The following is a 56,964-nucleotide window of genomic DNA, read 5'->3' as shown; positions in this document are numbered from 1 at the left end:
CAGCTCAGCCAGCAGATCCGGCTGCGACTGGAGCACGAAACCCGCGACGGCGAAGCCGATCATCAGGATGGGCACCAGCGACAGCACGCTGAAGTACGTCACCGCGGCGGCGTAGTGCGTGCCGTATCTCTCGGTGAAGCGCTCGTAGGCCAGCATGATGTGGTCGAGCCACGCGTACTTCCGCCGCCACTTGTCCACGACCAAGACGCTAGTGCACTTGCACTACTCAGGCAGAACAAAGCCGATCTTCTCGTACGTGCGGCGCAACGTGCCGGAGGCGACCTCACGAGCGCGTTCGGCACCGCCGGCCAGAATCTTGTCCAGCGACGCCACGTCGTCGAGGTACATCTTCACGCGTTCCTGCACCGGCGTGACCCACTCGGTGAAGACCTCGCCGAGGTCCTTCTTCAGGTCGCCGTAGCCCTTGCCGTCGTAGTCGGTGACCAGCGACTCGACCGTCCGGCCGGTCAGGGCCGAGTAGATCGTCAGCAGGTTCGAGACGCCCGGCTTGTTCTCGACGTCGAAGAGGACCTCGCGGCCCGTGTCGGTCACGGCGGAACGGATCTTCTTGGCCGAGCGCTTCGGGTCTTCCAGCAGCTCGACGACACCGCCGGGCACCGACTTGCTCATCTTCGCCGTCGGGTCCTGCAGGTCGAAGATCTTGGCCGTGTCCTTGACGATGTACGCCTCGGGCAGGCGGAACGTCTTGCCGTAGCGCGAGTTGAAGCGCGTCGCGAGGTCGCGGGTCAGCTCCAGGTGCTGGCGCTGGTCCTCGCCGACCGGCACGTAGTGCGCCTGGTACAGCAGGATGTCCGCGGCCTGCAGGATCGGGTACGTGAACAGGCCGACGCCGACGGACTGCTCCTGACGTGCGGACTTGTCCTTGAACTGCGTCATCCGCGACGCCTCGCCGAAGCCGGTCATGCACTGCATGACCCAGCCGAGCTGGGCGTGCTCGGGGACGTGCGACTGCACGAACAGGGTCGCCCGATCCGGGTCGATGCCCAGCGCGAGCAGCTGCGCGGCCGAGACGCGCGTGTTCTGCCGCAGTTCCTTCGGGTTCTGCTCCACGGTGATCGCGTGCAGGTCGACGACGCAGTAGAACGCGTCGTGCGCTTCCTGCAACGCCACCCACTGCCGCACCGCACCCAGGTAGTTGCCGAGGTGGAACGACCCGGCCGTCGGCTGGATGCCGGACAGGACGCGGGGGCGCTTGACAGCCTCTACAGGCGCGTTCTCCGTGGACACGAACGAAATCTTCTCAGACCAGGCAGATCAGTTCTGCGCGGAGTCCTGCTGGACCAGGTCGATGCGCTGGTTGGCCGCGACGATCGGAGCGGGCTTGCGCCGCTTCACCAGGCCGTACACCAGCCCACCGACGCCCGCCGTCACCGCGATCAGACCCACGGGACCAGCAGCGGTGCCGGTCATGCTGCTTTCGACCGCAGCGCTCAGAACCAGACTCATGCCGTGCACTTGCCGAGCCTCCCCAAGGCACAGATCCACCCCGGAACGGGTGAACCTTGCTGACTGATTGGCCGCCAAGCTACCGAACGCCGGTAGCGTCGATGCGCCGAATCAGACTATCGGTCACTCGTGATCAGATAGCACTCGCCCATATGTCGTAGTCCGCTGACGCGCGTTACGCCCTGCGAGCGAAGCCAGGGATTCAAGCTCACGCACAGTACGCGCCGAGCCGTGTTCGGATCCGGCCATGCGGCTGATGGTCTCCTCCATCAACGTGCCGCCGATGTCGTTCGCGCCGCCGTTGAGGATCTCCGCGGTGCCCTCGTCGCCGAGCTTCACCCACGAGCACTGGATGTTGTCCACGCGCCCGTGCAGCGCCAACCGTGCGAACGCGTGCACGGCGCGGTTGTCGCGGCGGGTGGGACCGGGACGGGCGACTCCTGCCAGGTAGATCGGGGCGTTGCGGTGCACGAACGGCAGCGCGACGAACTCGGTGAGCCCGCCGGTCCGGTCCTGGAGCTTCGCGAGCACCCGGAAGTGCGTGAGCCAGTGTCCGGGGTGGTCCACGTGGCCGTACATCATCGTGCTGGATGAACGAATGCCCAGCTCATGGGCCGTTCCGACGACGTCGAGCCAGGTCGCGGTCGGCAGCTTGCCCTTGGTGAGCACCCACCGCACGTCGTCGTCGAGGATCTCGGCCGCGGTGCCGGGAATCGTGTCGAGACCGGCTTCCTTGAGCTCGGTCAGCCACTCGCGCACGCTCACGCCGGCCTTCGCCGCGGCGGACACGATCTCCATGGGGCTGAACGCGTGGACGTGCATCTCGGGCAGACGCTTCTTGATCGCGCGCACGACGTCGGCGTAGTAGGTCACCGGCAGCTTGGGGTCGATGCCGCCCTGCATGCAGACCTCGGTGGCGCCGTCGTTCCACGCCTCCTGGGCGCGGTCGGCGACCTCCTCCGCGGAGAGCCGGAACGCGTCGGCGTCGCGCTCGCGCTGGGCGAAGGCGCAGAAGCGGCACCCGACGTAGCAGACGTTGGAGAAGTTGATGTTCCGGTTGACCACGTACGTGACGTCGTCGCCGACCACCTCGCGCCGCAGGTCGTCGGCGAGGCGGGTCATCACTTCGAGCGCTTCACCGTCGGCCGTCAGCAGCGCCATGGCGGCCTCGGTGTCGTCGAGCAGCGCGGCCGGATCGTTCTCGGCGATCTTCAGTCCACGTTGGACGTCGTCGGGAAGCCGTTGCGGGGCAACGGGAATCTTCAGCTCGTCCCAGTCGCCGTAGACCTCGTCGAAGTCGCCGCGGCGGTCGTTCGTGCGGCCTTCGGTGTCGATCGCGGTGTTGAGGTCCGCGCGTCCGTAGGTGTCGATCCCGCCGTCGGGTTCCTGCCACTCGCGGCCGACGACCTCGGCGTCCGGGTTCGCGAGGCCGTTCTCCAGTGCCAGCGCGGAAACGTGCGCGGTGAGCCGGGTGTCGATCCACTGCCCGACCGTCGCGCGGACGAAGCGAGGGTAGACGTTCAGCCGTTCCTGCAAGGAGAAACCGGCCTGCTCGGTGATCTCCGCGAGCTGGTCGACCTGGGGCCACGGCTTCTCGGGGTTCACGTGGTCGGGTGTGATCGGCGAGACGCCGCCCCAGTCGTCGACGCCCGCGCGCAGCATCAGGCCGAACTCGCCACCGACCAGGTTCGGCGGCGCCTGCACGCTCACCGTCGACGGCATCACCAGGCGTGCGACGGCGATCGTGGCCGCGAGTTCGGTGAGGTCGGCGTCGGGCATGCCGCGCATCGCCGTGTCCGGCTTGGCGCGGAAGTTCTGGATGATGACTTCCTGGATGTGCCCGTACTGCTTGGCGATCTGGCGCATCGCGAGCAGTGACTCGGCGCGCTCGGTGATGGTCTCGCCGATGCCGATCAGGATTCCGGTGGTGAACGGGACGTTCACGCGGCCGGCGTCGGTGAGGACGCGCAGCCGGACGGCGGGATCCTTGTCGGGGCTGCCGTAGTGCGGGCCGCCCTTCTCGCTCCACAGCCGCTCAGCGGTGGTCTCCAGCATCATGCCCATGCTGGACGCGACGGGCCGCAGCCGCGTCAGTTCCTCCCAGCTCAGCACGCCGGGGTTGAGGTGCGGCAGCAGCCCGGTCTCCTCCAGCACCGCGATGGCACTGGCCCGCACGTAGTCCAAAGTGGACTCGAAGCCGCGCGCCTCCAGCCACTCCTTCGCGGCGGGCCAGCGATCCTCCGGCCGGTCGCCGAGCGTGAAGAGGGCTTCCTTGCAGCCCTGGGCGGCCCCGGCCCGCGCGATCGCCAGCACCTCGTCGCGTTCGAGGAACGCCGCGGGCACCTTGTGCGGCACGGTCGCGAACGTGCAGTAGTGGCACCGGTCGCGGCACAGCCTGGTCAGCGGGATGAACACCGACCGGCTGTACGTGACGATCCCGGCCCGCCCCTCGGCCAGCAGGTGCGCGTCCCGCACCTTGCCCGCCGCTGTCAGCAACGCGTCCAGGTCGTCCTCGCGCGCGTGGAGCAACACGGAGGCCTCTGTCGCGTCGAGCACCGCACCGTCAGCGGCCCGGCGCAGAGCACGCCGCATGGCCGCAGCACTCGGACGGGGCTGCGGTGGGATTAGCGAGATGTCCACTGCCACGTCAACGACCTTAGGCCGCCGAAATTCCTGATCAGGTGTGACTGGCTGTGGGACATCCCACTCAGCGGACGGCGACGAGCAGTTCCGTGTTCCGGTCGAGCGGCGTGCCCAGCGGGTTCGTCCGCGAGTGGATGTCGTTGTAGGTGAACTCCCGGCACAGGCTGGCGAGCCCGGTGTCGCTGCGGTCGTCGTAGTCGGCCTGGTACGGCGCATCCGCTTCCAGCAACGTCGTGAACAGCGACAACGTGCCGTCACCGTTGTCCGCGACCTCGATCACGCGGGCGTGCTGCGGGTAGTCGACGTGAGCGGCGGTGTTGATCTCCCAGAAGCTCCTGCCCGGCGTGGCGTGCCGATGCGGGGTGATCACGTTGCGGTGCGTGTGGCCGTTGACCCACGCCAGCACGTTCGGAAAGCGGTGCAGGAGATTCACGAGCGCGTCGCCGTTCATCCGCGGGTCGAGCGGCCGGCGCTTGTCCGGCAGAACGTTGCCCATCGTCGTGCTCGTGTGGTGACTGAAGAGCACGAACAGCTCGTCGGTGACGTTCTGCCGTTGCGGCAAGCCCAGCCAGTCGTAGTAGAGCGAGCTGTTGCGCCTGAGGGTCTTCTCGATCCAGTTCAGCTGATGCAGCCCTATCGAGCCCGTGGAGAACCCTGCGAGGTTCGTGGTGTCCATGCTGATGCCCGTGACACCGGGCGCCATCCGGAACGTGTAGAAGACGTCCACACCGTCCGCGTTGGCGTCCGTGTAGCCGTGTCCGCCCGACGGCAGATGCTTGCGCACGAACTCGCCAGTGCTGAACAGCCTGCGCCGGCTGTCCGGCGTCACGGTCCGAACGACGCCGCCACTCGCGAGGATGGCCATCGCTTCCGGGATCGCCTTGGGGTCGTTGAACGCCTGCGCGACCTTGGCGTTCTGCACGGGGTCGCCGAACCCGACGATCTTCTTGCGGCCGGTGTACCAGCTGTCGAGCAGCCCGTCCTGCAGCGCGCCGACCACGCTGTCGTCGTGGTTGCCGATCGTGGAGTACCAGGGGATGTTCAGGCCGGGGCTGGTGAACTCGCGGACCGCCGCGTCGAGCAACCCGTTGAGCTGCGGGAAACCTGCCGCCTTGTAGTCGTCGCTGCCGCTGAGATCCGGCTGCCAGAACGTGCTGATGCCCGCGTTCTGCACGCCTTCGTAGCGGGTGTCGCCGGTGTTCGGGGTGATGCGGCCGCCGTTGAGGATCGTGAGGAACCAGTCGAGTTCGACGTTCTCGTGGTTGTCGGTGTTGTCGCCGGTCGTCATGAGGAAGTCGAACGGCCTGCCGGTCAACGGTCCTCGGCGAACGGCGTTGACACGGCGGACGAGCGACGTCGAGCCCTGGGTGGTGAGCGCTTCCTGCGGCCGGTGCGCGCTGGAGCCCATGATCGGGTGCAGGTACTCGAACCGGAGCGGGCTCTGAGCGTCGCAGATGTGCATGTCGGAGAACTGCACGAAGCTGGTGAGCGCCTGCCGCCTGGCTTCCCTGTTGGGCTTGGCCTGGATCAGATCGCCGCGCACGACCGTCGGCCAGCCAGGGCCCGCCGCGAGCCTGCGGTAGCCGCTGGTGCCGATCGGCGCGGCCGTGACGTCGAGCGTGGTGCCCGCCGTCGACGCAAACGCTTGGCGGTCCAGGAGCGGCACGCCCGCGGCGCCCACCCCCATCGCCAGGAGGAACGAACGCCGGTTGAAGCCTGTCATGAGCCGCCCCGATTCATCGATGGTGAATCGTGTTCATATTCGGGGAACGGGCGGGTTGAATCGAGCCGTCAGGTGGGCGACAAGAGCGATAAAGGCTGTTCGGGCTGAGTCAGTCGGAGCAGCGCGAGTGGCTGCACCGGGCGGTGCTGAAACGCTGCGAGACAAGAAACCGACGAGCAGGTCGTGCCTGACGACGAGCAGACGTTCGAGTTCACCGCCGTGCGGCGACCCGGAAACGCCAGAGAGACTCCCAGTTGGCGTTTCCGAGTCAGAGAAGGGTGCTGGGTCACGCTCTTCGACGACGGCCGGACGCGGTTCTTGATGGACCCCACGGAGGAGTACAAGGTCGAGCACAAGAACCGCGACGCCGATCACCCAGGCACGAAGTTGATCGAAACCAAGCCGAAGCGGTGAGTCGACGGCAAGTCAGTCCGAGTACTCCACGGTGACCGGGGCGTGGTCCGACCAGCGCTCGGCGTACGTCGCCGCCCGCTCCACCACCGCGGTCCGAGCCCGAGCCGCCAGCCCGTCCGTCGCGACCTGGTAGTCGATCCGCCAGCCCGAGTCGTTGTCGAAGGCCTTGCCGCGGTACGACCACCACGAGTACGGCCCAACGACATCGGGGTGCAGCGCGCGCATCACGTCGTTGTACCCAGAGGCGAACACGGAAGTCAGCCACTCCCGCTCGTACGGCAGGAAGCCGGACTCCTTCTGGTTCGTCTTCCAGTTCTTCAGATCTGCCTGCTGGTGCGCGATGTTCCAGTCACCGCACACGAGCACCTCACGGCCCGATACGGCCGCCTTCTCTCGCAGCGACACCAGGTACGGCAGGAAGGCCGCCATGAAGCGGTCCTTCTCGTCCTGCTTCTCGGTGCCCACGTCGCCGGACGGCAAGTAGAGCGACGCGACGACGACGCCGGGCAGTTCGATCTCCACGTAGCGGCCGCTCGCCTCGAACTCGGCGGTGCCGAAGCCGACACGGACTGAGGTGGGCTCTACGCGCGAAAGGATGCCTACGCCTGCGCGGCCCTTCAAGGAGGACGGCGCGTACACGCCGAACCAGCACTCAGGCGAGTGGACGTCGGCAGCCAACTCGGCGGGTTCGGCGCGGACTTCCTGCAGGCACACCACATCCGCGGAAGTCGAAGCGAGCCACGAGAGGTAGCCCTTCTTGGCGGCGGCGCGCAGACCGTTGACGTTGACCGTGGAGACCGTGAGCACGACGAAGGAGCCTACTGGGAGGCCAGGCCCCAGGGCTTCGGGTACTCGGCACCGCAGCCGGCGCAGTGTGCGGTCAGGTCGAGATAGCCGACGAGGGTGGCCATCTCGTCGCGGGGCAGGGCCAGCTGGCGCTGCCCGTCGATCTCGGTGTAGAGGCCCTGCCACTCGGGGTCGCAGGAGCACTGCGTGACGCCCTTGGCTCTGCCCCACCGAAACATGTTCCGCAGCATGCCCGCAAGTTTGCCAGAGCAGCGGGAAACGAACGCCCGACAGGAGTTACTTGCAGGTCGAGTCGCTGGTCAGCGCGACGAACGACTGGCTCACCCAGCGCCGGTCGCTCAGCATCCGGTAGCCGTTCTCGACGCGGCCCTGCGCGTCGGTCACCGCGTCGCGCGGCATGGTCGAGACGATCGGCTGCATGTCACCGGGCCCTGACCGGACGTTGAGGATGTCCGCGGTCACCGTGATCTTGCAGATCTCCGCCCCCTTGTCACTGCCCATCGGTTTGCCGCCGTTCACCGCGTACATGACGCCGGCGACTCCGAGCACACCAATGACGATCATTCCCCGAACCGGAACACCCAGCATCGCGACGCCTCCGCACAAAACAAGCCCTGGAACAGCAGATATAGCGGCTGGAGGGCCTGTGTGGACGGCTCGGCGCGGCAACCACCCGCAAGAGGAACCGACCGGGTGACGCACAAAGCGAAAGGCCACCCCGGCGTGACCGGGGTGGCCTTCTCACGTACTCGAATCAGGCGACCGTCAGAACGACGCCATCTTCTTCTTGAGGTTCTCGTCGAGCGCGCCGAGGAAGTCCTCGGTCGTCAGCCACGCCTGGTCCTTGCTGATCAGCAGGGCCAGGTCCTTGGTCATCTGACCGGCCTCGACGGTCTCGATCACGACCTCCTCGAGCGCCTCGGCGAAGCGGATCACCTCGGGGGTGTTGTCCAGCTTGCCGCGGTGCATGAGGCCACGGGTCCACGCGTAGATCGACGCGATGGGGTTCGTGGAGGTCGGCTTGCCGGCCTGGTGCTGGCGGAAGTGACGCGTCACGGTGCCGTGCGCGGCCTCTGCCTCGACCGTCTTGCCGTCCGGCGTCATCAGGACCGACGTCATGAGGCCGAGCGAGCCGAAGCCCTGCGCGACCGTGTCGGACTGGACGTCACCGTCGTAGTTCTTGCACGCCCAGACGTAGCCGCCCTCCCACTTCATGGCAGCGGCGACCATGTCGTCGATCAGGCGGTGCTCGTAGGTGAGGCCCTTGGCGTCGAACTCCGCCTTGAACTCCTCGTTGAACACGCGCTCGAAGATGTCCTTGAAGGCGCCGTCGTAGGCCTTCAGGATCGTGTTCTTCGTCGACATGTAGACGGGGTAGCCCCGCTGCAGGCCGTAGGAGAACGAGGCGCGGGCGAAGTCCTCGATGGACTTGTTGTAGTTGTACATGCCCATCGCCACACCGCCCTCCGCCGGGAACTCGGTGACGACGTGCTCGATCGGGTCCGAGCCGTCCTCCGGCTGGAACGTGATCGTGAGCTTGCCGGCGCCGGGCACCTTGAAGTTGGTGGCCTTGTACTGGTCACCGTGGGCGTGACGGCCGATGATGATCGGCTTCGTCCAGCCCGGGACCAGCCGCGGGACGTTCGAGATGATGATCGGCTCGCGGAAGACGACACCGCCGAGGATGTTGCGGATCGTGCCGTTGGGCGAGACCCACATCTTCTTGAGGCCGAACTCCTCGACGCGCGCCTCGTCCGGCGTGATCGTGGCGCACTTGACGCCGACGCCGTGCTTCTTGATGGCGTTCGCGGCGTCGATCGTGACCTGGTCGTCGGTGGCGTCCCGGTGCTCGATGCCCAGGTCGTAGTACTCCAGAGTGACGTCCAGGTACGGGTGGATCAGCTTGTCCTTGATGAACTGCCAGATGATTCGGGTCATCTCGTCGCCGTCGAGTTCGACGACGGTGCCCTGAACCTTGATCTTGCCCATAATCCTGGGCGCTCCTCTCGCGACGATGCAAGCAGGACAAGCGTACTGGTAAACCGCCGTCCTGTGCCTGCGACCCTGGTTACATCGATTCAACTGGCGCCACGCACTGCGCCATTGGTGTGAACCGTAGTCCTCTCGCGCACTGGTCACCACGAGAGAGGGCCCCACCAGGCAGGAGTCGATCTTCTTCGCCGTTGAACGAGTTTCGCTCCGGCAGCGTTCAAGCCACGACTACTGTCAGCACGGTCGGGTGATCACTAGAAGGGGCGTAAGTGTCAACTGGGCCAACACATGCGATGAGCGGGCTGCTCGCCTGGAGCGCCGTCACCGCGATCGCGTCAACTCACCCGATCGGCCAGCTTTCGCCGCAGAGCTGGGCCGTGGGCGCGGTTCTCGCCACTGGCGCGGCACTTCTGCCCGACCTGGACCACCCCGGATCGACCATCTCGCGCACGTTCGGAGCGTTGAGCAGCGGGCTGTCCGCGGGCATCAACGTGTTGAGCAGCTTCGTCTATCGGACGACGCGGCTGAAAAGAGATTCCAAGCGAGACGGCGGACATCGCGGTCTCACGCACACGCTCGTCTTCGCGTTGTTCGCCGCCGTCTTCACCGCCGCGGTCATCCAGAACAGCCAGAAGTGGGCGCTGCCAGTGCTGATGTTCGTGTTCGCCGGACTGGCGGTGCGCGGCATCATGAACGACTGGTGCCCCAAGCAGGACGCGTTGCTGATCACCGCGGTGTCGGCGGGGATCACGTGGGCGATGATCGCGTGGACCTCGCAGACGGACGCGTCCGCGGCGGCGTGCGGGATCGCGGTCGGCATCGGGTGTTTCGCGCACTACATCGGTGACGCGATCACCGAGCAGGGCTGCCCGATCCTGTGGCCGATCCCGATCATGGGCAAGACGTGGTTCCCGGTCGCGCCGCCGAAGATCATGCGGATGAAGACCGGCGGCGTCGTCGAGATGGCGATCGTCGGGCCGATCGTCACGATCCTGTCGATCTGGCTGGGCCTCGCGGCGTTGCAGGGGACGGGCGCGCTGCCGTTCCTGGACTGGGTGGACCTCCTTCCGATCTAGTTCATCCAGCGTCCATCTGCGGCTCATCCGATCGGCCTAGCCTCCACGCACCCCGGCCCGTCGCGTGGAGGTTCAGCCATGTCCGAAGTAGCCCGCAGACGCTTCCTGCAGGGAGCCGGCGTGCTCGGTGTGGCGGGAGCGCTGGGCACCGGGAGCGCTTCGGCGACGTCGCGCTACCAGTGGCTTTCCGGCGATCACCACACGCACACGCAGTACTCGTACGACGGCATGTACAGCGTCGAGCAGCAGATCCGCGGCGCGTTGCGGCACGGCACGGACTGGCTCGTGATCACCGACCACGGTCACGTGTCGCACGAGGCGCACTCCGTCGAGGCGACGGCGGCGGATCTTCAGCGCGCCAGGCGGAAGTTCCCGCAACTGCTGCTGTGGCACGGGATGGAGTGGAACGTCCCCGGCGCCGAGCACGCGACGCTGTTCTTCGAGGACTGCCGGGACGAGGCCGGGGTGCTGCGCGACTTCGAGCGGCAGTTCGACTGGCGGCTGAACGGGGCCGAGGCCTCGACCCCGGAGAACGAGAAGAAGGCGCTCGACGCGATCCGGTTCCTGCAGACCAAGATTCGCAACGGCACGATGAAGTCCGCGCTGGTGTTCGTGAACCACCCGATGCGCAACGGCCGGGTGGCACCCCACGAACTCCGCGCCCTGCGCGACCTCGCCCCCGACATCGTTGTCGGCATGGAGGGCGCGCCCGGAGCGCAGGGCGACGGCGACCCGTTGCGCGGTCCCGGTGGCCATCGCGGCGGCTACGCGAACAGCCCCGGCCCGAACTCCTACGCGCCCTACCCCGCCGAGGCCTACAAGACCTACGGCGGCTTCGACTGGATGACGGCGAAGGTCGGCGGCGTCTGGGACTCGCTGCTCGCCGAGGGTCTCGGCTGGTGGATCACGTCGAACTCCGACTCGCACTTCAACTCGCGCGACACGATCGTCCGCGTGCCGGAGCCCGGCGACCAGTTCGACCTGACCGGAAAGCACCTCGACGCGATCGAGGGCGGGGTGCCCCAGGTGCTGCCGCCCTACGTCGACTTCTTCCCCGGCGAGTTCTCCCGGACCGTCGTCGGCGCCACCCGGCGGACGCGCGGTGCCGTGATGGAGGGCTTGAGGGCGGGTCGAGCGTGGGTTTCGCACGGCGGGCTGGTCGATGATCTTCAATTCCACGTTTGCGCATCCGGCGGAACCGAGACGATGGGCGGCCGTCTGCGCGTGCGGCGCGGCTCTGACGTGAGCGTGCTGGTCAAGGCACGTCTGGCAACTCGCCCCAACAGCGCCGGTTTCGTGCCACGATTGCGCCGTTTGGACCTCATCAAGGGCGCGGTAACCGGACGATCATCATCTGAAACGTTGGCCACGCCACATGTGAAGGTCGAGCGATCCTACGAGCCGCGCTGGCACTATGCGGTCTTCACGCACACGTTCCGCAACGTCCGGGAGCCTTTTTACCTCCGAATGCGCGGAACCGACGGCAACCGCGGCGCGTTCGAACCGCAGGCGGACACACCCGGAGCCGCGAACCCGTGGGAGGACCTGTGGTGCTACACCAACCCGATCTTCGTGGAGGTCAGGTGACCAGCACCTTCGTCGGCATCGACGCCGGCTATGAAAACCGCTGGGAAGCGGAGAAGATCGCATTGGAGCTGCACGACACCGTGCTGACCACGGCCCGAACGGTCGTGGTGCACGAGGTCGACACCCACTACGCGATGTCCTTCCTCCTGCCGGTGCCCCCGTCCGACGCAGTGGTGAACTCACTGGTCGCGCAAGGTTTCGGCGTCTCCGTACGCGGTGCGTCCTCAGCACGTCAGGTAGGCCCGGAGGCGCTTCGAGTAGGCGCCTCCGCTGCTGCTGAGGCCCATCAATACCGCCGCGAGGGGCGCGCTCTGCGGTACCAAGGCCAACGGTCGTTGCGCGGCCGTCATGGCGTGTCGGACATCCTCGCGTTCACGGCCATAGAGGTCGTTTTACCGCGCGGAACCCACACCGTCGACACGCGCGGAAACCTGACGCCGTTCTTCCAGGACGGCAAGTTGGTGCTGGTCATCGACTAGGTTTCGGGGTGTGCGTGACATCGCTGTCTTCAGTGGTTCTGCCCATCCCTCGCTCGCCGCGGAGATCTGTGGCCATCTCGGTGTCGAGCTCTCCCCCAGCCGCCTGACGCGGTTCGCCAACGACTGCCTGGAAGTGCAGTTGCAGGCGAACTGCCGGGAGCGGGACGTGTTCCTGATCCAGCCGCTGGTGCCTCCGGTGCAGGAACACCTCGTCGAACTCCTGCTGATGCTGGACGCTGCCCGTGGCGCCTCCGCCGCGCGCACGACCGTCGTTCTGCCGCACTACGCCTACGCACGTTCGGACAAGAAGGACGCGCCCCGCATCTCGATCGGCGGCCGCCTGGTCGCCGATCTCATGGTCGCCGCGGGCGCGTCCAGGGTGCTGGCGATGACGTTGCACTCACCGCAGGTGCACGGGTTCTTCTCGGTGCCCGTCGACCACCTGCACGCGCTGCGCGAACTGGCCGCGCACTTCTCCCAGTACGACCTGTCGAACACCGTCGTGGTGTCGCCGGACCTCGGCAACGCCAAGGAGGCCGCGCACTTCGCCCGGATCCTGGGCCTGCCGGTCGCCGCGGGCGCCAAGCAGCGCTTCGCCGACGACAAGGTGCAGATCCAGACCGTGATCGGCGAGGTGGCCGGACGCGACGTGATCGTGCTCGACGACGAGATCGCCAAGGGCTCGACCGTGGTCGAGCTGATCGACAAGTTGCGGGAGCGCGGCGCCGGGCCGATCCGGGTGGCCTGCACGCACGGGCTGTTCTCCGCTGGGGCGTTGGATCGGCTGCAGGCGTTCGAGGACGTGCTGGAGATCGTCGCCACGAACACCGTGCCGATCCCGGCGGAGAAGTCCGTGCCGAAGTTGAAGGTGTTGTCGATCGCGCCGGCGATGGCCGAGGCGATGCGGCGGATCAACGTCGGCGAGTCGGTGTCGACGCTGTTCGAGGCTCCCTGACCTACTTGAGGTGCGCGAGTGCCCTGATCAGCCGGTCTCCGACGTCGGCGGGTCCGGGCATCTTGCGCACCACGGCCCGTTGGTGCGCGAGGCCGTGCAGCCCGAGCCACAACGCCACCGCGTCGCCGTAGAGATCGTCGCTGCCGTGCGCGATCCCCTCCTCGACGCACGCGCCGAGCACGTCTACGAGCAGCGTGAACGCCTCCACGCCGAGTGAGTCGAGGTCGGCGTCGGTGATCGAGGTGTCCTCGACCGACGGCGTCCACAGGCCGCCGAACATGATCCGGTAGCGCTGCGGGTGCACCTGCGCGAAGTCCAGGTAGGCGTTGCACACCGCGAAGAGCCGCGACCGCCCGTCCCGGTCCGCCTTGTCGTCGGCCTCGCGCAGGGTGGCGGCGAGCGCGTCCATCTCCTGCTGGACGACGGCCAGCATGATCGACGGCTGGTCCGCGAAGTGCGGGTAGATCGACGGTGCCGCGATCCCCGCCTTGCGGGCGACCGAGCGCAGCGTGACCGCGCGCTCGTCGCCGCCTTCGTCCAGCAGCGCGAGTGCCGCGGCGATGATCTCTTCTCGCAGCTTCCCGCCCTCGCCCCTGCGGTTGCGCCTGCGCGGTTCCGTGTTCGTCACGGCCGTAACCATACACCTGAAAGTTTATGGGTGTTAGGCCTTGCACTCTTAGACTTACGGGCGTTAGCTTATGTCCGTAAGCACAGCCGAGACCGAGGAGCCACGATGAACGCCACGACCGCCACCACCCGCGCCACCGAGATCGTTCTGCCCGGCGTGGTCGAGCCTGACGGCCTGCACGTCCGGGTCCGCGACCTGCCCGCGCCGGGTCAGGGCCAGGTCGTCCTGCGGATGGACGCCACGGGCGTCTCGTTCGCCGAGCAGCAGATGCGCCTGGGCAAGTACTACGACCAGCCCGCGTTCCCGTTCGTGCCCGGTTACGACGTGGTCGGCACGGTCGTCGCCGCAGGCCCCGGAGTCGACCGCGACCTGCGGGGACACCGGTTCGCCGTGGTCACGAAGGTCGGCGGGTGGGCGAGCCACCTGATCGTCGAGGCCGCCGACCTGGTGCCGGTGCCCGACGGCGTCGACGCGGCCGCCGCCGAGACCGTCGTGGTCAACGGCGTCACGGCCTGGCAGATGATGTACCGGACCGCGAAGGTCAAGCGGGGCGACACGATCGTCGTGCTGGGCGCGAACGGCGGCGTCGGCTCGACGCTGGTGCAGCTCGCCCGCCACGCCGGCATCAAGGTGATCGGCACGGCCTCCGCCCGCCACCACGACGCGGTGCGCGAGCTCGGCGCGATCCCCGTCGACTACCGCGACCCGAACATGTACGACCGGATCCGCGAGATCGCGCCGGACGGTGTCGACGCGGTGTTCGACCACGTCGGCGGCCCCGCGCTGCACGACTCCTGGCGGGTGCTGCGCCGCGGTGGCGCGCTGGTCAACTACGGCTCGGCCGCGACGAAGGACGAGCCGGGCAGCGGGACGGTGGCGGTGCTCAAGCTCTTCGGGCAGCTGATGGTGTGGAACGTGCTCCCCAACGGCAAGCGCGCGGGCTTCTACAACTTCTGGGCGGGCAAGCGCTTCCGCCTCGCCGCGTTCCGCGCTCGCCTCCGCGAGGACCTCACGCAGGTGCTCGGCCTGGTCGAGACGGGGGTGCTGAAGCCGCAGATCGCCGCGCGCATCCCGTTGTCGGAGGCGGCCGCCGCGCTCGCGCTGGCCGAGTCGCGCACGGTGCTGGGCAAGGTCGTCATCGTTCCGGAGCCGTGAGCAGGCAGGGCTGCCGCCAGTTGATCGTGGCGGCGGCGACCGTCCTGATCGACCGGGACGACGCCGTGACGCTGCGGGCGGTGTCCCGTGAGGCGGACGTCCCCACCTCCGCGATCTACCAGCAGTTCCCCGGCGTGCCGGCGATCTTGCTGGCCGTGTGTCACGAGGCCTTCCGCGAACTGGAAGCCGTCGTTCTCGCCGCACCCGACGCCTACGCGGCAGGCCTCGCCTACCTGGACTTCGCCGTCCTGCACCCCCGCCGCTACCGCGTGATGTTCGGTGCGGCCGACCTCTCCGAACAGGCGCTGCGGCTGTTCACCCGAGTCCTCGCCGACTCCGACCGCGCCATGACGTTCTGGCTGGGCCTGCACGGCCTCGCCGACCAGCGCGCCTCGATCCGCCGCTCGCCTCAGTTCGTCGTCATCGCACCGCGCCTGATCAGTTCACTCGTCTGATCCGACTTTCCGGGAGTCCCCACCATGAACGCCACCGCACTTCGCGTCACCACCGTCGCGTCCACCGACGTCGACAACCGCGCCGCCTACCTGGGTTTCGCGTTCGCCTACGTCTTCGGCCACGGCGCCGCGATGCTCTCGAAGTCCGGCGCGGTCCTGATGCCCTCGTGGCTGCCGATCGGGCTGCTCGCCACGGGCCTGCTCGCCGGCACGGTCTTCGCCATGACCGCGTCGCTGCGTGCCCAGAAAGCCGCTTCCGAAGCGCGGCGACGAGCCGAGAAGCTGGTCGGAATGGCCTGGATGACCGGTTTCACGGCGCTGGCGTTAGCGGTCACGGGCGTGAGCACGGTGTTCGACAAGCCAGAGCTCCAGACCGTGCTCTGGCCCGCCGGCTCGACCATCGTCGTCGGCCTGATCTACATCGCCGAGGGCGCCATCCGCGGCAACGCCCTGCACTACAACCTGGGCACCTGGCTCATGCTGGTCGCCGCCGCGACGCTGTTCATCCCCGGAGCCGGCTTCTTCGGCACGCTGGCCGTGCTGGGCGGCGGCGCCTACCTGCTGGCGGCGTTCCTGGAGCGTCGTCGCCTTGCCGCGTAACGCTTTTACAGCTGCACTCGCACCGTGACACGACCCTTGTCGTCACGGTGCGATGTCGCATGTCCGGTCCGTTCGGCGCCATCGAGTTCGAGCGTCAGCGGACCGCCCGCGTCCTCGAAGTTGCGCCACCACACCTTCGCGTCCGGCATCATCACGCGGATCTCGACGACATCGCCTTTGCGTTGGTAGCCAACGGGTGTGCTGATCGTCCGACCGGATCGCCTGCCCGTGTAAGTCACGACCGTAAGGCTCTTGCGCACGAGCTTCCCCACGACCGGGGCGTGACGCAGGCCGACGATCCACTTGTTGACCGTGCGCACCATCGGTCCCTGAACTCTCATGTCTTCCAACGTAGCCTGCTAAGTGGAGACCCCCGTCCGCTTGAGGCGAAGTGAGAAGAAGTGACCGCTGAACCGTCTCAGATGCGCGCCGACGCCCGCGAGAACCGGGCGCGAGTGCTCGCCGTCGCCCGCGAACTGTTCGCCGAACGCGGGCTGGAGGTGCCGATGGCCGCGATCGCACGCCGTGCCGGAGTCGGCGTCGCCACGCTGTACCGGCGCTTCCCCACCAAGGAATCGCTGGTCCTGGAGGCCTTCGCCGAGCAGTTCGCGATCTGCCAGGGCGTCATCGACGACGCGTTGCGCGACCCGGACCCGTGGCGCGGACTCCGCACGGTGATCGAGAAGGTGTGCCTGCTGCAAGCGGCCGACCGCGGGTTCACCGCCGCGTTCACGGCCTCGTTCCCCGAGGTGCACTCCGAGGTGCGCGAGCGAACCTCGGAGAAGTTCGCGGCTTTGGTGCAGCGGGCGAAGGACAGCGGGCAGTTGCGTGCCGACTTCTCGCCGCACGACCTGACGCTGGTGCTCATGGCCAACGGCGGACTTGCCGGCGTGCCCGTGGAGGTCGCGACGGCCGCCTCCCGGCGCCTGGTCGCGTACCTGCTGGAGTCGTTCCGGAGCGGCACGGACGCGCTGCCGCCGCCCGTGCCGCTCAGCCTGGACCTCGTGCTTCGTTAGCCGGGATGCGCGCCGACGGTGTCGCGGATCATCGCGCCGAGGTCGGCGGAGCCCATCCGCGCGCAGTGGGCGCAGCAGAAGAACTTGCCCTCCACCTCCACGCCGTGCCCGATCACGCGGCAGTCGCAGTGCTCGCAGCGCGGCGCCAGCCGTTGGATCGCGCACTCGAAGCTGTCGAACGTGTGCACGCCGCCGCCGACGGTGCGCACCTCGAAGGCCATCCAGTACTCGTTGCCACAGACGTCACAGGTCGCCATGCGCGGAAGACTGCGGCAGGTCAGCCGGGTCGGCAACTCGAACGTCGAGCCGCGCGACCAGCGTCTTCGGGGCAATCACCCGATAGGCGTCCTCGACGAGATCCGCGACGACGTCCCAGTCGACCGGCACGTCCAGGTACACGCCGAGCCAGCCGCGGTGGCCGACGTAGGGCGGGCGGAAGTAGTTCCCGGGGGCCTGGGCGACGAGGGTCTCCTGAACACCAGGGCCCGCCGCGCACCAGAACGCGCTGCGGTCGTCGTGGTGGTGGTCGGCCGAGGTCACGAAGGTCTTCTTGCCGCGGACGAACCAGGTGGGTTCGCCGTGACTCAGGCGTTCCGTCACCTCTGGCAACGCCAGACAGAGGCGGCGCAGGTGTTCGAGTGCGTCCACCCGAACATCCTGCGCCATTTTCGGTGTGTCAGCCGGTGCCGGCGCGAATCGCGCTGATCAGCTCACCGTTGGCCGTGTCACCGGAGAGTTCCCAGAAGAACACGCCGCCCATGTTCTGGCCGCTCGCCCACGAGATCTTGCTGCGGACGGTGGCCGGGGTGTCGTAGCTCCACCACTGGCTGCCGCACTTGGCGTACGCGGTGCCGGCGACGGTTCCGTTGGCGGGACAACGGGTCTTGAGCACCTTGTAGTCCTCGATGCCCGCCTCGTACGTGCCTGGAGCGGCGCCGGTCGCCGTGCCGCCGGGTGCCGCCTGAGTGACGCCGGTCCAGCCGCGGCCGTAGAAACCGAGGCCCAGCAACATCTTGCTCGCCGGAATGCCCTTGCTCTTGAGCTTCTGGATCGCCGCGTCGGTGTTGAAACCGGCCGTCGGGATGCCGGGGTACGACGTGAGCGGCGAGTGCGGAGCCGTCGGGCCCTGTGCCGCCCAGGCGCCGAAGAAGTCGTACGTCATCGGGTTGTACCAGTCCACGTACTGCGCGGCGCCGGCGTAGTCGGCCTTGTCGATCTTGCCGCCGGTCGACGCGTCCGCGGTGATCGCGGCGGTCACGAGGTTACCGCTGCCGAAACGGCTCCTGACGGCCTGCATCAGCGTCTTGAACGAGTTGAAACCGCTGGTGTCACAGGTGAGTCCGCACGCGTTGGGGTACTCCCAGTCGATGTCGATGCCGTCGAACACGTCCGCCCAGCGCGGGTCCTCGACGAGCTTGTAGCAGGAGTCCGCGAACGCCGCCGCCGCGCTCGGGCTGCTCGCCGCCGCCGGGAAGCCTCCGGACCAGGTCCAGCCGCCGAACGAGAACAGGACCTTGAGGCCCGGATTCAGCTTCTTGAGCTTGCGCAGCTGGTTGAAGTTGCCGCGCAACGCACCCGTGTCCCACGTGTCCGTCGTACCGTCCACAGAGGACGCCGCATCGTAGAACTTGTCGTAGTCCGCGTAGGTGTCACCGAGTACGCAACGGCCACCACTCACGTTGCCGAACGCGTAGTTGATGTGCGTGAGCTTGCTCGCCGAGCCGGACGAGCGGATGTTCTTCACGTGGTAATTGCGCTGGTAGACGCCCCACTGCACGAAGTAGCCGACGACGCGTTTCGCGATCGCCTGCGCGCCGATCTCCTGCTGTGGCGCGGCTTGCGCCGGGGGTGCCGCGAGGCTCGCTGCCGTCAAGAGGGCTGTCGCCGCCGCGATGATTCTGCGCCTGAACATAGCGGTCTCCTCGATGGGTGACTGCGCGGCGGCGCTGCTCTCAAGCTAGGTGGACTAGACCACTGCCGTCAATGGTCGAACCGAACCCACGGCCAGGCCGTACAGAGAGGGAAGATGCGGCGAGAGCGAAGAAAGGACCCGGGGTGTGGGGTGTCCCCACTGTGACGGCGATCGACGCGGTTCGCGCTCTCCGCGAACAGAGATCCCCTGAGAGAGCGGGACCGGCCGGATTCGAACCGGCGTTCTCCCTCCGTTCGGAGGGCGCGTCGACCACTGCGCTACAGGCCCCTCGCCACCGCGCCCTTCACACTAGTCGGCGATTGGCGGGCCGTATGCCCTGCGAAAGTGTTGGACCCAATAAGGTTCACGGACCAACCCCGAACTGGACGGTGTCGTGCCCGGGATCGACTACTACGAGTTGCTCGGTGTCAACCGGGGCGCCAGTGCCTCGGAGATCAAGTCGGCCTACCGCTCTCTCGCCAAGGTCATGCACCCCGACGCGGGTGGGACGTCTGGCGGCTTCCGGCTGCTCCAGGAGGCCTACGAGACGCTGAAGGACCCGGTCCGGCGCGCCGACTACGACCGACCGGCCAGGCCGGCGCCCACGGTCGTCCGCCCCCAGACACGCCCCCGACCTCGCCGAACAGGCCACACAGGCCGTCTGCGCGACTTCGGTGACGACCCGAACTACGCGGCACCACGCCCCCGCGTCGACCTCGGCTCGATGGAGTGGTGGCACCGCATCGACCTCGGTGCGCGCGTCCGCTACGTCCCCGCGACCGGCCTCGGCCACGCCCCCGCGGCGGCTGCGATCGGTGGGTGGTTCGTCCTTCTTCTCCCGTTGGCGATGCCGCTCTCCCCGCTGCTCCTGGCCGTCTGGCTGCCCCTCGTGGCGGGAGCCGGTTACGGGGCGTTCCGACTGGTGCGCCGCTACATGACGGTCGCGCGGGCCGAACGGGCGTTCGCCGGTGAGTACGACGGCAACACGATTTTCGGCCGTCCGGGTGAAAACAGACGCGAACGGCTGACCGCCGGACTGCTCACGGAGTACATGACGCAGCTACCGGGCGTGCGCATCTTCCACGGCCTCGCCTGGCCGGGCTCGGTCTTCACCGACATCGACCACGCCCTGCTCTGCGGCCGCCGCCTGGTCCTGATCGAGTCGAAGTCGTGGCTGCCCGGCCACTACTACTGCGACGAGGACGGCGAACTCTGGCGCAACGGCCACCCGTTCCGCGGCGGCGGCTCCCAACTGCTCGACGGCGTCGAGCGCTTCGCCGAACTCCTGCCGTGGCTGGAGATCCGCGGCGCCCTGATCATCTACCCGAGCCGCGCCGGCGAGGTCACCTGCGACGACGACCTCGACTTCGAGGTGCCGCCGATGACCCCGGAGCAGTTCGTCAGCGAGATCGGCGACTGGCTGGCCGACGACCCGGCCACCGTCGACCGCGAGGCCCTGCGCGCCCTGGTGCGCCAGGTGATCTCCGAAGTCCGCGTGGCCGGCGCCTGACCGCACCCGGACGACCGACCGGCGTGAGGCCGGACGGAGCAGTTCGTGTCAGGATTGCCGTCATGACCCGCACGTTGTGCCTCGCGCAGAACCCGGACGCGGACGCACTCCTCGCGTCGGACATGTTCGCCCTGCTGACCGGAATGTTGCTGGACCAGCAGATTCCGATGGAGAAGGCGTTCTCCGGCCCCAAGGTCCTGGCCGACCGCATGGGCGGCCTGGACGTGCACCGCATCGCCGAGGCCGACCCGGAGGCCTTCGCCACCATCATGGCCACGCCGCCCGCCGTGCACCGGTTCCCCGGTTCCATGGCCAAGCGGGTGCAGGCGCTGTCGCAGTTCGTCGTCGAGACCTACGACGGCGACGTGACGCGGATCTGGGCCGACGGGGACGGGGCGGCGGTGTTCAAGCGGCTCAAGGCGTTGCCCGGGTTCGGGGATCAGAAGGCCAAGATCTTCCTGGCACTTTTGGGCAAACAGTTCGACGTCACGCCCGCCGGGTGGCGTGAGGCCGCCGGGCACTACGGGGACGAAGGAAGCCGACGTAGCGTCGCTGACGTGCGCGATCAGAAGTCGTTGCTCGAGGTCCGCGACTTCAAGAAGGCCGCCAAGGCCGCCGCCAAGAAGTAGCACGGACTGTTCATCGTCTGGTGCACTGGACGTCCGCCGCCAGCCCGAACGAGGTGCGATCTTGCTGCCTCGTGAGAGAAGGGGCGGTTGCGTTGCGCATCAAGGCGATTGGCGTTTTCACGGTTGTGGCGCTCGGTCTGGGCGCTGCAGCGGCTGACGCTGCCACCACGTGGCCCGGTGACTCGGCGACCAGGACGGCTGACGGCACGAACGTGTTCGGCAAGAACCTCAGCGGGTTGTCGTTCGAGAGTGCCGGCGTCGTGTGGGCGGTGAAGAACGGGCCTTCCACGCTCTACCGGCTCGTGCCGAGCGGCAGCACGTGGAAGGTCGACTCGAAGAGGTCGCTGAAGTTCAAGAACGGGAAGGGCGACCCGGACGCCGAGGGTGTGGTGAGCACGCCGGACGGGCTGTTCGTCGTCACCGAGCGGGACAACGACAACGGTGACGTCAGTTCGCCGATGGTGTTGAAGTTCGGCAGTGGCAGCAACGCGGCCGCTGAGTGGAAGCTGCCCGGGATGCCGTCGGTCGACCCCAACGACGGGCCCGAGGCCATCTCGTGGATTCCGGACTCGTTCCTGACCGCGCAGCAGTTCAAGGACGACACCGGCAAGCTCTACAACCCCGCCGACTACCCCGCGCACGGGACCGGGTTGTTCGCGGTCGGGCTGGAGGCCACGGGCGGGATCTTCCTGTACGCGCTGCAGGACGGTGGGGCGAAGCTGGTCTCGAAGTTCGCGAGCGGGCAGGCGCAGGTGATGGACCTGGAGTGGGAGAACAACAGGCTCTGGGCCACCTGCGACAGCAACTGCAGCGGGCGGGCGACGACGCTCGCGATCAGTGACGGGAAGTTCAAGGTGACGGCGACGTACGACCGGCCGTCGAAGCTGCCGAACGTGAACCTCGAGGGTTTCGCGATCTCGCCGAGCTGTGTGAGCGGCAAGAAGGTCGTGCTGTGGTCGGACGACGACAACACGAGCAGTCACGCGCTCAGGAGCGGTTCGCTGAACTGCACGGTCTAGAAGAGGATTGTCGGGGTGCGGAACTATGCTCCCGCGCGTGACCGCACCCCACATCCCCGGCCTGACCGACCTGAGACCGTTGGGCGCGGGCGGGTTCGCCACCGTCTACACCGCCCACCAGGCACAGCTCGGTCGTGACGTCGCCGTCAAGATCGACAACCGGGTGCTCGTCGACGAGCGCGACCGGAGGCGGTTCCTGCGCGAGGCGCAGGCGGCTGCCAAGTTGTCGGGCCATCCGCACGTCGTCGGGGTGCACGACGCGAACATCACCGGCCAGGGCACGCCGTACATCGTGATGGAGCTGTGCACGGGCGGGTCGCTCGCCGACCAGCTCGATCGGCAGGGGCGGCTGCACCCCGACCAGGTGCGGGATCTCGGCATCAAGCTCGCCGACGCACTGGCCGCGGCTCATCAGGTCGGCGTGCTGCACCGGGACATCAAGCCCGGCAACATCCTCGTCGACCGCTACGGCACGCCGAAGCTGGCCGACTTCGGGCTCGCGGCGCTGCTCGACGCGCAGGGCGGCAGCACGGTCACGCGTGACGCCCTGAGCCCCAGCTACGCGCCGCCCGAGGCGTTCGCGATGGCCGAGCCGACGCCGCAGGCCGACGTGTACAGCCTCGCCGCGACGCTCTACACGTTGCTCGCGGGCAAGCCGCCGCGTCCGGTGCCGTGGCCGATCACGTCGTTCGACCAGCTCGGCGAGATCCTGCGCCGGCCCGTGCCCGCGGTGCCGGGGGTGCCGGCCGCGTTGCACGAGGCTCTGGCGAGGGCGCTGCACCCGGACGCGAACCTGCGCACGCCCAGTGCCGCGCAGCTGCGCGACGAACTGGTCGACCCGATGCGGATGCCGACCGTGCCGGTCCCTCCCCCGCCCAAGCGCAAGACGTGGCCGTTGGTCGCGGCCGCGGCCGGACTGGTCGTCGCGATCGTGGCGGGCGTGTTCGTGTGGAACCTCTTCGACAAGGACAAGGCAGAAGCCCAGGGGCCCGGACCGGCGACGACACAGCCGGGCGGCGCGGAGGACGTCCCGCCGTTCCTCAAGAAGTGCGGCAAGGGGTTCTGCATCGACCAGTCGACCTGCTTCCGCGGGATCGTCAGCATCGGCGGCAACCCCGCTTCGGCGCGGAAGGTCGGCAGCTGCTCCACCGAGCACTACTGGGAGGCGTTCGGAGGTGGCTGGCTCTCCGGGGAGATCCCGGCGGTCGACTCCGACGAGTTGCTGGCGTCAACCGAGGTGAAGGACGTCTGCACGCCCGAGGTGATGAAGGCCGCCACCCGGCCGACCGTCGACACCACCGGCTGGGAGAGGACCGCGGTCGGGTTCCAGGACGGCACCCGCAACTACTTCCTCTGCCTCGCCTCGCAGCCCGAGGCCGGCGAGGTCGTGACGAGCGCTTTCGGCAGCTGACCTAATCCACTTGCGACGGTCGGTAACGTAGACCGACGTGCGTGTTCACGCCGATTTGATCATTGCTGGATTCCGAAGGTACTCGACCTACCGACAAGCGATGCTGGCCGGAATGACCACGAACGTGGTCTTCGGCCTGCTGCGGGTCGCCGTTCTCGTCGCCGCGCTCAAGGCGGCGAACGGTGACATCGCGGACTACAACATCGCTGCCACCAACACTTATGTCTGGATCGGGCAGGGGCTGCTCGGGTTCATCCTGTTGTGGGGAACCAACGAGCTCGCCGAGCGCGTGCGATCCGGTGACGTGGTGGTAGACCTCTACCGGCCGTGGAACCTGCAGGGCGCCCTTCTCGCGGAGGACGTCGGGCGGGGCGGTTACGCGTTTCTGACGCGGCTCGTCCCGCCGATGGTGTTCGGCATGCTGCTGTTCCCGTTCCAGTTCCCCGAGAACGCGGTGCAGTGGCCGTTGTTCCTGGTCAGTGCGCTCATCGCGCTGGTGATCTGCTTCGGCTGCCGGTTCCTCATCGACGTCAGCTCGTTCTGGCTGATCGACAACCGGGGGCTCTACGGGTTCTGGAACGTCTCGTCCGGCCTGCTGTGCGGGCTGACGGTGCCCATCGCGTTCTTCCCCGAGTGGGCTCGCGACGTGCTCTGGATGACGCCGTTCCCCTCCTTGCTGCAGGCGCCGATCGACGTGTTCCTCGGGCACGGTGATCCGGTGAAACTCCTGCTCCTGCAGGCGTTCTGGGCCGTGGTCGTCCTGGCGGCCGGCCACTTCACGCTGCAACGAGCGGTGCACAAGGTGGTGTTGCAGGGTGGCTGACGTCATCTACCCCAGGCTGATCGGCGCACGGCTGAGAAGCCAGATGTCCTACCGCGCGTCGTTCGCGCTCGACCTCGTCACGCAGGTGCTGGCGCAGTGGATCGAGCTGGTCGTCATCCTCGTGCTGTTCGGTCACATCAGCGCGCTCGGCGGGTTCACCAAGGACGAAGTGCTGCTGATGTACGCGTTCGCCGGCATCGCGTTCGGCATCGCCGACCTCTTCGCCGGGCAGCTCGACAACCTGCCGAACTACATTCGCACCGGCACGTTCGACGTGCTGCTGATGCGACCGCTCGGCACGCTGCCGCAGATCATGGTGTCGGATGTCCGCCTGCGCAGGCTCGGGCGCATCATCGGCGCGATCGCCGTGATGGTCTACGCGCTGACGCACGTCGGCATCGGCTGGACACCCGCGAAGGTCGCGCTGACCATCGCCACGCCGCTGGCCGGCGCGGTCATCTACGGCGCGGTCTGGGTGGTGGCGTGCTCGGTCTGCTTCTGGATCGTCGAAGGGCGCGAGTTCGCCAACGCGGTCACCTACGGCAGCAACACCTTCACGTCGTACCCGATCAACGTCTACTCGCGGCCGCTGCGCTGGCTGATGGCGTTCATCGTGCCGGGGGCGTTCGTCGCGTACTACCCGAGCCTCGCGCTGCTCGGGAAGCAGGATCCGCTCGGCCTTCCTGGCTGGGTCGGCTGGACATCACCGCTCGTCGCGGGGCTGGCGGCGGTCGTCGCCGGGTTCGTGTGGCGGTTCGCGGTCAGGCACTACCGGGGAACGGGATCATGATCGAGGTCAGGGAGCTCCGCAGGGAGTTCAAGGTCGCCACGTCGAAAGGCCTGCGGCGCAACTACAGGACCGTCACGGCGGTGGACGGCGTCACGTTCGACGTGAAGGCCGGGGAAGCCGTCGGGTACGTCGGGCCGAACGGCGCCGGCAAGTCCACGACGATCAAGATGCTGACCGGGATCCTGGTGCCGACCAGCGGCCACATCAGGGTGAACGGCGTGGATCCGTCGAGGCAGCGGCGCGATCTCGCGAAGCGCATCGGTGTCGTGTTCGGCCAGCGCAGCCAACTCTGGTGGGACCTGCCGCTCCAGGACAGCTTCGACCTGCTCAGGTCCATCTACCGCGTGTCAGCCGAGGACTACCGGAAGCGGCTCGACGAGTGCGTCGAACTCCTTGGGCTGCAAGAGCTTCTGATCACGCCGGTGAGGCAGCTCTCACTGGGGCAACGGATGCGTGGCGAGATCACCGCCGCCCTGCTGCACGCCCCGGAGCTCCTGGTGCTGGACGAGCCGACGATCGGCCTCGACCTGGAGTCCAAGGAACGCCTCAGGGAGTTCCTCGCGGACATCAACACCCGCCGTGGCACAACACTTCTGCTCACCACTCACGACCTCGACGACATCGAACGGCTGTGCCCGCGGCTGATGGTGATCGACCACGGCCGGGTGCTCGCCGACGGACCGCTGGACGAGCTGCGCGCCGAGGTCACCCCTGACCGCGAGCTCGTCATCGACCTCAGGGAACCGGGCCCGGCACCGGACGTCCCTGGAGTAACGGCGGTGCGCAGCGAGGCCAACGGGTTGCGACACCACCTCACGTTCAGGAGAGCGGAGACGACGGCGGCGCAGTTGATCACCCAGGTGGTGCGGCAGGTGGAGGTCCACGACCTCGCCGTCGTGGAGCCGGAAATCGACGACGTCATCCGCAAGCTCTACCAACGGCAACTCGATCAAGACGTACGTCGGTAGAGTCATGAGCAACGAATCCGGACACATCGGGCACAAGGAGAGCGAATGCGCCTAGTTGGACCGCTTGCCGCTGCTGTCATCGCGTTGGGCAGCTTGACGGCGTGCGACACGATCCAGGGCGTCAGCGACACCGCGGACAAGGTGAAGTTGTGCGCCGACGCGATCTCGCTCCTGGGCTTCTCGCCGGACATGAGCGACCCGCAGAAGGCTCTGGAGGAGACCCAGGCCAAGGCGAAGGAGCTCGAGACCCTCGCGAACTCCTCGCCGGACGAGAACGTGAAGAAGGCTCTCGAAGAGGCCGCGAACGGCATGCAGAACGTGAACTCCGCGGCGGACTGGGTGGCCCAGAAGGCCGACCTCGCCGCGAAGGTCTCCTCGGCTTGCGGCGGATGAGCACTTGAGCCCTGTTGCGCGCCTCCGGTGTCGGCTTAGGCTTTAACGCGTTCGACGCGCCAAGCCTCGGCCGCACACCGGAGGTGTTGCAGCACCATGCAAGCAACAGTGGGTGACAGGCTCCACGTTCACAGCCGCTCCATCGGCCTCGAGGAGCGCCTCGGCGAGATCCTCGAAGTGCGCGGGAGCGACGGGCATCCGCCGTACCTCGTCCGCTTCAACGACGGTCACGAGGGCCTGGTGTTCCCCGGCCCCGACTGCGTCGTCGAGTCGCGGGGCACGATCTAACCGTTGAGAACGGTCGCGATGAGCTCCTCGGCCAGCTGAGGAGTCGCTGCCGCCACGCCTGACCACCGGTGGGTCAGGTCGGGTTCGAACGTGAACGGCCGCCCGCGCAGGTCGACCAGCACCCCGCCCGCGGCGGGGACGGTGACCAGCGCCGTCGCGAGGTCCATGATCCGGTGCGTGTCGCTGCCCGGATCGATGAACGCGTCTACCGTGCCCTCCGCGACCAGCATGGTCTCCAGGCACGTCGTGCACAGCACACGGATGCGATCTGCGCGGTTCGCGATGCGCAGCCACGCGTCCTGAGTGCTTTTCTTGGGGCGCATGATGCACACGGACGCGCCGTCCAACGTCGTGCGTCCGGTGGTGCGGAACGACGTCGGCACTCCTGCGCGCGCATGCCACGCACGGCCCGTGTCGAACCAGGTCGTCAGAGCTTCTTTTGCCGTGCCGTCTTCAACGAGTGCACCGGCGAAGCAAGAGAGAGGGACGCCGAACGCGGCGTTCGCGGACCCGTCGACCGGGTCGATGACGAGGGTGATCGAGGAACCGTTGTCGACGAACCCGGCTTCCTCGGAGAGCAGGTTCACGCGATTGCGGTGGATGGACTCCAGGATCGCGTCCTCGACGATGCGGTCGACGAGCATCGTCGGTGTTCCGTCGGCGCCGTCCGCCACTTCTTCGCGGAGTTCGAGGCGCGTGTGCAGAGATCGGGCACGCCCGTACGCCGCCGACGCCGCGCGGGCGGCATCAGCGAGCGCAGGGTGCACGTCATCGGAGAGCTGTGGCTGGGGAACGTCCCACGGGATCAGCACGTTCCCCACACTGCCACGAAAAACTCAGATCAGGCCGAGGCCCTTGACCGCGTCGCGCTCCTCGACGAGCTCGGCGACCGAGGCGTCGATGCGGGCGCGGGAGAACTCGTCGATCTCCAGGCCCTGGATGATCTCGTAGGAACCACCCGAGGTGCGGACCGGGAACGACGAGATGATGCCCTCGGGCACGCCGTACGAACCGTCCGACGGGATGGCCATCGAGGTCCACTCGGTGCCGTTGACCCAGTCGTAGACGTGGTCGATGGCGGCGTTCGCGGCCGACGCGGCGGACGACGCGCCACGGGCCTCGATGATCGCCGCGCCGCGCTTGGCGACGGTCGGGATGAAGTCGTTCTCCAGCCACGCCTGGTCGTTCACGGCCTCGGCGGCGGTCTTGTCTCCGACCTTGGCGTGGAACAGGTCCGGGTACTGGGTGGCCGAGTGGTTGCCCCAGATCGTCATGTTCTGGATGTCCGTGACCGCGACGCCCAGCTTCTTGGCGAGCTGCGACAGGGCGCGGTTGTGGTCCAGACGCGTCATCGCGGTGAAGCGCTCGCGCGGGACGTCCGGCGCGTGCTGCTGGGCGATGAGGGCGTTGGTGTTGGCCGGGTTGCCGACCACGAGGACCTTCACGTCGTCAGCGGCACCGGCGTTGATCGCCTCGCCCTGCGGCTTGAAGATGCCACCGTTGGCTTCGAGGAGGTCGCCGCGCTCCATGCCCTTGGTGCGGGGGCGGGCGCCGACGAGCAGGGCCACGTTCACGCCGTCGAACGCGGTCTTCGCGTCGTCGGTGATCGTGATTCCCTTGAGCAGCGGGAAGGCGCAGTCGTCCAGCTCCATCGCGGTGCCCTCGGCGGCCTTCAGCGCGGGGGTGATCTCCAGCAGCCGCAGGTTGACCGGGGTGTCCGGGCCGAGCAGGTGGCCGGAAGCGATGCGGAAGAGCAGTGCGTAGCCGATCTGGCCGGCTGCACCGGTGACAGTGACGTTCACGGGCGTGCGGGTCATGAGCCTTCCCGAATGACGGTCCTCGTTGACGTCGGGCAGGTCGCCCGGCGACCCGCACGTTACCAACACGTGGCCGATGGCAGAGTGTGAGAGTGGACATCCCCGACGAAGAGATCGGCGAGGACTACTCCGACGCCGTCATGCCCGGTCAGCACTGGGAGAAGCGGTCTTTCACCGACTGCGACTTCACCGAGGCCGACCTCCGCGAGCTCGTCACGACGGGGTGCACGTTCACCCGGTGCGACTTCACCCGGACGGATCTCGGCGAGTCGAAGCACCAGGCGACGGCGTTCCGTCAGTGCACCTTCGACCGCACCGTGCTGACCCGGTCGTCGTTCAACTCGTGCAGCCTCATGGGCTCGAACTTCGTCGACTGCGTGCTGCGGCCCGTCACCTTCACCGAGGTGGACTTCACGCTGGCGTCGCTCGTGAAGGCGCCGCTGTACGACCTGAAGCTCGGTGGCCAGCGGTTCCGCGAGACGAACCTCGTCGAGGCGGACCTGCGCAACACCGACCTGAGCAAGGCGGACCTGATGGGCGCGCGGCTGCTCGACACCAGGCTGGAGGGCGCCGACCTGCGCGGGGCGATGGTGGACGCGAACGGGCTCCGGCAGGCCAAGCTCGCCGGCGCCCTGATCGACATCGACCAGGCGATCGCGTTCGCGGCCGCCTACGGCCTAGTTGTGTCGTGACGTGATGCGCACGGACGGGTGGATGCGCACGGCCAGTTCCCCGTCCGCGAACTCCACGACGGCGTGCGACTCACCCCGGCCCGAGCGCACGAGCAACCGGCTCGCGCCCTCGCGGTAGAGGTCGACCACGGGTTCGCCGCCCTGCGACCACCGCACCCGCACGGAAGCGGCGAGCTCGTCGAACGAGAGCAGCACGTCCTCGACCCGGACGACCTTGATCCACGGCTCGTCCCCGGTTTCGGGGACGACCCCGAACGCGTCGAGGATCTCGGCGTCGGACGGCACCTGCATCATCGTCTCCAGAACGAACCACCTGACATGGCTGTGGCCGGGATCCGCACGGATCCCGGCCACCTCAGAACCAAGCGGTCAGTGGTCGGCTGATCCCGTGATCTCCACGAGAACGCCGTCCGCGACCATCTCCTCGACCGCCTTCGGCAGCAGGTAGGCGGTGCCGCCACCGGGCTGTTCGAACCACGGCACGGCCACGCCCGTCAGCACCTCGAGCGGGCGGCGCAACCGGTACACGCGGTACGGGCGGTTGATCCACGACGGCACGAGACTGCGTTCCGGGAACGGCGTGCCCGCCACGTAGACGAGGTTGCCGCTCTGGTCGCCGTAGCGGTCGATCTCGGTGCCCGCCGGCAGCTCGAACATCTGCTTGTGGCGGAACAACGTCAGCGGCGGCTCGCCCGCGAGCGGTGAGATCGGGAACTTCCGCTTCGACGGTTCCTCCTGCGCCACGGCGGCGGCGACCGGCGAGGGTGCCGGGGCCTGCTGCGGTGCGGGTGGCGGAACCGGCTGCACCTTCGTCGGGGCAGCGGCCGGGGGCGGCGGCGCCTGCTGCACCTGCGTCGGAGCCTGTGCCTGGGGCTGTGCCTGCGGCATCGGCGGGCGCTGCGGGGGAACGGGCCGACGCGGCTCCTCGCGGAAGCCGTTGGTGATCGGCCTCGGCGCAGGAGGCGGAGGTGTCCGCGGAATCGTGCGGAAGTTGCCCAGCACCAGCCTGCCGACCAGGTACGCCGACGCGTCCTCGACCTTGTCGAACCGCACGGGGTTCTTCGGGCCGTGGTCGAACCAGCACACCTCCCAGCTGTCGCCGTCGAGGCGCAGCGTCCAGGTGCGGTCGGCGGGCTCGCCGCCGATCCGGAACACGCCGTGCGGCACGTTGAGGTCGTCGAGCGCGCGGCGGGTGCCCGCCAGCTCGCGGTCCTCCTCCTGCGTGACCTGCCGCGGCGGCTTGACCGGCTCCGGCTCCGGCTCCGGTTCGGGTTCCGGCTCGCTGAACAGCGCCGCGTCGAACTGGGTGGTCTCCTCGGAGCGCGTCGGCGCCGGCGGGGACACGGGAACCACGGGCACGACCGGCAGAACCTCGGCGGCGGGCTCCGGTTCGAAGTGCGAGTCGAGCTGCGCCTCGAAGCGGTCCTCGAACTCCGGCTCGAACGCGGTCGCCTCGAAGGAGGTCGTGGACTCGATCTCCTCCTCGGCGAGGTCGGGCTCGTCCTCGGTCACCGCGACGACCGGGTGCTCCTCGGTGACCTCGGCCGGGCTCTCCAGCGGCTCGTCGAGGACCGGGCTCCACGCCATCGTGTCCTGCATGACGTCGCGCGGACGTTCCTCGGTCTCCGCGACCAGGTGGTCCGTGAGCTCCTCTTCGCGGTGGTGCGTGAGGAGCTCGGGCTCGTCCGGCCCTGCGGTGGGGATCTCGGGTTCCTCTGGGACGTCCACGTCTACGTGTTCGTCCCGGAGGTCGGTTTCGTTCGGCTTCTCGGCGACGAACTCCGCGACCGGTTCCGGAGCGGGTTCCCGGACTGGCTCCCGGACTGGCTCCCGGACTGGCTCCCGGACGGGTTCCCTGACGGGTTCCCGAACGGGCTCCGGCGCCGCGACCTCCGCGACCTCGCTCGGGTGCGGGGCGAACAGGTCCATGCCCGCGCCGTACGTGTCGCGCAGGGTCCGGTCGTCGACGGTGCCGGGCATGCCGTCCGAGTCGAAGACGACCCGATAGGGAGGGCCGTCGCCGGTCAGCGGCGGTGCGGCGACCGCGAGCGTCTCGCCGAGGTCGTCGGCGGGCTCGGGCTTGCGCTGCGGCTCCTCGACGACAGGCGGTTCGGGGTAGAACGGCTCGAAGTCGTACTCCTCCTCCGCGTCGTCCGCCGTCTCCGCCTCGGGGGCCTCGAACTTGGGGGCCGTGACGAACTGCGTCGCGTCCACCGAGGGTTCGGGCTCCGGTTCGGGCTCGACCGGCGTCGGCACCACGGTGCCGGGAGGCGCGGCGGGAGCGCCCAGGTTCGCCGCGGCGGCGAGCCTCGACTCCTCACTCACCTCCGGCAGGGTGAAACCGGCGGCACGGGCGCGTTCGACCAGCTCGGGCTCGGGCGGCACGCCGTACTTGCGCAGGTAGTACGCGACTCCGGCGGGCCAGATCCACGCACCGTCCGTCTGGAATCCCGACGGCACGATCGGCGGCGCGTCGGGGTGCAGCACGTCGTTGTCGAAGCCACGCCCGGCCACGGCGACCGGCGCGTTCGACAGGTACGCGAGCAGCGGCGCGACCTCGGGCTCCGGCACCGGCGGCCGGTTGACCGACGGACGACCGTTCGGTCCGGCGCCGTCGAACACGCGGACGGTCCGGAACACCGGCGTCGGCGGGTTCAGCCTGCGGCGCAGCCACTCCGGGACGTTCTCCTCGGCACGCGGGAAGAACCGCATCTCGTCGAAGTACGCCTGCTGCGGAGGTGGCGTCTGCCAGCTCGGCTCCGCGCGGTCGAAGTCGAGGTTGTAGCTGGAGGGGTGGTCGAGCTGGTACCGGGCATTGGTCCAGCTGCCCCGGCCCTCGCGGTGCATTCCGGCGCGCAGGCGCGCGAACAGCGAGGCCGCGTCCTGCGGCACCGCCCAGGCGCGCTTCGAGCCGTCCTGCAGCTTGAGTTCGGCCTCCAGTTCGAAGTACCGGCCGGTGGCGCGGTACTGCGCGGTGACACTGCGCCAGTCCTCTGGTGCGGCCCGCATCAGAGTCAGGCCGATCTGCTTAACCAGAGCGTCCTGCTCGGTAGGGTTCAACGGCTTCGGCTCGGACACGCCAACATCTTCCCCCGCAACTCGCCGGATCGCACACGTCCCCCGCCAATGCGCCGAACGGTGGAGACCCGACCATAACGCGGTGGACGTGCATGGTTAAAGCTGATCAAGAACACTTTCGTCCGGTCTGGAGGGCATGTGACGCGGTCCTCGCAGGTGACCGGTGGTCTGCTGGCGGCGGCGGGCGGAGTGGCCATCGCGGTCCAGGCGCGTGTCAACTCCTCGCTCGCGCAGTCGCTGGGCAACGGGCTGCTGGCCGCGTTGATCTCCTTCGCCGGCGGGTGGTTCGTGCTGCTCGCGGTGGTGCTGTCCCGGCAGTCCGGACGGGACGGGCTGCTGCGGCTGCGGGACGCGCTGCGGCACCGGCGCATCCGGTGGTGGGAGTGCGTCGGCGGCATCAGCGGCGCCGTGCTCGTCGGCTCGCAGGGCCTCGCGGTCGCGACCATCGGTGTGGCGGTGTTCACGGTCGCGGTGGTGATCGGGCAGGTCGTGAGCAGCATGGTCATGGACAACCTCGGGGTCGGTCCCGGCGAGTCGAAGCCGATTACAAAGACACGTGTCGTCGGAGCGGCCGTCGGTGTTATCGCCGTCACGATCGCGGTGTCGGACCGGTTCACGTCGCCCGGCGGGTTGTGGCTCGCGGTGCTGCCGCTGGTCGCGGGACTGCTGATGGGCTGGCAGCAGGCGGTGAACGGGCTGGTGCGCGAGGCCGCGGTCAGCTCCGTGGCGACGATCCTGGTGAACTTCAGCGTGGGCACGGCGGCGTTGGCGCTGGTCAACGCCGTGACGTGGAGTGGCGTGCCCGGCACGTTCCCCTCGCAGTGGTGGCTGTACCTCGGCGGGTTGCTGGGCATCGTGGGCGTGGGCGGCGCGATCACGTCGGTGCGGTTCATCGGCGTGCTGATGGTCGGGTTGTGCGGCGTGTCCGGGCAGCTCATCGGGGCCGTGCTGCTCGACGCGGTGAGCGGGCACCTGGCGTTGCCGACGGTCATCGGCGTGGCGCTGACGCTGGTGTCGGTGGGCATCGCGGCCCTGCCCAATGGGAGGATGAGGACGTGACTGCGACGCTGCTCAACGGCAACGAAACACGGAACGCGCTGTTCGAGGACCTCAAGGCGCGGGTCGCCGCGCTGCCCGGCTCAGTCGGTCTCGCCACCGTGCTGGTCGGCGACGACCCCGGCTCGCACTCGTACGTCAAGGGCAAGCACCGGGCGTGCGAGAAGGTCGGCATCAAGTCGATCCGGCGCGACCTGCCCGAGTCGATCACGCAGGAGGAGCTGGAAGCCGTCATCGACGAGCTGAACGCGAACCCCGGTGGCGCCGGCCCGATGACCGTCGCGATGCTGCTCACCAACACCGTCGAAGCCGCCGAGCGCGCCCATGCAGCGGTCTGACGCGGAAGCGCTCATGCCGGAACAGCGCTGGCGTTCGGGCCCCGCGAAGCACCTGCCGTTCGCGCTGGTGCTCGGGGTCGCTGCGCTCGGGCTGGTGCGGATCTTCCAGTACCACTGGCGGCAGGGCGCCGTGCTGCTCGGCGTGTCGTTGCTGGTCGCGGCCGTGCTGCGGATCCTCGTGACCGACGAGCAGGCGGGTCTGATCAAGATCCGCGGCCGTGGCATGGACGCGTTCCTGTACTCGACGCTGGGCATCGTGGTGATCGCCGTCGCCCTGACGATCACCGGCGGCCCGCTCAGCCGATAGCTCGGTCCACCATGACCTCGACCAGCTCGTCGAGGTCCATGGTGGCCACCACGTCCGGCAGCGTCAGCCGTTCGTAGATCAGCCCCGTCATCGCGAAGTACAGCGAGACGACGGTCATCCGGTCGCCCGGCAGCTTCGACTCCTCGTTGAACGCGACGTTGGCCTCGATGTTCTCGGCGATCGTGCTCGTGAGCGCCTGCCGGATCTCCGGCCTCCTGGTGGCCTCCAGCCGCAGCTCCATCATCGCGAGGTAGCAGGCCTTGTCGGCGTCCGCCCGCTTGATGATGTCGTGCATGAACTTCACCGTCAGCGACCTGTCGCGCGGCATCGCCAACGACTGGGCGACCGACTCGTCGGACGGCATGAGCCGGTCGTGCACCCGCGTCATGACGTTCGACATCAGCTCGTCGCGGTTCGCGAAGTAGTTCGACGCCGTGCCCGCCGGCACCCGCGCCTTCGCGTCGATCGCGCGGTAGGTCAGCCCCCGCGCGCCCTCTTCGGCCAGGACGTCGATCGCCGCGTCCAGCAGAGAAGTTCGCCGTGCCTCGTTCCGGACCACGATGCCTCCTTGACAACCACTACAGCCATAGTACTACAGTTGTCGTGGTTGAACGAGATCCAGGGGGTTTGCATGCGAAAGCTCGTCTACTACGTGGCCGTCACGCTGGACGGTTACATCGCGGCCGAGGACGGGACCTTCGACGGGTTCGTCTTCGAAGGCGACCACATGGAGGGCATCAACGCCGTGTACGCGGACACGCTGCCCACCCAGTTCCGCGAGGCGCTCGGCCTGCAGGACGCGCCGAACCGGAACTTCGACACGGTCCTGATGGGCCGCAACACCTACCAGGTGCCCGGCGGCCTGGCCTCGCCCTACGCGCACCTGCGCCAGTTCGTCGTGACGTCCCAGGTGCTCGACACCCCGGACGACGTCGAGCTGATCAGCGAGGACGTGCTGGGGCGCGTGCGTTCGTTGAAGGCGGAGGACGGCCTCGACATCTGGCTGTGCGGCGGCGGCAAGCTCGCGGGCGAACTCCTGCCCGAGATCGACAAGCTGCTGCTCAAGATCCACCCGGTGGTGTTCGGGCGCGGCATCCCGTTGTTCGACGGGAAGGCCGACATCACGAAGTTCCAGCGCACCAACGCCCAGCTGTTCGAGAGCGGGGTCTCGTTCATGACCTACGAACGCCCGTAGGCTCATCCGCGAATCACCCCAGCGGTCCACCCCTCGTGTGCAACCCTCGACGGGCCCAAGCGTCCTGTGATTTGTTGCACTAGAAGGAATCTGGGGGATTCTCGATGACCTGCATCAGCCGACGCACAGTGCTAGTCGCAGGTGCCTCTGCCGCCGCCGCGACCGCGATCGCCAACACCGGCATCGCGTTCGCCGCGGCACCAGGCACCAGCGCCCTGCCCGGCCAGGGCAGTTTCGTCACCATCGTCGCGCACTCCGACGACGACCTGTTGTTCATCAACCCGGACATCCAGCCGTCCATCCTGTCCGGGCTGCCGGTGAGGACGATCGTCCTCACCGCGGACCAGTACAACGGCCACGGGAGCCTGAGCCCCGAAGACCTCGCCGCGAGCGTGCAGGAGGGACAGCGCTCCGCCTACGCGACGCTCGCGGGCAAGCCGAACAACTGGACCCGCGCGACCAAGGAGGTCGCGACGATGGTCCTCGAGATCGACACCCTCGTGGGCGCGCCGAACGTCCAGCTGATCTACCTGCAGTTGCCCGACGGAGGCGGCAGCGCCCCTGAGCACAACAAGGCGCTCGAGAAGCTCTGGAACGACCCGAACTACGCCGCCCCGGCGATCAGGCCGACGGGCGGACCGGTCCAGGTCGCGCAGTGGTACAACCAGGCGGACGTGAACAACGTGCTGCTCGCGTTGCTCGACGAGTTCCAGCCGACGGTGATCCGCACCCAGGACCCGCTGCCGAACCTCGACTTCCCGAACGAGAGCACCGAGCACATCGACCACGTCCACGCGGCCAAGTTCGCGACGAAGGCCGTCAAGTCCTACGAGGGCACCACCGGGCGCGGGTTCGTGCTGTTCACCCGCTACCGCTGCTACAACATCGCCGCGTCGCCGAGGAACGTGCCGGCCGCGTTGGTCGGGCCTAAGAGCGCGGCCTACCAGGCGTACGCCGAGCACGACCCGGTCACGGGCAACGCCTTCGACGAGCACGTGTTCCACAACTACCAGCGGTGGCCCGTCGTCGCGCCGTGGGCGATCGTCGACAGCACGGGCAAGCTGCACGCGTTCGTCGCCGCCGGTGACTCGATCATGTGGTGGCACCAGGCCGTCGGCGGCGCCTGGACGGGCCCGGTGATGCTGCGCGGCGGCACGTTCGCACCAGGTGTCGCCGTGGCTCTCAACGGGTCGGGCCTCGTGCACATCGCCGTGCTGGACCTCGACACCGGCTCGATCCTCGTCGCTGGCCAGTCCTCACCGGGCGGCGGGTTCGGCTCCTTCGCCGACGTCGGCAACCCGGACGGAGCCACGCCCGCGTTCGGCACGCCAGGTCTCGTGCTCAACGGCGACGGCGGGCTCGAGCTGTTCGCGATCAACAAGGCCAACGGCGTCAGCAACGCCTGGCAGAACGGCGACGGCTCGTTCAGCGGATGGGAGGCGCTGTCGAGCGGCGGTATGACCGGCCTGGTCGTGTCGCCCCCTGTCGGCTTCACGTCGTCGACCGGCCGCCTGCACCTGTTCGCCGACAACAACGGTCAGGTCGCCCACTGGCAGCAGAACCCCGGCGCGTCCCTCGGCTACAAGTCGATCGGGTCTGTGGAGTGCACGCACGCACCCGCCGTCGCGATGGACGGCACCAAGGTCCGCGCGATCGTCCGCGAGCACGGCGACGGCGCAGTCGGCACGGTCGCCGAAGGTTCGAGCAACGGCACGTTCGGCGCGCTCGCCCACCTCGGCGGGCAAGGCGGTGTCGGTCCGGTCGCGGCGGTGACGTCCGGCGGTGGAACGGCCGCGCGCGTGCTGGCGTTCGCGCGCAACGACGGCTACGGCATCAGCGTGGCGCGGCAGACCAACGGCAACACGTTCGGCCCGTGGGAGGACCTCGGCGGATACGCGGAGGTCGGCCCTGCCGCAGTGCGCGACGCCTCGGGTTTCGTACGCGTGCTGGTCGTCGGTGCGGACGCGAAGCTCTACGAACGCAAGCAGAGCGCGGCCGGCCCGACCAACCCGTTCGGGAGCTGGCAGGTCGCCGGGAACTAGTTCAACAATTGAATTCGTTCGGAAAAATGATTGACGGCGGACATCGTCCGCCGCAATACTTGTGCCACACACCAAGCCGAAAGGGACAGTCATGACGAGCCAGGACATGCGACGCGGACGCTCCAGCAGCGTCGTCGCCTGCGTGCGCTCATCACGGCTCCCCAGCTCCTCGCGACCGTTTTCGCAGGTGAGCTCCTTGTAGTGGCCAAGCTTCAGGTCACACGGGGAGCCGCCCATCGGGAAACCGATCAGGGCGGCTCTCTTTGTTTGCTGTGCATTTAAATACACCCTTGTAGCTCAATGGACAGAGTGCGGCGCTACGAACGCCGAGATTCAGGTTCGACTCCTGGCAGGGGTACTCACGGGTGCGAGGGAGACGGCAACCCACCTCATTTGGGATGAGGACACACCGCGTTCGACTCGCGGGCATCCGACGGAAAGGCGCCTTCGGGCGCACCGGTAACGCAGGACAAAGGAGGGCTGGCCGAGTGGTAAGGCACCGGATTGCTAATCCGAGGTCCGGGCAGCACGCCTGGCGCGCGTTCGATCCGCGCGCCCTCCGCGTCCTGAGGAGGATTGGCCGAGCCCGGTAAGGCAGCTGTCTCGAAAACAGTGGTCAGCGCGCGAGCGCTGCGCAGGTTCGAATCCTGCATCCTCCGCTCCACCGTGTCCTCTGAAGTGCTGATGGCAGCACGCCCGACTGTTACGCGGGAGGACCAGGTTCGAATCCTGGCAGGGGAACAACTGAGCCCAGGGGTCACGCGTCGTGCGTCGGCTGCCTGCGCCGCCGCGCGGCGCGTGAGCTCAGCGGAAGTCCCGTGACTTCGACGGGATCCGCAGGTCCAGGTGCTGCAACCGGTCCGCCAGCAGGCTGACCACGCCCTCCGCCGACTCGACCACGCCCCGCACGAGCATCGCACCGCTGCCGCGCGCCACCCGCCGGTACCGCGCCCACAGACCCGGCGAGCACACGACGTTCACCATCCCCGTCTCGTCCTCGATGTTGAGGAACGTGACCCCGCCCGCCGTCGCCGGCCGTTGCCGGTGCGTCACCGCGCCGCCGATCAGCACGCGGGTGCCGGGTTCGACGGATGAGAGGGCGGTCACCGGCAGTGCGCCCATCGAGTCCAAAGTGGACCGCACGAACTGGGTCGGGAAGCTGTCCGGGGACAGGCCCGTGGCCCAGACGTCCGCCACCGCCAGTTCGACGTCGTCCATGCCGGGCAACGCGGGCGCGTCGACGCCGACCACGGTGCCGGGCAGGCGATCGGACCTGATGGCGGCCACCGCGCCGGCCGCCCAGAGCGCCTCGCGGCGTTCCAGGCCGAAGCAGGAGAAGGCACCGGCGGTGGCGAGGGCTTCCACCTGAGCCGCTGTGAGCTGCACGCGGGTGCCGAAGTCCTCCATGTCGTGGAACGGTTGTGCCACAACGATTCGCTCGGCGTCCGCGTCGCCGATGCCACGGACTGCGGACAACCCGATTCGGACGGAGTTCTTGCCCTCGAACGGTTCCAGCCCCGCCCAGGGAAGCGACCGGTTCACGCACGGGCCGTGCACCGTCATGCCGTGCCGGCGGGCGTCGATGACCAGCGACTGCGGCGAGTAGAAGCCCATCGGCTGGGCCCTGAGCAGGGCCGCGCAGAACGCCGCCGGGTAGTAGAGCTTGAACCACGCGCTCACGAACACCAGGTGCGCGAACGACAGGGCGTGCGACTCGGGGAAGCCGAAGTTGGCGAACGCCAGGAGCTTCGCGTAGATGCGGCCGGCCAGTTCCTCACCGATGCCGTTGGCGGCACAGCCCTCGTAGAAGCGGTCGCGCAGGCGTTCCATGCGGGCGGTCGAGCGCTTGGCGCCCATCGCGCGGCGCAGTTCGTCGGCCTCGGCGGCGGTGAAGCCGGCCACGTCCACCGCGATCTGCATGAGCTGTTCCTGGAACAACGGGACGCCGTAGGTCTTCTTCAGCGCGTTCTCCAGCAACGGGTGGTCGTAGTCCCACTTCTCGACCTCGTTGCGGCGGCGGATGTACGGGTGCACCGAGCCGCCCTGGATCGGGCCGGGCCTGATCAGCGCGACCTCGACGACCAGGTCGTAGAACTCGCGGGGCTTCAGGCGCGGCAACGTCGCCATCTGCGCCCGGCTCTCCACCTGGAAGACGCCGACCGAGTCGGCCTTCTGCAGCATCTCGTAGACGGCGGGGTCGGCGAGGTCCACCGAACCCATGTCGACATCGACGCCCTCGTGGTCTCGGACGAGGTCGATGGCGTAGTGCAGCGCGGAGAGCATGCCGAGACCGAGCAGGTCGAACTTCACCAGGCCGATGGACGCGCAGTCGTCCTTGTCCCACTGCAGGACCGTGCGCTTGTCCATGCGCGCCTTCTCCACCGGGCACACCTCGCTGACGGCGCGGTCGCAGATCACCATGCCGCCGGAGTGGATGCCGAGGTGGCGCGGGAAGTTCTCCAGTTGCGCGGACAGTTCCAGCACGTCACGCGGGATGTCGCAGTCGTCGGTGGTGGTGCCGAGCGGGCCCCACCGGTCTATCTGCTTGCTCCACGCGTCCTGCTGGCCCGGCGAGTGGCCGAGCGCGCGGGCCATGTCGCGCACCGCGGACCGGGCGCGGTAGGTGATGACGTTCGCGACCTGCGCCGCGTGCCTGCGGTCGTACTTGGCGTAGACGTGCTGGATGACCTCCTCGCGCCGGTCGGACTCGATGTCGACGTCGATGTCGGGAGGGCCGTCGCGGGCGGGCGCGAGGAACCGTTCGAAGAGCAGGTCGAAGCGGACCGCGTCGACGTTGGTGATGCCTAGCGCGAAGCACACCGCGGAGTTCGCCGCGCTGCCCCTGCCCTGGCAGAGGATGTCGTTGCGCTTGCAGAAGTCCACGATGTCGTGCACGACGAGGAAGTAGCCGGGGAAGCCGAGCTGTTCGATGATCCTCAGCTCGTGCTCGATCTGCCGGAACGCCTTCTCGTTGTCGTCGGGATACCTGCGCCGCGCGCCCTCGTAGGTGAGTTCGCGCAGCCAGCTGATCTCGGTGTGGCCGTCCGGCACGTCGAACGGCGGCAGCTTCGGCGCGACCAGTCGCAGGTCGAACGCCAGCTGCATGCCGAGCAACGCGGCGTTGTGCACGGCGCCGGGAAAACGGCGGAACCGGTGGAACATCTCCTCACCGCTGCGCAGGAACGCAGCGGGTGACGGCGGCAACCAGCCGGCCATGTCGTCAAGGCTGCTTCGCGCGCGCACGGCGGCCATCGCGGCGGCGAGCCTTCCACGGCTCGGGGTCGCGTAGTGCACCGCATTCGTTGCCACAACAGGGAGTTGCAGCTTCTGGGCCATCGCGTTGAGGATGTCGTTGCGCCTGCTGTCCTCGGGCAGGCCGTGGTCGGTCAGCTCGACGTAGACGCGGCCCCTGCCGAACAGGTCGGTGAGTCTGACGATCTCCTCGAACGCCGCCTCCGGGCCTTCTCTCACAAGCGCCCGGCGGACGGTTCCCTTGCGGCAGCCCGTGAGCACCACGACATCGCCCTTGGTGTCGGCCACGATCTGATCGATGTCGTAGACGGGTTTGCCCTTCTCGGCGTTGTCGTCGAGGTGGCCGGTGGTGAGCGTGCGGCACAGCCCGTGGTAGCCGTCCTGCTTGCGGGCGAGGAGAAGCAGGTGGTCGCCCTCGGGATCCGGTTCGCCGTTGGCGGGTCTGCTCAGTCCGATGCTCAGCTCGGCGCCGAACACCGTGTGCATGCCGAGTTCCTTGGCGGCCTCGGCGAAGCGGACCACGCCGTACATGCCGTCGTGGTCGGTGATCGCGATGGCGTCGAGCTTGAGCCGTTGCGCCTCCTCGACCAGTTCCTCGGGGTGGCTCGCGCCGTCGAGCCAGCTGAAGTTGGAGTGGCAGTGCAGTTCCGCGTACGGCACGCGCTTGCGGGTGACCGCGAGCTCGTCCGCGTGCAACTCGAACCCCGCCGGGGCGGCGTACCGGTCGCGGTGTCTTCCCCACCCCGGACCGTCGCCGCCGTCGGGTTTCTGTTCGTAGGGCTTGCCGGAGAGAGCCCGTTCCAGCTCCCTCCAGCGGACCGGCGGGTTATTCCAGCCCATCAGGTTCCTTGCGCGGCAACGGGATCAGGGCCTCCAGCAGATCCCAGTACTCGTCGTGCATCAGTCGTACACCCCTTCCAGAAACCACCTCTGGTCCCTGCGGATCAGCAGGAACGCCTGGTCGTTCGTCTGCACCTGGATGCGCGCGGCCCGGTGCGGGTCCGGCGCCCACCACCGCTCGTCGACCGGCCACGGCCCGGCCCACGCGGTGATCTCCCGTGTTTTCCCTTTGACGGTCAGCTTCTTCGGCTGCGCGGTGAGTTCGAGGCGGCCGGTCACGCCGACCTCGCCGCCTGCCTCGTCCTCCAGGTCCGCGGGGTCGTCGGCGAGCGTCGCGGGTGCCCTGGTGAGCCTGCCGGGCCACGGGTGATCCGGATTTCGAGCGGGCACCCGTTCGTCGCCCCACGGCACGAGCCTGACCTGCTCCTCCGGTCCCCTGCCGCCGTCGATGACCCCGGTGAGCACGCCATCCGGGCCGAGCAACCCCTGGACGTGCAGCAACGCCCGCACCGCGCGTTCGTCGTCGTGGCCCCACAACCCGAGCTGGAGCGCGGTGCCGTTGACGACCTCGACCGGTTCGAGGGTGAGCGTGCGGATGCCGGAGGTGAGGCGTTCGCGGGTGAGCCACCCGTCGAGCTGCCAGCGCACCCGGTCCGCGATTCCCCGTGGTGTCAACGGTTCCGCGGCCCGCCACACCCGGTGCAGCTCCTCGTCGTTCTCGGTGCGGGCGTGGATGCCGAGACGCGTGCACGCGAGACTTCTGGCCGCGAGGTTCTCGTGCAGCCGTTCCGACAGGATCTTCGCGGCGAACGCGGCCGCGTCGATGCGCTCGACCGGGTCGTCGAAGGTCTCGGTGACCGCCAGCTCCGGCGCGGGCCTGCGCTTGTCGAGCGGGCGTTCCGGCAACCCGCGGGCCAGCCGGTGCTGCCGGGTGGCCGGGCCGCCGAACCTCGACGCCACCGCGTTCTCCGGCACGTCCGCGAAAGCGCCGAGCGTCTTCAGGCCGAGCCTTCTGAGCAGGTCGACCAAATCTGGAGCATCAAGCTCGTGCACGCCCAACGGCCGGAGGAACTCCGGCGTCCGGTCCGGTGGCACGATCACGTTGCGGTGCGCGGCTTTCGTGGCCGCGAACAGGCTGTCGGCCATGCCCACCTGAGCCTCGGTCCCGGTGCGGGCCGCGACGTGGTCGACGATCCGTTCGGCCGCCTGCTCCGCGGACCCGAAGTAGCCGACCGGCCCCTGCGCCGGCACCGCGACCAACCCTGGCAGCACGACCTCGATGCCGGGCGCGAGCTCCTCGACGGCCTCCGCGACCGGCTCGAAGAACCGGGCGTCGCGCTGCGGGTCGTGCTCGAAGGTGATCAGCTCGGGACACATCGCCTCGGCCGCGCGCTTGCGCATCGCCCTCCGGATGCCCTCGGCCCGCGCCACCGCCGAGGTGGACACGATCTCGTTGCCGTCGACCACCGCCACCGGCACGTGCGGGGCGGTACCGGTGGCGGTGCAGGCGGCGATGACGGGCCAGTCGGGGCACCAGACGGCGAGCAGCCGTGTGTCCTTCACGCCGACGGACCCTTTTGCGCGAGCCTGACCAGGCGTTCCACTGCCTCCGTCCGCCTGGTGACGGCACTGTCCACCCGCCTGGCGGCCAGCTCGTCGGCCCGGCCCGGACCGGCATCAGCCGGCTCGTCGGGGCGGGCCGGTTCGCCGGCCACCAGCGGGAGCTCGATTTCTTCCGCACCAAAGGTCAGCAGCACGTTCTTCGCGCGTCCTGCCGAGCCTCGGCCACCGCTGCGCACGGTGATCTCCTGGCGCCGCAACGTTTCCGCGCCGTCGCGCAACGGGTTCCAGCTCACGGACTCCGCGGTCAGTTCCACGTCGGCCGAGGGCCAGGGGCCGTAGGCGATGAGCACGGAGCGCCGTTGGCGGGCGCGGGCTGTCAGTCGGCGGGCCAGTGAGGGAGGGAGCGGGCAGGCGACGGCCACCAGGTCGATGCCGTCCAGCAGGGCCGCGATGACCGGGCCCGGATCGGAGCCGGGACGTGGGACCAGTGCCAGGCGTTGCACCGCGACGCCCAGTTCGGCCGCGGCCAGCACTCCCACCTGGGGCAGACCGACCACGGCGGCCCAGCAGCCGTCCGCGGTCGCACCCGCCAGCAGGGCGAGCAGCAACGATGTCGATCCGCCCACCGACACCGTGCTGCCACGCCGCAAGCCGCCCCACGGGAGCAGGCCCGCCAGTTCCCCGCGAACCGGCAGAACCCGCCCCGTGGTGTGGTCGGTGGTGGTGCTGGTCAGCTCGCTGGCCGGGTTCACCCCGAGCGCGGCCAACGACGCCGTTGCCGACCTGGACACTCCACCCACCTCCCTTCACGGACCGTGCGCACCCCTGTGCACGACCGCCGAGGGAAGTTCGGCGACTTGCTTATTCGAACGCTTGTTCGAACGAACGAGATGATCGTAGCGCGTGGACGCACCCCTGTGTCAATCCCAGAGCGTCACCCTTTTGGTGGACACGGCCACACGGGTCCGGGAGCTCCTCTACGGTGCCCTGAGCACTACTTGGAACTGGGGAAACCGTGACTCAACCACCTCCGCACGGCTGGCATCAGCAGCCACCACCTCCACAGCAGGGCTGGCAGCAACCACCGCCGGGCTGGGGTCCGCCACAGCCACCCAAGAAGAGCAAGGCGCCGCTGGTCGTCGGCACACTCGCCGGGGTGCTGGTGCTCGCCGGCGTCGTCACCGGGCTCGTGCTCCACCTCAACGTCAACAAGGACAGCGGCACCAGCAAACGCGCCGACAAGCTGCCCTCGTTGTGCGGCAACGTCTCCGAGACGGCGCTGGCCAAAGCGCGCACGACGAACCCGAACGGGCTCATGTCGCGCGAGACGAAGCTGTCCAAGGGCGTGCGCACGACCTGCTCGTGGAACCAGACCAAGGGTGTCGACGGTACGGGCCACCGCACCACCGACGTCTCCGTCACCAACGAGCGGGAGGAGGCGGAATCCGCCTTCAGCCGGTCCATCTCGATGAACATGGCCAACACCCAGGGCACGCCGCTGCAGAAGCCGATCGAAGGACTCGGCGACGAGGCCGTGGTGATCCTCGTGGAGACGAAGTCGGCGTTCACCGAGATGTCGGTCATCGTGCGCAAGGGCGAGATGATCGTCGAGGTCGACCTCTCCGGCTGGGACGCGGGGCTGTTCGCCAACACGAAGCCCGACCCCGCGGAGCTCGAAGCAGCCGCCAGGGGCGTCGCCGAAGAGATGGTCGCGAAGATCTGACGCGAAAGGGGCCACTCCCGAACCGGGAGCGGCCCCTCGCAACACCTTGTCTAGTGGGCGAAGTGACGCGTACCCGTGAGGTACAGCGTGATGCCCGCTTCCTCGGCCTTGGCGATGACCTCGGAGTCGCGCACCGAACCACCGGGCTGCACGACCGCGCGCACGCCGGCTTCCAGCAGCACTTCGAGACCGTCCGAGAACGGGAAGAACGCGTCGGACGCGCCGACCGCGCCCTTGGCCCGCTCACCGGCGCGCTTCACCGCGAGGTGCGACGAGTCGACCCGGTTGACCTGGCCCATGCCGACGCCGACGGTGGCGCCGTTGTCCGCCAGCAGGATCGCGTTCGACTTCACCGCGCGGATGGCACGCCACGCGAACTCGAGGTCCGCCAGCGTCTTCTCGTCCGCGGGCTTGCCGGCCGCCAGGGTCCAGTTCGCCGGCGAGTCACCGGACGCGTCGATGGCGTCGCGCTGCTGCAGGAGCAGGCCACCGGACACCGGACGCATCTCGGCGCCACCACGAGCAGGCGCCTCGGCCACGAGGATGCGCACGTTCTTCTTGCGCTGCAACACCTCGACCGCACCGTCCGCATAGGACGGAGCGATGACGACCTCGGTGAAGATCTCCGAGACGAACTCGGCCATCTCCACGGTGACCTCGCGGTTCGCCGCGATGATGCCGCCGAACGCGCTGACCGGGTCGCACTCGTGCGCCTTGCGGTGCGCGTCCGCGATGCTCAGCTCGGACACCGCGATGCCGCACGGGTTGGCGTGCTTGATGATCGCGACGCACGGCAGCTCGTGGTCCCACGCGGCACGCCACGCGGCGTCACCGTCGAGGTAGTTGTTGTACGACATCTCCTTGCCGTGCAACTGCTTCGCCGACGCCAGGCCCACGCGGCCGTCGCCCTGCGTGTAGATCGCGGCGCTCTGGTGCGGGTTCTCGCCGTAGCGCAGCACGTTCGACCGGTTCCAGGTCGCGCCGACCCAGCCGGGGAAGCCACTGCCCTCGTCGTCCGGTGCCAGCGCGTTGCCCATCCACGAGGCCACGGCCACGTCGTAGGAAGCGGTGTGGCGGAACGCGTCGGCGGCCAGGCGCTGCCGGTCGGCCAGGGTGAAGCCGCCCTCGCGGACGTTCTCCAGCACCCAGTCGTAGCGCGCCGGGTCGACGACGACCGCGACGTTGGCGTGGTTCTTCGCCGACGCGCGGACCATCGCGGGGCCGCCGATGTCGATCTGCTCGACGCAGTCGTCCGGGGAAGCACCCGACGCGACGGTCTGCGTGAACGGGTACAGGTTCACGATCAGCAGGTCGAACGGCGCGATGTCCATCTCGCGCAGCTGCTGGACGTGCGAGTCCTTGCGCAGGTCAGCCAGCAGACCGGCGTGCACGCGCGGGTGCAGCGTCTTCACGCGGCCGTCGAGGCACTCGGGGAACCCGGTGACCTGCTCGACCGGCGTCACGGGGACGCCCGCGTCGGCCAGCACCTTCGCGGTGCCGCCGGTGGACACGATCTCGACTCCGGCCGCGTGCAGGCCGGTGGCCAGTTCCAGCAGGCCGGCCTTGTCGGAGACCCCGATCAGGGCCCGGCGGACCGGTCGCCTCTCGGCAGGAGTGCTCACGGAATGCTCACCTTTCGTCCGTTCACGGTGCAGCCCTCACGGGCGAGCCGGCCGACTGTCTCGACGAGCAGCCGGCGTTCGACGACCTTGATGCGTTCGTGCAGGGTCTCCTCGGTGTCGCCGGGTTCGACGACAACGGCCTCCTGCGCGAGGATCGGGCCCGTGTCGACGCCCGCGTCGACCAGGTGCACCGTCGATCCGGTGACGTGCACGCCGTAGGCCAGGGCGTCGCGCACGCCGTGCGCGCCGGGGAAGGCCGGCAGCAGCGCGGGGTGGGTGTTGATCATGCGGCCGCCGAAGCGGGCGAGGAACTGCTCACCGATGATCTTCATGAAGCCGGCGGACACGACCAGGTCGGGCTCGTAGGACGCGACGGCCCCGGTCAGGGCGGCGTCCCAGGCCGTGCGGTCGGCGTGGTCGCGCAGTTTCACGGCGAAGTGGGGCACGCCGGCGCGTTCGGCGCGCTTGAGGCCCTCGATGTTCTCGCGGTCGGCGCCGACCGCGACCACCTCGATCGGGAGGTCCGCGTCCAGCAGGGCCTGCATGAGGGTTCCGGAACCGGAGACGAGTACGACGACGCGCGCCGGTGTGGGAAGCCGAAGTTCGGTGCTCAGCGTCTACTCCTGGTCGTTGCAGCAGCTCAGGAGCAGCCTAGGACGTCACCGTCCCGGCTTGCCGTCCAGGTCCTCCTCGGAGGGCATGCCGAGCATTTCGTCGAACTCCGCATCAAGGTCCTCTTCCTCTTCGAGGTCCTCGTCCGCGTCGTCTTCCTGTTCGCCCTCAACGTCTTCGGCGTCTTCGGCGTCTTCGACGTCTTCTGGCTCTTCCTCGTCGTACTCGTCCTCGTCGTAGTAGTCGTCGTCTTCGAGGTCCTCCTCGACCTCGAACTCGTCCTCGTCCACGACTTCGAGCTGTTCGAACTGTTCGGTGAGCTCGTCGTCCTCGAACACGACGTCCGGGTCGGCTGCCTCCGCGTCCTCGTCGTAGTCCGGCTCGACGAACTCGGCGTCGTCCGCCACCGCGGCCTTCTTGCGGTTCCCCGCGAGCCAGGCCACCAGCGCGCCCGGCACCAGCACCCACAGCGCCACGAGCAGCGCGAGCAGGCCCGCTGGCACCGTCACGGGGTCGAACGCGCCGCCCGCCAGCCGTCCACCGGCCGTCGCGGCGAGCACCAGGCTGCCCACGCCCGCCGTGATCGCCGCCACCAGCACCGCGCGCAGCCGCGAGGTCGGCCGGTCGGACACCTTGCGGCAGGTCCAGCCGACGAACACGCCGAGCACCGCGCCGCCGGCCAGCACGGCGGGACTCCACGCGAACGCGCTCTCCGGCATGGCCGCCAGCAGCGGCACCGGGGGCACCGGACCGCCGACGAACCGCGTCGGCGCGACCTCGACCCCGCCCAGCGAGAACCCGGCGCCCACGACGTACGAGAAGCCCGCGATGATCGCGTTCGGCAGGTAGCCCAGGCACAGCAGGAACACGCCGAGGCCGACACCGAACGACGGACCGGCCTCCGCGAAGAGCCCGCTGGTCGTCGGCCAGGACGCCGCGAGACCGGCCGCCACCGCCACCGCACCCATGCTGACCAGCGCGAACAACGCCATGAAGCCGGAGCGCAGACCGTGCAGCGCCACCGGGTCGAGCTTGTCGAACACCACCTCGACCAGGCCACAACGGCGGGCCACGCCGATCGTCGCGGCGAGACCGGACACGGCCGCGCAGCCGAAGAACGCGACAGCCGGTGTGGCGCGCACGACGCCCTCGCCCATGACCAGCGCGATCGTGCCGCCGACGACGGCGTGCGATCCGGCGATGCTGAGCACGACACCGCGAGCCTGCAGCGGTTCGTACAGTCCGAGACGGTCGGCGGCGCCCGCGGCGGTGCGGGCGACCAGCAGCATCAGCAACGCCGTGGGCAGCAGCGGCAGCACGCCGAGCTGCCCCGAGTCGAAGCGCAGCGGCACGTGGTGCGCCGCCAGCCAGGCGGGCGCGGCGGCGCTGAGCACGCCTGACGTGGAGAACTCGGCGTACGTGGCCGTCGCGGAGACCAGCGCGAGGACCGCGGCGACCGCGGCGTATCCGACGACCACCGATCCGACCGCGGAGGCGATCAGCACACGCGTGCGTTCGGACCGCGAGAACTCCGGTGGGCGCACGGTGTTGACCTCGCGGGTCACATCGCGTTGCAGCACGGGCACTTCTCCACTGTGTCAGGCCGCCTGAGCCATTCGGGGCAGGCACGCCGGGTCATACGACAGGGGTGGTGCCGGAGAACCGGCACCACCCCTGAGGTCGAACGGTGTGCGGACCTTACTGCTGCGGTCCGCCGAAGCCGCCGGGCGGCGTGCCCGGCGAGCCGAACTGGCCCGGCTGCGGCATGAAGCTGGTCTGCTGCGGCGGCTGACCCGGCTGGGCGGGCTGCTGCGGCTGCTGACCGAACTGCTGCTGCTGGCCGAACTGCTGAGGCGCCTGCTGCTGCGGGGCCTGCTGGGGCGCGCCGTGCTGCGGGTGCTGGCCCTGCTGCGGGAACGCGCCGGACTGCGGGTTCCAGCCGCCCGGCTGCCCCTGCTGCTGACCCGCGTACGGGTTCGGGGGCTTCGGCTCGAACTTCACGATGCCCTCGGCGAGCAGGAACGCGAGCACGACCGCGGCCGTCTCGAGCAGCGCGACGATGAGCAGCACGATGTCGAGGCCCTGCACGGACGGCGACTTGATGATGCCCTGCAACTGAAGCAGCGTCTGGACGCCCGCGAGGACCGCGGCGACCGGGACGAAGCCCTTCGGGACGTTGGGCAGCACCGAGAGGCCGGCGAGCATGCCCGCGGCCAGCAGGTACGTCACGTTGCCGCTGACGTCGTCCGCGAACGCGACGAGGTAGGCGACGAGGCCGAGACCCGCAGCGACCAGCGGGAGGATCAGGGCCAGGTTGATGTTGTTGGCGCCGGAGGCCCCGTGGGCCGGCGGCGGAGCCTGGTGCTGTGCCGGACCCGGCGGCTGCTGTTGGGGTGCGCCGTAAGGCACGGACATGTCGAGGTCTCCTCCTCAAACCAGGGTGCGTCGATTGACGCTAGCAGTGCTCTGCACCCGCTACTAAGACGATGGACCGATCATGCCGGTTCCGCCATACGAGCGAGTGCCGGACTCCGAAACTAGCCGGAACCCGGCACGGTGTTCACTTTTCGCCACCACGCGGCGAGGGCCGGACTCCGAAACTACTCGGAACCCGGCCCTCGCGTTGTACTGCGTGTATGAGATCAGAGACTCAGCAACCTCAGAGGCTCTGCATGATCTCGCGCATCAGGTCGGCGGTCTCGGACGGCGTCTTGCCGACCTTGACGCCGGCGGCCTCGAGGGCCTCCTTCTTCGCCTGCGCGGTGCCCGCCGAGCCCGAGACGATGGCGCCGGCGTGGCCCATGGTCTTGCCCTCGGGAGCGGTGAAGCCCGCGACGTAGCCGACGACCGGCTTGGTCACGTTCTCCTTGATGTACGCCGCGGCGCGCTCCTCGGCGTCGCCACCGATCTCACCGATCATCACGATCGCGGTGGTCTCGGGGTCCGCCTCGAACGCCTCGAGGGCGTCGATGTGCGTGGTGCCGATGATCGGGTCGCCACCGATGCCGATCGCGGTGGAGAAACCGAAGTCCCGCAGCTCGTGCATCATCTGGTAGGTCAGCGTGCCCGACTTCGACACCAGGCCGATCTTGCCGCTGCCCGCGATGTTCGCGGGGATGATGCCGGCGTTCGACTTGCCGGGGCTGATGATGCCGGGGCAGTTCGGGCCGATGATGCGGGTCTTGTGGCCCGTCGCGACGGCGTGCGCCCAGAAGTAGGCGGTGTCGTGCACCGGGATGCCCTCGGTGATGACGACGGCCAGCTCGATCTCGGCGTCGATCGCCTCGACCACGGCGGCCTTCGAGAAGGCCGGCGGGACGAAGATCACGGTCACGTTCGCGCCGGTGGCCTCCATGGCCTCCTTGACGGTGCCGAAGACCGGGAGGACGGTGCCGTCGAAGTCGACCTTCTCGCCCGCCTTGCGCGGGTTCACGCCACCGACGATGTTCGTGCCGGACGCGAGCATGCGCTTGGTGTGCTTGGTGCCTTCGGCACCGGTCATGCCCTGGACGATGACCTTGCTGGTCTCGTTGAGGAAGATAGCCATCTTGGTCAGACCCCCGCAGCCGCGAGCTCGGCGGCCTTGGCGGCCGCGTTGTCCATCGTGTCGACAACGGTCACCAGCGGGTGGTTGGCCTCGGCGAGAATCGCGCGGCCCTCCTCCACGTTGTTGCCGTCGAGGCGGACGACGAGCGGCTTGGTGGCCGAGTCGCCGAGGATCTCCAGCGCCTTCACGATGCCGTTGGCGACGGCGTCGCACGCGGTGATGCCACCGAAGACGTTGACGAAGACCGAGCGGACGGCCTCGTCGCCGAGGATGACGTCCAGGCCGTTGGCCATGACCTCGGCGGACGCGCCGCCACCGATGTCGAGGAAGTTCGCGGGCTTCACGCCGTACTGCTCACCGGCGTACGCGACGACGTCCAGCGTCGACATGACCAGACCGGCACCGTTTCCGATGATGCCGACCTCGCCGTCGAGCTTGACGTAGTTGAGGCCCTTCTCCTTGGCCTTCGCCTCGAGGGGGTTCTCAGCCTGCTTGTCGACCAGCTCGGCGTGCGCCGGGTGGCGGAAGTCGGCGTTCTCGTCGAGCGTGACCTTGCCGTCGAGCGCGACGATCTTGCCCTGCGGGTCGCGGACCAGCGGGTTGACCTCGACGAGCGTGGCGTCCTCGGAGACGAAGGTCTCCCAGAGCTTCACGATGGTGTCGACGACCTGGTCCTTGACCTCGGCCGGGAAGTTCGCCGCGTCGGCGATCTCCGTGGCCTTGGCCACGTCGACGCCCTTGATGGCGTCGATGGCGATCTTCGCGAGGGCCTCGGGCTTGGTCGCGGCGACCTCCTCGATGTCCATGCCGCCCTCGACGCTCGCCATGGCGAGGAAGGTGCGGTTGGCACGGTCGAGCAGGAAGGAGAAGTAGTACTCCTCCGCGATGTCGGAGGCGGGCGTCACCAGAACGCGGTGAACGATGTGCCCCTTGATGTCGAGGCCGAGAATGGCGGTCGCCTTCTCCTCGGTCTCCTCGGGGGTGGAAGCGAGCTTCACACCACCGGCCTTGCCGCGGCCGCCGGTCTTGACCTGGGCCTTGACGACAACGGCCTGGCCGAACTTCGCGGCGATGGCCTTGGCGTCAGCTGGGTTGGTTGCCACATCGCCCGGCAGAACCGGGACGCCGTGGGCGGCGAAGAGATCCTTCGCCTGGTACTCGTACAGGTCCACTCGGGTCTCCTGCGACGTCGGTGTCGGAACACCGCGCCTGGGTGGTCCTCAAGGGGCCGTGCGAACCCACTTGACGCGGCTGGGCCCAGACACTATCGAGCTGCACGTACCGCTCGCACGCCACCACTGGTGAGGTCGGTCTCAACGGCGGTGAGGTCGATCACGCGTGCGCGCGCGTTATGAGGAAAAGCAGGCGCTTGAGACGTTCGTGAGTCTTTTGCGACACGTTTCAGCGGGCCGCGCGAGTCCCCATCAACCCGGCCGCGATCAGCAGCGCCGCGATCGACGCCAGCGCCAGCCACGTGCCGGGCGCCGCCACCGCGCCCTCGACGCGGCCGCCGGTCAGCGGCAGTTCGAGCGCCCGCACGCCGAGCAGCAGCGCGCCGCCCACGAGCGTGGCCGCGCCACGAGCGGGCTTCGACCGGAGTGCGAGCACGAGGGTCATGATCAGCACGATGAGGGAGATCAGCAGGACGGCGGAGACCGTCGGGTCGTTGTCCGGGATCAGGGTCGGTGACGTGTACCCGTTGCCACGCAGGGTCGGCAGCACGAAGGCGCCTGTCGCGAAGAGCCCGGCGAGCAGCACGGCGCCCAGCTCGGTCACCGGAACCTGCTCCTTCTTGGTCTCGCCCGCGTTCTCCCGCTCGATCGCACCCGCGAGGCCCGCGCAGGCCAGTGCCAGCAGGCCGAGGGGGATTTCGAGAGTCATCAGCCAGAAGCCCGCACCGGGCTGCGCGACGCCCAGCTGGCTCGCCGCCAGCACCGGTTCGGTCGCGCCCGCCGCGGCGAACTGCATGGCGAAGTAACCGCCCACCAGTGCCGGGCGCACCACGGCGGCCGTGGACGGCAACACCAGGAGGAGTCCCAGCCCGGCGAACGCGAGTCCGGCCGCCCAGAGCAGGTTCACGGACGCCAGATCGGGTGCGACACCGCCCGTGGTGAGGACGAGCTGCGGCAGCAACGCGCCGATGAGCATCGCGGCGGCCGAGAGGACGGTGAAGACACCTGCGGCCAGGTGCATTCGCTGAAGAGAGGGCAGTGCCGGGTCGCGCGTCTCGTCGCGATTGCCGCGCAACAGTCGCGCCGTCCGGCCGTACAGAGGCGTGATGGGCAGCACGAGAGCGGCGACCAGCGCGATCATCGACCCCACGCTGATGCTCAGCCCGGCCGCGACGGTGCCCGCCACCAGCGGCGGCAGCACGACGGCGAGCAGCGCGAGCGTCACGCCGATCGTCCCGCCCTGACGGGTGTCCGGGTCGGGTGAGCTGGCCGCGAGCGCGGTGGCGAGCGGCGCGGCCAGTGCGATCAGCAGACCGCCGGTCAGGCCGAGCACCGGCAGGTCCCACGGCCCGCGGTCCAGCTGGAACGGGTCCGTCGAGATGAACGGCTTGCCCAGCAACCCGATCGCGGCCCACGCGGCGATGATCACCGGCACGGCCACCAGCGTCGGGGGCTCCGACTCGTCCGCGGGCATGCCGGCGCGACCGGCCGCGAGCGCGCCGCCCGCGATCACCAGCAGGTGCCCGGCGATCAGCAGCCAGACCCCCGCCGACGGGACGACCGCGACGAGGGTCGCAGGCCGGAACAACTCCGGCCGCGCCACCTTCATCGCGTCGAGGACGATCTGGAAGTCGCTCAGCAGGCGCCCGACCGCGAAGACACCGACCGCGGCGATCAGCCCGGCCGCCACGAACGGGCGGCCGCGCATCAGCAGCACACCCGCAACGACCGGCGGCAACAGCGCCAGCAGGGCGAGCAGCGGCCACGACGTGAAGGCGGGATCCGCGCCGTCGACCACGCCGAGCAGCGGACCGGCCGCCAGTAGAAGGGAGCCTGCCGCGGCGAGTGCCCACGACGTGCGCAGCCTCGCGGCCGCCGGGGTCTGGTTCTCGAGCTCGGTGCGAGTCATCGCGGGCGAACCTAGCAATACCGATGTGTGACCGCGTGTGGCCTCCCAGACGTATCAAGACGAATTTCGTTCGCATGTGGAAAACGTCCGGCGGGTACTCCTAGCCCGTGACTTCATCACTTACCGTCGCTCATATGAGCGAGAGCGGCCGGTCGTGGATCACGCGTCTGACGGACGCGGCCCTCGACCGTGCGGGCTGGGGCGTGCACACAGCCCGCGATGTCGCGGAAGAGGTGAAGGTCGCGCTGCGGGCGATGGCCACGCCCGGCGGCATGCGCGGGGTCGCGATGGAAGCGGCCTGGCTGACGGCCCACGCGGTGCTCTACCCGTGGGGCGCGATCACCGAACAGCTGCGCACAGATGGCCAGTACCGGCACTACCGCACCGACGGCCTGCCCCCGCGCCAGCGCGGGCTGATGGTTTCGGCGATGGACGCGGCGGGCACCCCGATCGTGTTGGTGCATGGCATCGGGGACAACCGTTCCGCCTTCGCGGTGCTGTCGGGGGCGCTGCGAAGGCGGGGCTTCGGGGTAGTTCACGCCATCAACTACAGCGTGCTGACGGCGTTGACCGGAGACGTCCGCCGTTCCGCCGCGTTGCTCGGCGCGCACATCGAGCGGATCTGTGAGCAGACCGGATCCGATCAGGTGCACGTCGTCGGCCATTCGCTGGGCGGGCTCATTGCTCGGTACTACGTACAACGGCTGCATGGCGACGCCCGCGTTCGCACACTCGTAACACTGGGAACGCCGCACAGCGGCACGCTCGCCGCCTATCTGCTGCCGACTCCGCTGACCAAGCAACTGCGACCGGGCTCCGAGTTGCTGGACGAGCTCGCCGAACCGTGCCGGCCGTGCCGCACGCGCTTCGTCGTGGTCTGGTCGGAGATGGATCAGATCATCGTGCCTCAGCGCAACGCCCGACTGGAGCACTCGTCGTTGCACGTCGAAGAGCACCAGATACGTGATTCAGGTCACCTTTCTTTGCCGGTTGACACGAGGACTCTTCATGTAGTTGTGACGGCCATCACCCGATCGGATGACTTGTCAACTCACCCCATCGCCGCTGGCGGTGAGGCGTGTCGAGCGCCTGGCATGACCGACAGTCACAGTTGACAGTTGAAACCCGCTGGTCGCCGCCCATTGGGAGGACATAACGAACTGGGGTTTGCCCTCCGAGGCTCCCAGCCGTTACCTTCCCCCGGTCCGTTGTCACGGTCTGATCACAGAAGGACACCGAGTCAGAACCCCGAATCCTGACTCACCGGGAATCCCCCGCCCGGCAGTCCACAAGATCAGGCTCCCCGAAGGCGGAAGGGCAAGCTTTGAGTCACCACCGCTCCCCCGGCGGCCATGAACGCAGTGCTGCGCTTGAAGAGGCAGTCGACCGCGCCAACGCGCGCACGGTCAGCTCTCACCGGCTCCCCCCGCCACCCTCGGCGCTTCGCGGACGCATCGTCGTCGCCGCCGTCGCAGTAGGCGCGTTCGCAGCAGCAGGCGCAGGCCAGATCGGCCAGGCCGCAGCGGACGACAGCAGTGACGTTCAGCTCGCGAACCACTCCGGCGGCGCCGCCACCTTCGACGGCGTGGGAGGCGACACCGCCCCCGCCCCGCAGATCCTCGCGGTCTCCAAGACCACGGCGGAGGGTTCCGCCGAGGCCGCCAAGCTCCTGCGCAGCCAGCAGCTCACCACCGAGCGCGAAGCCGTCGAGGCCGAGAAGAAGCGCCCGAAGTTCGTCCGCCCCGCCGCCGGTGACTTCACCTCCGGCTACGGCGGCCGCTGGGGCACCATGCACCTCGGCATCGACATCGCCGGCCCCATCGGCACCCCGATCCTCGCCGCCTCCGACGGCAGGGTGATCGAGGCGGGTCCCGCCTCCGGCTTCGGCCTCTGGGTCCGCGTGGAGCACGCCGACGGCACCATCACCGTCTACGGCCACGTCGACACGTTCAACGTCCGCGAGGGCCAGGTCGTCAAGGCAGGCGAGCAGATCGCCCGCATGGGCAACCGCGGCTTCTCCACCGGCCCCCACCTGCACTTCGAGGTCTGGAACCCCGGTGGCCAGAAGATCAACCCGCTGACCTGGCTGAACGCTCGCGGTGTGACGGTCTGATTCACCGGACCTCCGGGTTCTCCGGTTCGTCGGTTCTCCGGGTTGATCGGTTCGCGGGGCTTCCGGGCCTCTGGTTCGGAACTTGTTGAACTACGGCTCAGTAGCTTTCTGACGGGATTTCGCTCCTGGCCCACCTCGTGGTGTGGGTCAGGGTGTTTGAGAAGCCTCAGAGGGCTCATGTGGCCCAGGAGCCTCTAGCGTCGCTCTAGTCGCGCTCCAGCTTTCGCCCTCCCGCTGCGCGCTCCGGCCGTGCGGGCGGTGTCTTACCGGGCGACATCGCGCCGGGCTCAGCTGGTTCCGGCCGGGCGAGCTGCTTCAGGCCGGACGAAATAAGTCGCTGCTACGCGCCAGACCGAGCACATGTGTCTGCGCCAGCGTGGGCCGCACGCCTTGCAGGACCCGCTCTCCGTTGGTTCGTGGTGGCTGAGCAGGGTGCGCCAGGCTTCGACCAGGTTGGTCGTTTCCGGGGATTCCAGCTGGCTGAGGATTGCGAACACACGTTCGTGCAGGGCGCCGGCCAGTACGTGATCCATCTTGAGCTCTCCCGCTGGGGTTGTGGCCTCATGCGGTTGATGATGCTCCGGGGGTCTGACAATTTTTGGACGCGGCGGGGACGACCTGCGTCGATCTTCCAGGTGACTGGTGCGCTCGGGGTCCGCGCCTGGGCCGCGCCTGGGCCGCGCCGGGCAGAAGCCGGGCTGCGCCTGAGAAAGCCGGACCCTTGTCTGTGCCGTCCAGGCCCGCGCCGGACGTGGCAGTCCCCAGAAGACAGTCCTGAGAAGACAGTGCGGCCGGACCGCTCTCCCGTTCGGTCCGGCCGCACTTCGCCGCGAAGTTAGGCCCCCGCCGTCCCTTCGCTCCCCTTCGTCTGCAGGCTGCTTGGCTGCCTTGGACCGCCCCGAACGTTCCCTGGCTGTGCTGCTTGCGACACCCACATAGACGCACGTTGTGGCGGTCCGTTGCGCTGGTTTTCAGGATTTTTGGGGGATTTCTTCGGGGGTGGGGAAAGTGCTGGTCACGGGGGTGGGGGTGGTCCGGTTTGGGTGGGGATGTGGCTTGTGTCGTGCACCCGGATGGTGGGTCGTTGGCGTTCCGTAAGTCGGTGGGTGCTGGGGCCGCCTTCGGCGTTGTCGCGCCGGTTTTCGGGGGCGTTCCCCTGGTTCGTTGGCGGGCGGCGGTTTCGTGTTCGTAGGTGGTTGGGTTGCGGGCGTTCTGTGCGGCTGATTCCTGGGGCTCCGCCCCAGACCCCGCCAATCTGATCAAAAACCGGGGTCCACGCCATACGCAGGTAGATGGCACGCCTGTTGCTTTGGGCGGAGGCGCGTTGCTTTGTGGGGCGCGTTGGC

General features: G+C 68.6%; 55 protein-coding genes, 5 tRNA genes and 1 pseudogene (1 of these 61 only partly in view). 31 read left to right on the top strand and 30 right to left on the bottom strand.

Annotated elements, in window-relative coordinates; all coding sequences use genetic code 11:
* The 5 genes from yhjD to SK854_RS11465 all read right to left on the bottom strand — a co-directional run.
* Positions 1–198, bottom strand: the beginning of a protein-coding gene (gene yhjD, locus SK854_RS11485; protein WP_319975043.1) for an inner membrane protein YhjD. It extends 789 nt beyond the left edge of the window; only the first 198 of its 987 coding nucleotides appear in the window; the start codon lies at positions 196–198; the stop codon falls past the left edge of the window.
* Positions 199–222: 24 nt separating this feature from the next.
* On the bottom strand, positions 223–1,248 hold the full coding sequence (trpS, locus tag SK854_RS11480; RefSeq protein WP_319975042.1) for a tryptophan--tRNA ligase: 1,026 nt from the start codon (positions 1,246–1,248) through the stop codon (positions 223–225).
* Positions 1,249–1,275: 27 nt separating this feature from the next.
* On the bottom strand, positions 1,276–1,467 hold the full coding sequence (locus SK854_RS11475; RefSeq protein WP_319975041.1) for a hypothetical protein: 192 nt from the start codon (positions 1,465–1,467) through the stop codon (positions 1,276–1,278).
* 123 nt (positions 1,468–1,590) lie between these two features.
* Positions 1,591–4,113, bottom strand: coding sequence for a bifunctional FO biosynthesis protein CofGH (locus tag SK854_RS11470; protein WP_319975040.1), 2,523 nt, complete (start codon positions 4,111–4,113; stop codon positions 1,591–1,593).
* 61 nt (positions 4,114–4,174) lie between these two features.
* Positions 4,175–5,833, bottom strand: coding sequence for a TIGR03767 family metallophosphoesterase (locus tag SK854_RS11465; protein WP_319975039.1), 1,659 nt, complete (start codon positions 5,831–5,833; stop codon positions 4,175–4,177).
* A 183-nt stretch (positions 5,834–6,016) separates the two neighbouring features.
* Between SK854_RS11465 and SK854_RS11460 the strand changes: the two genes are divergently transcribed.
* Positions 6,017–6,247 carry a hypothetical protein gene (locus SK854_RS11460; protein ID WP_319975038.1) on the top strand — a complete coding sequence of 77 codons (231 nt, stop codon included), beginning with the start codon at positions 6,017–6,019 and terminating at the stop codon, positions 6,245–6,247.
* Between the two features lie 12 nt (positions 6,248–6,259).
* Here SK854_RS11460 and SK854_RS11455 read toward each other — a convergent pair whose 3' ends face one another.
* From SK854_RS11455 to SK854_RS11440, 4 genes are all read right to left on the bottom strand, one after another.
* A complete protein-coding gene (locus tag SK854_RS11455; protein ID WP_319975037.1) occupies positions 6,260–7,054 on the bottom strand; it encodes an exodeoxyribonuclease III in 795 nt (264 codons plus the stop codon).
* An 11-nt stretch (positions 7,055–7,065) separates the two neighbouring features.
* On the bottom strand, positions 7,066–7,284 hold the full coding sequence (locus SK854_RS11450; protein ID WP_319975036.1) for a hypothetical protein: 219 nt from the start codon (positions 7,282–7,284) through the stop codon (positions 7,066–7,068).
* A 46-nt stretch (positions 7,285–7,330) separates the two neighbouring features.
* Positions 7,331–7,618, bottom strand: coding sequence for an SH3 domain-containing protein (locus tag SK854_RS11445; RefSeq protein ID WP_319975035.1), 288 nt, complete (start codon positions 7,616–7,618; stop codon positions 7,331–7,333).
* Between the two features lie 201 nt (positions 7,619–7,819).
* Entirely contained in the window at positions 7,820–9,043 is a 1,224-nt protein-coding gene (locus SK854_RS11440) for an NADP-dependent isocitrate dehydrogenase (RefSeq protein ID WP_319975034.1), read from the bottom strand.
* A 272-nt stretch (positions 9,044–9,315) separates the two neighbouring features.
* Between SK854_RS11440 and SK854_RS11435 the strand changes: the two genes are divergently transcribed.
* From SK854_RS11435 to SK854_RS11420, 4 genes are all read left to right on the top strand, one after another.
* The gene (locus SK854_RS11435; RefSeq protein ID WP_319975033.1) at positions 9,316–10,122 is read left to right on the top strand and encodes a metal-dependent hydrolase; all 807 of its coding nucleotides are present in this window, start codon (positions 9,316–9,318) and stop codon (positions 10,120–10,122) included.
* A 78-nt stretch (positions 10,123–10,200) separates the two neighbouring features.
* Entirely contained in the window at positions 10,201–11,709 is a 1,509-nt protein-coding gene (locus SK854_RS11430) for a PHP domain-containing protein (protein WP_319975032.1), read from the top strand.
* On the top strand, positions 11,706–12,188 hold the full coding sequence (locus SK854_RS11425; protein ID WP_319975031.1) for a hypothetical protein: 483 nt from the start codon (positions 11,706–11,708) through the stop codon (positions 12,186–12,188). The genes SK854_RS11430 and SK854_RS11425 overlap by 4 nt, the downstream gene beginning before the upstream one ends.
* Positions 12,189–12,198: 10 nt before the next feature.
* A complete protein-coding gene (locus SK854_RS11420; protein ID WP_319975030.1) occupies positions 12,199–13,143 on the top strand; it encodes a ribose-phosphate diphosphokinase in 945 nt (314 codons plus the stop codon).
* Position 13,144: 1 nt separating this feature from the next.
* Here SK854_RS11420 and SK854_RS11415 read toward each other — a convergent pair whose 3' ends face one another.
* Positions 13,145–13,771 carry a TetR/AcrR family transcriptional regulator gene (locus SK854_RS11415; protein ID WP_319975029.1) on the bottom strand — a complete coding sequence of 209 codons (627 nt, stop codon included), beginning with the start codon at positions 13,769–13,771 and terminating at the stop codon, positions 13,145–13,147.
* Between the two features lie 105 nt (positions 13,772–13,876).
* On the opposite strand from SK854_RS11415, the gene SK854_RS11410 reads away from it, so the two are divergent.
* From SK854_RS11410 to SK854_RS11400, 3 genes are read left to right on the top strand one after another with little or no spacing between them, the layout of a single operon-like run.
* Entirely contained in the window at positions 13,877–14,926 is a 1,050-nt protein-coding gene (locus tag SK854_RS11410) for a medium chain dehydrogenase/reductase family protein (RefSeq protein WP_319975028.1), read from the top strand.
* The gene (locus SK854_RS11405) at positions 14,923–15,381 is read left to right on the top strand and encodes a TetR/AcrR family transcriptional regulator (protein WP_319975027.1); all 459 of its coding nucleotides are present in this window, start codon (positions 14,923–14,925) and stop codon (positions 15,379–15,381) included. Before SK854_RS11410 ends, SK854_RS11405 begins: the two co-directional genes overlap by 4 nt.
* A gap of 24 nt (positions 15,382–15,405) precedes the next feature.
* Complete coding sequence (locus SK854_RS11400) at positions 15,406–15,981, top strand: ABC transporter permease (RefSeq protein WP_319975026.1); 576 nt, start codon at positions 15,406–15,408, stop codon at positions 15,979–15,981.
* 5 nt (positions 15,982–15,986) lie between these two features.
* On the opposite strand, the gene SK854_RS11395 is transcribed toward SK854_RS11400, so the two are convergent.
* Positions 15,987–16,304: a nitroreductase/quinone reductase family protein gene (locus SK854_RS11395; RefSeq protein WP_406601763.1), complete on the bottom strand. Its 318-nt coding sequence runs from the start codon at positions 16,302–16,304 to the stop codon at positions 15,987–15,989.
* Positions 16,305–16,382: 78 nt separating this feature from the next.
* Here SK854_RS11395 and SK854_RS11390 point away from each other — a divergent pair, with 78 nt between their 5' ends.
* Entirely contained in the window at positions 16,383–16,997 is a 615-nt protein-coding gene (locus SK854_RS11390) for a TetR/AcrR family transcriptional regulator (protein WP_319975024.1), read from the top strand.
* Here the strand turns inward: SK854_RS11390 and SK854_RS11385 are convergent.
* The 4 genes from SK854_RS11385 to SK854_RS11370 form a co-directional block, all read right to left on the bottom strand.
* Complete coding sequence (locus SK854_RS11385; protein WP_030478439.1) at positions 16,994–17,254, bottom strand: hypothetical protein; 261 nt, start codon at positions 17,252–17,254, stop codon at positions 16,994–16,996. The genes SK854_RS11390 and SK854_RS11385 overlap by 4 nt on opposite strands.
* Positions 17,241–17,663, bottom strand: a complete 423-nt coding sequence (locus SK854_RS11380) for an MmcQ/YjbR family DNA-binding protein (RefSeq protein ID WP_319975023.1) — start codon at positions 17,661–17,663, stop codon at positions 17,241–17,243. Before SK854_RS11380 ends, SK854_RS11385 begins: the two co-directional genes overlap by 14 nt.
* A gap of 10 nt (positions 17,664–17,673) precedes the next feature.
* Positions 17,674–18,909, bottom strand: coding sequence for a glycoside hydrolase family 18 protein (locus SK854_RS11375; RefSeq protein ID WP_319975022.1), 1,236 nt, complete (start codon positions 18,907–18,909; stop codon positions 17,674–17,676).
* 216 nt (positions 18,910–19,125) lie between these two features.
* Positions 19,126–19,198 (bottom strand) — tRNA-OTHER (locus tag SK854_RS11370).
* Between the two features lie 105 nt (positions 19,199–19,303).
* On the opposite strand from SK854_RS11370, the gene SK854_RS11365 reads away from it, so the two are divergent.
* From SK854_RS11365 to SK854_RS11325, 9 genes are all read left to right on the top strand, one after another.
* Entirely contained in the window at positions 19,304–20,419 is a 1,116-nt protein-coding gene (locus SK854_RS11365) for a J domain-containing protein (protein ID WP_319975021.1), read from the top strand.
* Between the two features lie 62 nt (positions 20,420–20,481).
* The gene (locus SK854_RS11360; protein WP_093591464.1) at positions 20,482–21,048 is read left to right on the top strand and encodes an HhH-GPD-type base excision DNA repair protein; all 567 of its coding nucleotides are present in this window, start codon (positions 20,482–20,484) and stop codon (positions 21,046–21,048) included.
* A gap of 71 nt (positions 21,049–21,119) precedes the next feature.
* Entirely contained in the window at positions 21,120–22,067 is a 948-nt protein-coding gene (locus SK854_RS11355) for an esterase-like activity of phytase family protein (protein WP_319975020.1), read from the top strand.
* 37 nt (positions 22,068–22,104) lie between these two features.
* Positions 22,105–23,478 (top strand): serine/threonine-protein kinase, encoded by a 1,374-nt coding sequence (locus tag SK854_RS11350; protein ID WP_319975019.1) that lies wholly within the window; start codon positions 22,105–22,107, stop codon positions 23,476–23,478.
* Between the two features lie 112 nt (positions 23,479–23,590).
* Positions 23,591–24,301, top strand: a complete 711-nt coding sequence (locus tag SK854_RS11345; RefSeq protein WP_319975018.1) for an ABC transporter permease — start codon at positions 23,591–23,593, stop codon at positions 24,299–24,301.
* A complete protein-coding gene (locus SK854_RS11340; protein WP_319975017.1) occupies positions 24,294–25,091 on the top strand; it encodes an ABC transporter permease in 798 nt (265 codons plus the stop codon). The genes SK854_RS11345 and SK854_RS11340 overlap by 8 nt, the downstream gene beginning before the upstream one ends.
* Positions 25,088–26,059, top strand: a complete 972-nt coding sequence (locus SK854_RS11335; protein WP_319975016.1) for an ABC transporter ATP-binding protein — start codon at positions 25,088–25,090, stop codon at positions 26,057–26,059. The genes SK854_RS11340 and SK854_RS11335 overlap by 4 nt, the downstream gene beginning before the upstream one ends.
* 45 nt (positions 26,060–26,104) lie before the next feature.
* The gene (locus tag SK854_RS11330; protein ID WP_319975015.1) at positions 26,105–26,452 is read left to right on the top strand and encodes a hypothetical protein; all 348 of its coding nucleotides are present in this window, start codon (positions 26,105–26,107) and stop codon (positions 26,450–26,452) included.
* 96 nt (positions 26,453–26,548) lie between these two features.
* The gene (locus SK854_RS11325; protein WP_319975014.1) at positions 26,549–26,740 is read left to right on the top strand and encodes a DUF1918 domain-containing protein; all 192 of its coding nucleotides are present in this window, start codon (positions 26,549–26,551) and stop codon (positions 26,738–26,740) included.
* Here SK854_RS11325 and SK854_RS11320 read toward each other — a convergent pair.
* Entirely contained in the window at positions 26,737–27,561 is an 825-nt protein-coding gene (locus tag SK854_RS11320; protein WP_319975013.1) for an inositol monophosphatase family protein, read from the bottom strand. The two genes, SK854_RS11325 and SK854_RS11320, sit on opposite strands and share 4 nt — an antisense overlap.
* Before the next feature lie 15 nt (positions 27,562–27,576).
* A complete protein-coding gene (locus SK854_RS11315) occupies positions 27,577–28,557 on the bottom strand; it encodes a malate dehydrogenase (RefSeq protein ID WP_191298274.1) in 981 nt (326 codons plus the stop codon).
* A gap of 140 nt (positions 28,558–28,697) precedes the next feature.
* On the opposite strand from SK854_RS11315, the gene SK854_RS11310 reads away from it, so the two are divergent.
* The gene (locus tag SK854_RS11310; protein ID WP_319975190.1) at positions 28,698–29,249 is read left to right on the top strand and encodes a pentapeptide repeat-containing protein; all 552 of its coding nucleotides are present in this window, start codon (positions 28,698–28,700) and stop codon (positions 29,247–29,249) included.
* On the opposite strand, the gene SK854_RS11305 is transcribed toward SK854_RS11310, so the two are convergent.
* Together SK854_RS11305 and SK854_RS11300 are read right to left on the bottom strand one after the other, a co-directional pair.
* On the bottom strand, positions 29,235–29,603 hold the full coding sequence (locus SK854_RS11305; RefSeq protein WP_319975012.1) for a hypothetical protein: 369 nt from the start codon (positions 29,601–29,603) through the stop codon (positions 29,235–29,237). The genes SK854_RS11310 and SK854_RS11305 overlap by 15 nt on opposite strands.
* 15 nt (positions 29,604–29,618) lie before the next feature.
* Positions 29,619–32,327 (bottom strand): glycohydrolase toxin TNT-related protein, encoded by a 2,709-nt coding sequence (locus SK854_RS11300; RefSeq protein WP_319975011.1) that lies wholly within the window; start codon positions 32,325–32,327, stop codon positions 29,619–29,621.
* 138 nt (positions 32,328–32,465) lie between these two features.
* Here SK854_RS11300 and SK854_RS11295 point away from each other — a divergent pair, with 138 nt between their 5' ends.
* From SK854_RS11295 to SK854_RS11285, 3 genes and pseudogenes are all read left to right on the top strand, one after another.
* Positions 32,466–33,386 (top strand): DMT family transporter, encoded by a 921-nt coding sequence (locus SK854_RS11295; protein WP_319975010.1) that lies wholly within the window; start codon positions 32,466–32,468, stop codon positions 33,384–33,386.
* Positions 33,383–33,652: pseudogene (locus SK854_RS11290) on the top strand (tetrahydrofolate dehydrogenase/cyclohydrolase catalytic domain-containing protein); the annotation flags it as partial. The gene SK854_RS11295 and the pseudogene SK854_RS11290, both read left to right, overlap by 4 nt.
* A gap of 82 nt (positions 33,653–33,734) precedes the next feature.
* Complete coding sequence (locus SK854_RS11285) at positions 33,735–34,028, top strand: DUF3017 domain-containing protein (RefSeq protein ID WP_319975189.1); 294 nt, start codon at positions 33,735–33,737, stop codon at positions 34,026–34,028.
* On the opposite strand, the gene SK854_RS11280 is transcribed toward SK854_RS11285, so the two are convergent.
* Complete coding sequence (locus SK854_RS11280) at positions 34,018–34,587, bottom strand: TetR/AcrR family transcriptional regulator (protein WP_319975009.1); 570 nt, start codon at positions 34,585–34,587, stop codon at positions 34,018–34,020. The two genes, SK854_RS11285 and SK854_RS11280, sit on opposite strands and share 11 nt — an antisense overlap.
* 72 nt (positions 34,588–34,659) lie before the next feature.
* Between SK854_RS11280 and SK854_RS11275 the strand changes: the two genes are divergently transcribed.
* From SK854_RS11275 to SK854_RS11250, 6 genes are all read left to right on the top strand, one after another.
* Positions 34,660–35,223 (top strand): dihydrofolate reductase family protein, encoded by a 564-nt coding sequence (locus tag SK854_RS11275; protein ID WP_319975008.1) that lies wholly within the window; start codon positions 34,660–34,662, stop codon positions 35,221–35,223.
* Positions 35,224–35,327: 104 nt separating this feature from the next.
* Entirely contained in the window at positions 35,328–37,265 is a 1,938-nt protein-coding gene (locus tag SK854_RS11270; protein ID WP_319975007.1) for a PIG-L family deacetylase, read from the top strand.
* A 286-nt stretch (positions 37,266–37,551) separates the two neighbouring features.
* A tRNA-Arg gene (locus tag SK854_RS11265) sits at positions 37,552–37,623 on the top strand.
* A 116-nt stretch (positions 37,624–37,739) separates the two neighbouring features.
* A tRNA-Ser gene (locus tag SK854_RS11260) sits at positions 37,740–37,827 on the top strand.
* Between the two features lie 8 nt (positions 37,828–37,835).
* Positions 37,836–37,924: transfer RNA gene (locus SK854_RS11255), tRNA-Ser, on the top strand.
* 10 nt (positions 37,925–37,934) lie between these two features.
* Positions 37,935–38,006, top strand: a tRNA-Asn gene (locus SK854_RS11250).
* 63 nt (positions 38,007–38,069) lie between these two features.
* Here SK854_RS11250 and SK854_RS11245 read toward each other — a convergent pair.
* The 3 genes from SK854_RS11245 to SK854_RS11235 are packed head-to-tail and all read right to left on the bottom strand — an operon-like array spanning position 38,070 to position 43,711.
* Positions 38,070–41,357, bottom strand: a complete 3,288-nt coding sequence (locus tag SK854_RS11245) for an error-prone DNA polymerase (protein ID WP_319975006.1) — start codon at positions 41,355–41,357, stop codon at positions 38,070–38,072.
* A 60-nt stretch (positions 41,358–41,417) separates the two neighbouring features.
* On the bottom strand, positions 41,418–42,920 hold the full coding sequence (locus SK854_RS11240) for a DNA polymerase Y family protein (protein WP_319975005.1): 1,503 nt from the start codon (positions 42,918–42,920) through the stop codon (positions 41,418–41,420).
* Positions 42,917–43,711: a hypothetical protein gene (locus SK854_RS11235; RefSeq protein ID WP_319975004.1), complete on the bottom strand. Its 795-nt coding sequence runs from the start codon at positions 43,709–43,711 to the stop codon at positions 42,917–42,919. Before SK854_RS11235 ends, SK854_RS11240 begins: the two co-directional genes overlap by 4 nt.
* Positions 43,712–43,935: 224 nt before the next feature.
* Between SK854_RS11235 and SK854_RS11230 the strand changes: the two genes are divergently transcribed.
* Positions 43,936–44,643 carry a hypothetical protein gene (locus SK854_RS11230; RefSeq protein WP_319975003.1) on the top strand — a complete coding sequence of 236 codons (708 nt, stop codon included), beginning with the start codon at positions 43,936–43,938 and terminating at the stop codon, positions 44,641–44,643.
* Positions 44,644–44,693: 50 nt separating this feature from the next.
* Here SK854_RS11230 and purH read toward each other — a convergent pair whose 3' ends face one another.
* The 7 genes from purH to SK854_RS11195 all read right to left on the bottom strand — a co-directional run bounded on the left by purH (position 44,694) and on the right by SK854_RS11195 (position 53,505).
* The gene (gene purH, locus SK854_RS11225) at positions 44,694–46,265 is read right to left on the bottom strand and encodes a bifunctional phosphoribosylaminoimidazolecarboxamide formyltransferase/IMP cyclohydrolase (RefSeq protein WP_319975002.1); all 1,572 of its coding nucleotides are present in this window, start codon (positions 46,263–46,265) and stop codon (positions 44,694–44,696) included.
* Complete coding sequence (purN, locus tag SK854_RS11220) at positions 46,262–46,879, bottom strand: phosphoribosylglycinamide formyltransferase (protein WP_319975188.1); 618 nt, start codon at positions 46,877–46,879, stop codon at positions 46,262–46,264. The genes purH and purN overlap by 4 nt, the downstream gene beginning before the upstream one ends.
* A gap of 45 nt (positions 46,880–46,924) precedes the next feature.
* Positions 46,925–48,457, bottom strand: a complete 1,533-nt coding sequence (locus SK854_RS11215) for a cell division protein PerM (RefSeq protein ID WP_319975001.1) — start codon at positions 48,455–48,457, stop codon at positions 46,925–46,927.
* Positions 48,458–48,575: 118 nt separating this feature from the next.
* The gene (locus tag SK854_RS11210; protein WP_319975000.1) at positions 48,576–49,292 is read right to left on the bottom strand and encodes a DUF5336 domain-containing protein; all 717 of its coding nucleotides are present in this window, start codon (positions 49,290–49,292) and stop codon (positions 48,576–48,578) included.
* 244 nt (positions 49,293–49,536) lie between these two features.
* Positions 49,537–50,424 (bottom strand): succinate--CoA ligase subunit alpha, encoded by an 888-nt coding sequence (gene sucD, locus SK854_RS11205; RefSeq protein ID WP_319974999.1) that lies wholly within the window; start codon positions 50,422–50,424, stop codon positions 49,537–49,539.
* A 5-nt stretch (positions 50,425–50,429) separates the two neighbouring features.
* Positions 50,430–51,596 (bottom strand): ADP-forming succinate--CoA ligase subunit beta, encoded by a 1,167-nt coding sequence (sucC, locus tag SK854_RS11200; protein ID WP_319974998.1) that lies wholly within the window; start codon positions 51,594–51,596, stop codon positions 50,430–50,432.
* A gap of 229 nt (positions 51,597–51,825) precedes the next feature.
* Positions 51,826–53,505: a hypothetical protein gene (locus SK854_RS11195; RefSeq protein WP_319974997.1), complete on the bottom strand. Its 1,680-nt coding sequence runs from the start codon at positions 53,503–53,505 to the stop codon at positions 51,826–51,828.
* A gap of 107 nt (positions 53,506–53,612) precedes the next feature.
* Between SK854_RS11195 and SK854_RS11190 the strand changes: the two genes are divergently transcribed.
* The gene (locus SK854_RS11190) at positions 53,613–54,620 is read left to right on the top strand and encodes an esterase/lipase family protein (protein ID WP_319974996.1); all 1,008 of its coding nucleotides are present in this window, start codon (positions 53,613–53,615) and stop codon (positions 54,618–54,620) included.
* A gap of 209 nt (positions 54,621–54,829) precedes the next feature.
* A complete protein-coding gene (locus tag SK854_RS11185) occupies positions 54,830–55,618 on the top strand; it encodes a M23 family metallopeptidase (protein WP_319974995.1) in 789 nt (262 codons plus the stop codon).
* Positions 55,619–56,964: the final 1,346 nt, after the last annotated feature.

Origin of the sequence: Lentzea sokolovensis, from assembly GCF_033949975.1 — a bacterium.
Classification (GTDB): Bacteria; Actinomycetota; Actinomycetes; order Mycobacteriales; family Pseudonocardiaceae; genus Lentzea; species Lentzea sokolovensis.
The sequence above is the reverse complement of the archived record's forward strand: the minus strand, read 5'-3'. Positions and strand labels throughout refer to the sequence as shown.

Coding starts and splice junctions, on each gene's coding strand:
- SK854_RS11475 (WP_319975041.1), bottom strand. CDS start 1,467: ATGAGTCTGGTTCTGAGCGCTGCGGTCGAAAGCAGCATGACCGGCACC.
- SK854_RS11465 (WP_319975039.1), bottom strand. CDS start 5,833: ATGACAGGCTTCAACCGGCGTTCGTTCCTCCTGGCGATGGGGGTGGGC.
- SK854_RS11450 (WP_319975036.1), bottom strand. CDS start 7,284: ATGCTGCGGAACATGTTTCGGTGGGGCAGAGCCAAGGGCGTCACGCAG.
- SK854_RS11445 (WP_319975035.1), bottom strand. CDS start 7,618: ATGATCGTCATTGGTGTGCTCGGAGTCGCCGGCGTCATGTACGCGGTG.
- SK854_RS11440 (WP_319975034.1), bottom strand. CDS start 9,043: ATGGGCAAGATCAAGGTTCAGGGCACCGTCGTCGAACTCGACGGCGAC.
- SK854_RS11430 (WP_319975032.1), top strand. CDS start 10,201: ATGTCCGAAGTAGCCCGCAGACGCTTCCTGCAGGGAGCCGGCGTGCTC.
- SK854_RS11410 (WP_319975028.1), top strand. CDS start 13,877: ATGAACGCCACGACCGCCACCACCCGCGCCACCGAGATCGTTCTGCCC.
- SK854_RS11400 (WP_319975026.1), top strand. CDS start 15,406: ATGAACGCCACCGCACTTCGCGTCACCACCGTCGCGTCCACCGACGTC.
- SK854_RS11395 (WP_406601763.1), bottom strand. CDS start 16,304: ATGGTGCGCACGGTCAACAAGTGGATCGTCGGCCTGCGTCACGCCCCG.
- SK854_RS11385 (WP_030478439.1), bottom strand. CDS start 17,254: ATGGCGACCTGTGACGTCTGTGGCAACGAGTACTGGATGGCCTTCGAG.
- SK854_RS11380 (WP_319975023.1), bottom strand. CDS start 17,663: ATGGCGCAGGATGTTCGGGTGGACGCACTCGAACACCTGCGCCGCCTC.
- SK854_RS11375 (WP_319975022.1), bottom strand. CDS start 18,909: ATGTTCAGGCGCAGAATCATCGCGGCGGCGACAGCCCTCTTGACGGCA.
- SK854_RS11360 (WP_093591464.1), top strand. CDS start 20,482: ATGACCCGCACGTTGTGCCTCGCGCAGAACCCGGACGCGGACGCACTC.
- SK854_RS11345 (WP_319975018.1), top strand. CDS start 23,591: ATGACCACGAACGTGGTCTTCGGCCTGCTGCGGGTCGCCGTTCTCGTC.
- SK854_RS11335 (WP_319975016.1), top strand. CDS start 25,088: ATGATCGAGGTCAGGGAGCTCCGCAGGGAGTTCAAGGTCGCCACGTCG.
- SK854_RS11330 (WP_319975015.1), top strand. CDS start 26,105: ATGCGCCTAGTTGGACCGCTTGCCGCTGCTGTCATCGCGTTGGGCAGC.
- SK854_RS11325 (WP_319975014.1), top strand. CDS start 26,549: ATGCAAGCAACAGTGGGTGACAGGCTCCACGTTCACAGCCGCTCCATC.
- SK854_RS11315 (WP_191298274.1), bottom strand. CDS start 28,557: ATGACCCGCACGCCCGTGAACGTCACTGTCACCGGTGCAGCCGGCCAG.
- SK854_RS11310 (WP_319975190.1), top strand. CDS start 28,698: ATGCCCGGTCAGCACTGGGAGAAGCGGTCTTTCACCGACTGCGACTTC.
- SK854_RS11285 (WP_319975189.1), top strand. CDS start 33,735: ATGCCGGAACAGCGCTGGCGTTCGGGCCCCGCGAAGCACCTGCCGTTC.
- SK854_RS11275 (WP_319975008.1), top strand. CDS start 34,660: ATGCGAAAGCTCGTCTACTACGTGGCCGTCACGCTGGACGGTTACATC.
- SK854_RS11270 (WP_319975007.1), top strand. CDS start 35,328: ATGACCTGCATCAGCCGACGCACAGTGCTAGTCGCAGGTGCCTCTGCC.
- SK854_RS11245 (WP_319975006.1), bottom strand. CDS start 41,357: ATGGGCTGGAATAACCCGCCGGTCCGCTGGAGGGAGCTGGAACGGGCT.
- SK854_RS11210 (WP_319975000.1), bottom strand. CDS start 49,292: ATGTCCGTGCCTTACGGCGCACCCCAACAGCAGCCGCCGGGTCCGGCA.
- sucD (WP_319974999.1), bottom strand. CDS start 50,424: ATGGCTATCTTCCTCAACGAGACCAGCAAGGTCATCGTCCAGGGCATG.
- SK854_RS11195 (WP_319974997.1), bottom strand. CDS start 53,505: ATGACTCGCACCGAGCTCGAGAACCAGACCCCGGCGGCCGCGAGGCTG.